This is a genomic window from Microbacterium sp. EG9 (genome assembly GCF_059759475.1).
In genome coordinates, this window is sequence record NZ_CM186217.1 from 1,917,407 (window position 1) to 1,973,503 (window position 56,097).

Genomic DNA, 56,097 nt, shown 5'->3' on the forward strand with positions numbered 1-56,097 from the left:
TTCGCCCGACGCGCACTCGAGGCGATCTGCGAGATCCCCTATGCGGAGACCGCGTCATACGGCGAGGTCGCGGTGCGGGCGGGGTCTCCCGGCGCGCACCGTGCCGCGGGGTCGGCGTGCGCGCGCACGCCGATCTCGATCGTCGTGCCGGCGCACCGCGTCGTGCGCGCCGACGGCTCGATCGGCGAGTACGGCGGGCATCCCGAACGCAAGCGCTTCCTGCTCGATCTCGAAGCCCGCGTCGGTGCGGTCCCGCCCACGTCGATCGAAGGCGCCGCGACCGTGTAGGCCGGTCGCGGCGCCTTCCCGGCGGGGCCCGCTCGCCGTCCCGCGGGACGCCGGTGGTATCGTCGTCGGCACGGGTGACGCGGCCGTCACCCCCGAAATGAGGGAGGCGAGATGGCTGTGACGCCGCTCGCCACCGACGACGATCTGCTCGCCCAGGCGGTCGGCGAGCTCGCCACCCGCACCGGCCTTCCGGTCGCCTTCGGCGGCTTCGAACGCGCCAACGCGGTCGAGGTGACGTCGGTGGTCGGCAATCGCACGCCGCATCTGTCCGGTCTCGTCGTGCAGGCCACACGCGGCCTCGGCGGACGCGCTCTCGTCGAGCGGCGCCCGCGTCTCGCGCTGGACTACCGGTCGTCGCGCAACATCACCCACGACTACGACCGCGCCATCCTCGGGGAGGGCATCTCGACCCTGTTCGCGGTGCCGGTCGTCGTCTCGGGCCGCGCGCGCGGCGTGCTGTACTGCGGCTCGTGGTCGCCGGCGCCGTTCGGCGAGTCGACGGCGCGGACCGCGCTCCAGGTCGCAACGGATCTGGCGACCGAGCTGCGCGTGCGCGACGAAGTGGGCCGGCGCCTGGCCCTCACGACCTCCCCCGCGACCGGGGTCGACGTCGCCGCCCGGGAGGAGCTTCGCGACGCCTACGCGCAGCTGCGCGGCATCGCCGCCGACATCGCGGATGCGGGTATCCGCCGACGACTCGGCGAGGTGGAGCGCCGCCTGGCCGCGCTGACCCGCGAAGACGGGACCGCCGTCGAGACGCTCGACGTCCGGCTGTCGCCGCGCGAGATCGACGTGCTGTCGTGCGCCGCACTCGGCCAGACCAACGCCGAGATCGCCCTCGCGCTCGGCCTGCGCGAGGGGACCGTCAAGTCGTACCTGCAGGCGGCGATGTCAAAGCTCGACGCCGGCACCCGCCACGCCGCGGTGGCCCGGGCGCGCCGCGCGGGACTGCTCCCCTGACGACGCCCGCCCCGGCGAGGCCGCCTCGCGCGGGTGATCAGCCGGCGGTCACGTCGACGGTGAAGGTCACATCCTGGATGCCGCCGTCCGCGTTCGCGAGGACGACGGTCGCCTCGCCGACCGCGAGCGCGCGGACACCGGGATTGAACTCGGCATCCCCCTTCGTGCCACCGGGGACGAACTCGGCCACCCGCTCGTCCGACACCGTCGCGGTGTAGCTGTCGCCCGCGAGGTCGCCGGTGAGGATGTTGAGGCTCTGGCCGACGACGAGCTCGACGGTGGCACCCTGGAGGTCGTTCGCGCTCATCGTCACGGGCGCGATCACGGCGGTCCCGTCACCCGACGGGGTGGGAGTGCCCGCGCCCCCGCCCGACGCGCATGCGGTGAGGGCGACCAGGACGGCGACGACGACGGCGACCAGCGGGATGCGGCGGGAGACGCTCATGACGCCATGATGGCACCCGGCGCAGCCGATGCCCAGGATCACACCGCGACGACACGGTCGGCGCGGGCATTATGGTGATCACGTGGGCTCGGACTGGACGCGTCGTGTGCTCGTGGTGGAGGACCAGGCCGCACTGCGCATGCTCGTGTGCGACCTGCTGGAGCGGCACGGGTTCGAGACGGCGTCGGCCGCCGACGCCGCGACCGCGACGCGACTGTTCGCCGACTTCGACCCGGACGCGCTGCTGACCGACATCGACCTGGGCAGCCGCCCCTCCGGCGCCGAGCTGGCGGCGATGCTCGCCGAGCTCGCCCCGCATCTGGCGATCGTCTTCCTCAGCAGCTATCCGCGGGCCGCTGCGGGCGCGACGGCGATGGGGATCGCGCACGCCGTCTTCGTCGCCAAGCAGGATCTGGACTCCCCCGACACACTCGTCTCGGCGCTGGAGCGCGCACTGTCCACACGGCGGGAGCCCGAGGCGACGGCCGCGCCCGCGGCAGGGTCTCGCGACGGCTTGGACGCACTGACCCGGCACCAGCTGGAGATCCTGGCGATGGTGGCGCGTGGCTGGTCGAACGAGCGCATCGCGCAGGAGTCGGGATCGACCCTGCGGGCCGTGGAGCGCTCGATCAGTCGACTGTTCGACAGACTCGACGTCACCGGCGATCCGACGGTGAGTCCCCGCGTCGCCGCCGCGGCGATCTACCTCGCGGCGTTCGGCCCCGTGCGATGAGCACCGCCCGATGAGGCGGCTGCTGCTCGCGGTGCGCGCCGCCGCCTCGGGAGGGCGCTTCCTGAGCGTGTGGTCGCTCGTTCTCACGGCGCCCCTCTCGCTCACGATCATGGCCCCGGTCGGCGCGGGCGTCGACGTCGGAGCGGTCGCCCCGGCCACCGCCCTGACCACGGCGGGATTCGTGCTCGCGCTCGGCCTGCTCGCCGCCCTGGAGCGGCGCCTCCCCCGTCGCCGCGTCAGAGCGGTGGCGATCGTGGTGGGGATCGTCGTGTGCGCGGCGCTGCGTCCCGTCGTGCAGGATGCGTGGGCGAGCGCGCTGGGCCTGCCGGCGCCGGCCGCCGCACAGCTGCCCTTCCGCATCGCGACGAACGTCGTGGTGTGGCCGGTCGTGCTGGCCGTCGTCGCGGTGCTCGAGAACGCGCTGCGCACCCTCCGGCGCACCAACGCGCTCCTGCGCGAGGTGGCCCACGAGCTGGCGGATGCGGGTGCGCGCGCCGCCCACGCCGACCGCGTCGCGCGGCGGGAGGTGGAGGCCGCGGCATCCGCGCTCACGGTCGCCGTCGAGCGGCTGGGCATGCACGACGGCACCGACCCGGTGCGCGAACTCGGCACGGTCGGCTTCCGCGCCTGGAGCCATCGACTGCAGCATCTGGCGGACGAACCGCTCGCGCCCGGCGACGCCGTCACGGCGCCCGCCCCCGTCGACCCCCCGGGGCGCGGCGGGCGCCGGCGACTTCCGCCGTTCCGGCTGCCGCCGCGCGGCGCGGTGACCGTCGTCTACATCGCCTGCACCCTGCCCTACGCGCTGCGCACGAGCACCCCGTCCGAGCTGGCGGTCGGACTCCTCGCCGTGGCGCTCGCGGGAGCGATCGTGGACGGGGTGTCGCGCCGACGCGCCCTGGCGCGCAGCGCGCACGCCGCCGCGGCGACCTACCTCGGCACGGCGGCCGGCGCCGGCGTGCTGCTCTCGCTGCTCGCCCTCGCGGACGGCCACCACGGAGTCGTCGCCGTGCTGCCGGCCGTCGACTACCTGGCCTTCTCCCTCGCCGGCGGACTGTGCGCCGGCGCGCTGCACGCGCTGCGACGCGAGCAGCGGCGACTGTCCGGCGCGGTCGCGCACGCGCAGCGCGCGACGAGGGAAGGGGCACGCCCGGTGCGCGAGGGGCTGCGCCGCACCGCCGAGCTGCTGCACCGCGAGGGCCAGGGCGCCTGCGTGCAGTTCGTTCTCGTGCATCCCGCTGCGACCCCGGACGAGATCGCCCTGCTGCAGCACCGGCTCGGCGACCTCCTGCACCGGATGCCGTCGACGTACGCCGCCGCGGACGGCGGGGCCGACGCCGCGGCGCTCGCCGCCCTCACCGACACGTGGGGGCGCGTGATCGACCTGGACGCGCGCGTCAGCCCGGCGGCGGCGACGGCGCTCGACCGGGATCCGTGGGCGGCGCGCGATGCGTACGACGTGGTCGCCGAGGGCCTCCTCAACGCGGTCAAGCACAGCGGGCAGAAGCGCGCTCGCGTTCTCCTCGATGTCGCCCCGACCGGCGCGGGGCCGCGGCTGCGCGTCGAGGTGCGCTCCTTCGGCACGGCGCCGGCGGGGGCCCAGCTGCGCCCCGCGTCGCACGTGCGTGATCTCGGCGCGCGCCTGCGCGCCGAGGCGGGCGGAGCGGTGCTCGAGGCGGCGCTGCCGCTCGCCCCCGCCCCTCCTGTCGTGTCAGCCGAACATCGCGGAGAGGCGCCGACACCCGGGTCATAACGTCGTCATCGCGCCCCGACATCCGGTCGGGACCCGCCGATGAACGGAACCGACGTGAACGAGCTGCACACCCTCCTCCCCCTCGCCGTGGGGATGCTCCTGTCCCCCCTGCCGATCGTGGCCGTGGTGGCGATCCTCCTCTCCCCGCGCGGGCGGGCCTGCGCTCCGGTGTACACCGCCGCGTTCACGCTCGTCTCGGTCGCGGTCGTCGGCCTCGGCGCCGCGGGCGCCGCCCGCGCGTCGTCGGCGAACGGCGCCGACTCGCGGATCGTCTCGCTCGTGCTGGCCATCGTGCTGACCATCGGGTTCACGGTCTTCGCGATCGCGAGCTGGGCGGGACGCCCTCCGCACGGCCAGCCGGCCGTCGCACCGAAATGGCTGGCGGCGATCGATGGCGTCACCCCTCTGTCTGCGGTGGGCCTCGGGCTGGTCATGGCGATCACCAACACCAAGAACATCCCGCTGGCTCTGAAGGCGGGTGCCGTCATCGGCGAGGCGCACGTGACGCCCCTCATCGGCGTGATCCTCTGCCTCGCCGTCGCGATCACCGGCTCGCTGCTGCTGATCGTGCCCGCCCTGGTCGAGCTGACCGGCTCCGCACGCGTGCACCGTGGCCTGCAGGCACTGAAATCCCAGTTGATCGCCCACAACGCCGCCATGATGACAGTGCTGTTCGCGATCCTCGCGGCGAACGAGGCCGCACAGGTCATCCACCGCCTGGTCGCCTGACCGGCGTCCTCCCCTCTCCGCTTCCCGCGCATCCCCGAAAGAAGGCCGTCATGTCGAACACCATCGAGAACACCCCCACCGTCGCCTGCGTCGCGACCGCCCCCGCGGGCACCTTCCGCGGGCTGGTCCGCGAGGGCGTCCGCTCCTGGCGCGGCATCCGCTACGCCGAGGCACCCACGGGCGATCGCCGCTGGCGCGACCCGGTCGCCGCGGCGACCGCCGACGGCGAGGTCGACGCGACCGCGTTCGGCCCCGCCTGCCCGCAGGTGCGCACCCCGGCGATCGCCCTCGGCGACGATGCGGTGCTGGACGAGGACTGCCTCTCCCTCAACGTCTGGGCACCCGACACCGACACCGCCGTGGCGCGCCCGGTGATGGTGTGGATCCACGGCGGGGCGTATACCTTCGGCGCGTCGAGCCAGCAGATGTACGACGCGACGTCGATCGTCGACCGCGGTGACGTCGTCGTCGTGACCGTCAACTACCGGCTGGCCGCGTTCGGCTTCCTGGATCTGTCGGGCCTGTTGCCCGACGGCGGCTTCGACCGCAACCTCGCCCTGAAGGACGTGCTGCTCGCCCTGCGCTGGGTGCAGGGGAACATCGCCGCGTTCGGGGGCGACCCGGGTCGGGTCACCGTGTTCGGCGAGTCCGCCGGGGGCGGCCTGGTCACGACGCTGCTCGCGACACCGTCGGCGGCCGGGCTCTTCCACCGCGCCATCGCGCAGTCCTCCCCCGCCTCCAGCATGTACGGCGTCGACCGCGCCCGCGACGTCGCCGAGCGCTTCACCCGAGAGCTCGGCATCGACACCACGGATGCCGCGGCCGCCGCAGCCGCGCTGCGCGCGGCATCCGCCGACCGACTCGTCGCGGCGGGGATGGCCGTGTACGCGCAGGTGCCCGATGAGGCGCCCGGCACGCTGGCCTTCGCGCCCATCGTCGACGGCGAGCTGCTGCCGGAGGCGCCCGCCACCGTGCTCCACGAGGGTCGCGGCCTGCCCGTGCCGCTCATCATCGGCACCAACAAGGACGAGGCCTCGCTGTTCAAGTTCATGAAGTCGCCGCTCATCCCGATCACCGAGGAGCGCATCATGAAGATGTTCACCGACATGGCCGCCGACAACCCCACCGTCGAGCTGCCGTCGGTCGCGCAGGTGCAGACCGCCTACGAGAACGTGCGCCACAACATGGTGGGGCTGGGCGTCGCCCGCGACATCGGCTTCCGGATGCCCACCCTGTGGATCGCCGAGGGCCACAGCCGGGTCGCCGACGTCTGGCTGTACCGCTTCGACCACGCGACGCCCTTCCTCCGGCTGATCGGGCTGGGCGCCACCCACGGCAGCGAGCTGGCCTACCTCTGGGGGAGCTTCTCCAGCGGCCCCAAGGACCTCACGTTCCGTCTCGGCGGCAAGCGCTCCGGCGAGGAGATCTCCGTGCGGATGCAGGACCGCTGGACCGCCTTCGCCCACGGGCGCACCCCCGACGCCGAGGGCGTGCCCGGTGCGCCCCACTGGCCCGCCTACGCCACCGCATCGACCGACGCCGCGGACATCGCCCGCGCCACGCTGGTGATCGAGCGGCACGACAGCGTCGTCGACGACCTCGACGCGCCGCTGCGCGCGGCCTGGGGCGACCAGGTCCTCGACTTCCACTGATCCCCCGTCGCCCCGGCTTCGCCCCGCCCCACCCCCCTCGAGGAGCATCATGTCCGACACGTGCAGCGCCGCCGCACCCCTGAGCCGCACCCACCTTGCCCCCGCCATCGCCACGGCGGGTGCGACGATCACGCCCGCGCGCCACGCCTCCGCGCGCCCGGCCGCCGCGGCCGCCGACCTGCTGGTCGTGGGCCGCATCGCCACCGGCGACCCGGCCGCGCCGACGGCGGAGGCGATGGCGGTCGCCGGCGGGCGCATCGTCGGCATCGGCTCCCGCGCCGACCTCGACGCGCTCACCGGCCCCGCCACGACGACGCTCGCACCGGACGGTGTCGTGATCCCGGGCCTGATCGAGCCCCACGCGCACATCTGGGTGTCGCTGCTCACCCTCGACTGGACCGACGTGTCGCACAGCGCCTGCCCGCGCTTCGACGACGTCGTGGCCGCGCTCACCGCGGCCGCGGCCGCGACGCCCGCCGGGCAGTACGTCCTCGCGAAGCTCTTCGACCCGAGCCTCTACCCCGGCGAGCCCGTCCTGACGCGCGACATCCTCGACCGGGTCGCGACGGACCGCCCGGTGATCGTGCTGAACGCGTCGATGCACTTCGCCTACGCCAACAGCGCGGCACTGGATGCCGCCGGCATCACCGACGCCACGCCACAACCCGTCGGCGGCACGCTCGAGAAGGTCGACGGGCGCCTCACCGGTGTGGTCGGCGAGTCCCCCGCGGTCACGATGCTGCTGGCGAGGCTGCCCCGGCCGACGAGCGAGGACATCGCCCGCGGCATCCGGCAGGTGCTCACCGCCTTCGCGAGCCGGGGCGTCACGTCGATGCGCGAGGCGATGACCGGCACGCTCGCCGGGGTGAGCGAGATCGCGATGCTGCACGCGCTCAACGGCGCCGCCCGCCTGCCCGTGCGGGTGTCGACGGCCCAGTTCTCCGCACTCGCCGGCTGCGCGGGTCCGATCGAGGCCGCCGCCGCGTGGAAGGAGGCGGGGGTCACCCCCTTCAGCGGAGACGAGATGGTGCGCGCCGACGCCTGGAAGATCGTCGCCGACGGCTCCAACCAGGGCCGGTCGGGCTACTTCCTGCAGCCGTACCTGGGTGAGACCTCCGGCGGCCACGCGAACTGGACGCCGGAGAGCCTGCGCGAGGTGATGCGCGCCGGCCTCGACGACGGCTGGCAGCTGATGATCCACACGAACGGCGATGCGGCGGTGGAGTTCGCGCTGCGCGCCGCCGAGGAGCTGCTCCCCGGGCGTCGGGGCGACCTGCGCCACCGGTTCGAGCACGCGTCCGTCACGACCGACGATCAGCTCGTGCGCATGGCGGCCGCGGGCATCTCGCCGAGCTTCCTGATGGACCACGTCTACTACTGGGGTGCCGCCTTCCGCGACACGATCCTCGGACCCGACCGCGCGGCACGGCTCGACCGCCTCGCGTCCGCCGTGCGTGCGGGGCTGCGTCCGAGCCTGCACTCGGACTACAACGTCACCGAGGTGCACCCACTGCACGCCGCCCAGACCGCCGTCCTGCGCCGCCTCGAAGCCGACGGATCGGTGCTCGCGCCCGAGGAGTGCGCCACGCCCGCCCAGGCGCTCGCCGCGATCACCGCGGATGCCGCCTGGCAGATCCACGCCGACGATCGCGGGAGCCTCCGCGCGGGCATGCGCGCGGACTTCGCGGTGGTGGACGCCGATCCGTGGACGAGCGATCCCGCCGGCTGGGACGACATCGCCGTCCACGCGACCTACATCGACGGCGTCCCGGCGTTCTCCGCCTGACCGCTCGCCGCCCACCCCCCTTCCCGCCTGTCCCCTTTCCTCGCCTCCCCCCTCTCCCGAAGGCCTCTCATGACCAGCACCCTGCCGACGTCCGTCGTGCGCTCCCCCTCCGTCCTCGCCGTCCCCCTGCTCGGCGTCCTCGCCGCCGTGCAGGGCTCGGCGCCGAACATCGCCGCGACCGCACTCGTCGGCGCCAGCCGCGGCCTCGACATGGTCGGCGGAGACCAGGCGCTCGCCGCCTCGATGCAGACTCTGGCGATCGCGGCATCCGTCATCACGACGGGCCTGCTCGCCGACCGCATCGGACGTCGGCGCATGCTCGTCGCCGCCCTCGTCACGGGGCTCGTGGGGCAGCTGATCGTCGCCGCCGCCCCGATGCCGGCGATCTACATCCTCGGGCAGGCCGTGTCCGGCGTCGGTCTGGGAGCGGTCTACGCGGCCGCCTTCGCCTACATCCAGGTGCTCGCGGCGCCGGGTCGCCTGCCCGCCGCGGTCGCGACGTTCGCGGCGTGTTCGGGTGCCGCGGGCGTCGTCTTCACGTTCTCGGGCGGGATGCTGGCCGGGGCCGACTGGCGGCTGGCGTTCCTGCTCGTGCCGCTCCTGTCCGCGCTCAGCATCCCCGCGGTGCTCGCCCTGCTGCCGGCCGTGGCCCCGAGCGTCACCGAGAAACGCGACGTGTGGGGACAGATCGCCCTCATCACCGGCATGGTCGTGCTGCTGTTCGGCGTCTCCCAGCTCGCGTCCTCGCTGCGCAGCCCCCTCACCTGGGCGGCGATCGCACTGGGTGCGCTGCTTCTCGGCGCGTTCGTGTGGTCGCAGACGCGCGTCGCGCATCCGTTCTTCCCCGTCGCACTGTTTCGCCGGCCCCTGTTCCTCGCCGCGCTGTGCGCCGGGTTCGTGTTCAACGCGGGTGGGGCGGTCGCCTTCCTCCAGCTCTCGAACCTCTGGCAGTACGTCCTGGGGCTCACCCCCGGCACGGTGGCGGTGTGGCAGCTGCCGGTGTCGGTCACCTCGATCCTGGGCGCGATCGTGCTCGGGCGGCTCATGACCCGCGGGATGAGCCCGCAGACCTCCCTGCTCGTCGGCGGCGTGCTGTCCGCGGCCGGGTTCGGTGCGGCGTTCCTCGCCCGCGATGCCGCTTCACCGCTGGCGTTCGTCCCCGCCGGCATCCTCATCGCCCTCGGGATCACGGCCGCCGCGCTCCCCTACGGCACCCTCGTGCTCAGCGAGGCGCCCGCCGAGTTCTACGGCCCGGTCACGAGCTCGCGCACAACCTTCGGTCAGCTCTTCTACTCGCTGGGAACGGCGCTGTCGACGGTCGTCGTCACGCAGCTCACGGTGGCCGGCATCACCTCGCGGCTGTCGTCATCGGGCATGTCGGATGCCGCCGTCCAGACCGCTCTGACGAGCGTCGGCGCCTACGCGAAGGACGGAACCCGTCCGGATGCCGCGGTGTTCGATGCCGCCCTCGGCGCCTACCGCGACGGCTTCGGCGCGCTCATGCTGGGCATGGCCGTCGTGGCCCTGGTGGTCAGCGTCGTCGGCGCCGCCCTGATCGCCCGCGCGCACCGCGGCCTCACCTCGGCGCGCTGAACGGCGGGTACCGGCGCCGCAGGATCAGGCGCTGCCCCAGGGTCCAGGCAGCGGTGGTCATCAGATAGACCGCCGCGGCGAGCGGCACGAACAGCGCGACCACGGCGGTCGCGAACTGCAGCGCACCGACGACCGGATGCGCCGCAGCGGCGCCCGACCGCGCGTCCGCCGACGGCAGCAGCAGGCGCCGCGTGAGCTCGCCCACGACGGCGATCACGATGACGACCACACCGATCACGATCGCCGTCGCGGCATCCAGCTGCTGCGCGAGGACCGCGCCCACGAAGCTGCGTCCGAGCGGGACGCCCAGGAGCGTCTGATCGAGAAGCGGGTTGCCGTGGCCCGCGATCGAGGCGTGCAGGAAGGCGGCGTACACGAGGCCGACGACGGGAGCCTGCAGCACGAGCGGCAGGCATCCCGCGGAGGGCGACACCCCTTCCTCGCGGTAGAGCGCCATCGTCTCGCGCCGGAGACGGTCGGGGTCCGTCCGGTGCCGCTGCCGCAGCACCTGCAGACGGGGCGCGAGCCGCGAGCGGGCCTGTTCCGCCCGGGCTTGGGCGACCCCGACCGGGATGAGGAGCGTGCGCACGCCGAGAGTGATGAGCACGACGGAGAAGCCGGCCGCGAGCGGTCCGGCGACAGGGGTGAGAAAAGCGATCACGGCCATGAGGCCGGTCGAGACGAGGTCGAGCAGGGCCGCCACCGGCGGCAGGGCGAAGAGGTCCACGGGGCATCCGTTCCAACGAGGCGATCAGAGTGGGCTGGTCGACCGCGAAGGGATGCCGAGGCGCGATGGCGCGCGCGGCGTGGCTAGGCGGCCGGTGCCGCCCGACTCGGACCGCGCCGCAGGACATGCCCCGGAGCGTCCGGATCGCTCTGCGCCAGCGGCGCAGCGAGCAGTCGCGACCGCGCCGACCGCACGCGCGTGGGCGATGCGCCCTCGAGGGTGGAGGCGGCGGTCGCAACGAGCACGACGACGGCGAGCGTCGCGACCGCGACCGCCACGGCGCTCAGCGCGCCGATCTGCGCGACGTCCGGCGCGAGCATGCCGATGCCGGAGATGAGCTCCCGCACGACGGAACGGAGGGTGTCGATCATGGCCCGCCTCCTCCCGTCGGTGCTGCCCAGGGTAGCGGAGAGCACCCCGTCCACGCGCGACGCGCGTCGCGCGCACCCGTTCACGAGGCGTTGCCGGGCGCCGAGTACACTCCCGGCGTGACCTCCCGCTCCGCGCCCCGACGACCGTCGTCGACGAGCACTCCCCGATGAGCGCGTCGGGGGCGCTCGCACGACGGCTGGGCCTGGTCGATGCGATCGCCATCGGTCTCGGATCGATGATCGGCGCGGGCGTCTTCGCCGCCTTCGCACCCGCGGCCGCGGCGGCCGGCGGCGGGCTCCTGATCGGTCTCGCGATCGCGGCGGTCGTCGCGTACGCGAACGCGACGTCGTCCGCTCAGCTCGCCGCGCAGTTCCCGACATCCGGCGGCACCTACGTGTACGGCCGGGAGATGATCGGCCCCTGGTCGGGCTTCTTCGCCGGCTGGTCGTTCGTCATCGGCAAGACCGCCAGCTGTGCCGCGATGGCGCTGACCTTCGCGTCGTACGCGGTGCCGGAGGCGTGGCAGCGGCCGGTCGCGGTCGCGGCCGTCATCGTGCTCGCGATCGTCAACACCTTCGGGGTGACGCGGACGGCCGGTCTCACCCGAGCGATCGTCGTCGTGGTGCTGTCGGTGCTCGTCCTCGTGGTGGTGGCGGCCGCGGCATCCGGCGCGGCGACGACGGCCAACCTGACCATCGGGCCCGGTGAGCATGGCTGGTACGGGATCCTCCAGTCGGCGGGGCTGCTCTTCTTCGCCTTCGCCGGTTATGCGCGCATCGCGACGATGGGCGAAGAGGTGCGCGATCCGCAGCGGACCATCCCGCGCGCGATCGTCATCGCGCTGGTCCTCGCCCTCATCGTCTACGTCGCGCTCGCCGTGGCGGCGCTCGCCACACTCGGGCCCGAGCGGCTGGCCGCCTCCCCGGCGCCGCTGGCCGAGCTGGCCGCCGCGGGCGGCTGGACCTGGACCGGGCCCGTCGTGCGGGTCGGCGCTGCCGCGGCATCCCTGGGCGCGCTGCTGGCTCTCGTGGCGGGCATCGGGCGCACCAGCCTCGCGATGGCCCGCGCGGGCGACCTGCCGCGGTGGCTGTCGGCGGTCCACCCGCGTTACGCCGTGCCGCACCGCGCCGAGCTCGCCCTCGCCGCCGTCGTGAGCGTGCTGATCCTCACGACCGACCTCCGTGCGGCGATCGGGTTCTCCTCGTTCGGGGTGCTGCTGTACTACCTGATCGCGAACGTCGCGGCGTATCGGCAGGGTGCCGCGGCGCGGCGCTTCCCGCGCGCGCTGCAGATCGTCGGCGCGGTGGGCTGCGCCGTCCTCGTGGCGACGCTCCCCTGGCCCTCGATCGTCGGCGGCGTGGCGGTCGTGGCGGTCGGCGTCGGCTACCGGGCGCTGCGCCGCCGCGCGGAGGGCGTCACGCCGCGCGCGTGACCAACGTCGGAGAACCGCGGGCGGGCGCTCGAGATCCCGCGGTTTGGGGCGACGGCGCGGGCATTGTTCCGACGTTGCGCACACGCAGACAGCGCGACCGCCGCGACGCGCGCGAGCTGGGCGCGAGATCCGGCGTTCACGGCTGCGGCGTCGTGATCGCGACCGGCGTCCCCCACCCGTAGTAGTGCTGCACGGTGGTGGTCTGGATGCCGCCGACGCTCGCGGTCGCCTGGACGCCGACCGGCACGTGCGCCGACGTCAGCCACACCACCATCTCCTGGACGTCGGCCCCCACGGCGGTGAAGGCGGCGTCGGACTGGAGCCGCCACGCGTGGACCTCGGTGTCGTCGGGAAGCGTGATGACGTCCTGATCGGTCTGCACCGTCCACGACGCAGACGCCGAGATGACGGCGGTGGTGGCCGACGGATCGGCGAAGGCCCGATAGGCCTGCCCCACGGTGCCCGCCAGCATCCGCTTCGGGTCGGTGCTGCTCGCGTCGCCCTCGACCCACACGCCGTCGATCGTGATCCACGCCGCATCGGGCGTGAGCACGAACGAGGTCGAGCCGTCCGCCCCCGTCACGGTTCCCGACATCGCGGGCGCGTCGCCGAAGACGAAATCCGCCTGCCCCGAACTGCCGTCGGAGGCCGTGAACGTCTCGCGGCCGCTTCCCGCGGCACGCGAGAAGCCCACGACGCACGCGGCCAGATCGGAGCCTGCGACCGACGCCCCGGGCTTCAGCTCGACGGCGTCGCAGACCGCCGGAGCACCGACGGCGCCGGACACGGATGCGGACGGCCCCGGCGAGGACGTGGCCGCGCTGGCGGTCGTCGTGGGCGAGGCCGCGGGCGTCGTGACCCCCGCGGCGCACGACGTGAAAGCGAGGGCTCCGGTGGCGGCGGCGAGGATCAACACGGCGGGGAGGGAACGTCGCATCCCTCGACTGTATGTCAGCACCCGCCCACCGCTGTGTGCCGGCCCGGCCATTTCCCAGGCGTCGGGTGCTACAGTTGACCGTCCCGTATCTCGGGCACGCGTCCGTTCCGTCCCTCTCGATGCCGAGAGCCATCTCCTCGGACCGCCATCTACGACCAGCGGCATCCTTCGCCGCCCGCGCACCACTGTGATCGCGCGCTACAGAAACGATTCATGACCTTCCCTCCCACCTCGCCAGAGGTCCTCTGGCGCCAGGCCGACGCCGACGTCCACGTCGCCACGATCGCCGGTGAGTACGCCGGCTTCGTCGCCGACACGCTCGCCGGAGCCCACGCGCACGGCGCGCGCGGCGAAGACCTCGGCATCCACACCAGCCCGCTGCTGGCTCGAGCCGCCGTGACCGCGGCGCTCTCGACCGCTCACAAGACCCCCACACGTCCGCGTCGCATTCGTCGACTCGGCACACCCGGCCGCCCCGGCGGCCCGAAAAACAGAAGGAAAGACACGATGGCCACTGGCACCGTGAAATGGTTCAACTCCGAGAAGGGCTACGGCTTCATCGCGCCGGACGACGGCTCCGCCGACCTGTTCGCGCACTTCTCCGCAATCGTCACCGACGGCTTCAAGGAGCTGCGCGAAGACCAGAAGGTGGAATTCGACGCCGAGCGTGGCCCCAAGGGCATGCAGGCCGCGAACATCCGCGCGCTCTGACCCAGACCGCGTGAGAGAGCCCGTCCCGACGATCGTCGGGGCGGGCTCTTCCCGTTCACGCGACGGACTTGACTCTCACACCGTGTGACGCGGGAGCATGACCTCATGGCCGAGACCACGGATCTCATGACGATCGGACAGTTCAGCTCGCTGAGCAGACTCTCCGTGCGCATGCTGCGTCACTACGACCTCCACGGAGTCCTCGTGCCCGCCGACGTCGACCGCGTGAGCGGGTACCGACGTTATGCGGCACGGCAGCTCCAGGATGCCGCTGACATCCGCAATCTGCGTGACGTCGGGTTCGGCGTCTCCGCCATCGGCATCCTCCTCGCCGCCCGCGACACCCCGGAATGGACGACGGCGCTGCGCCTGCAGCGCGAGTCCCTGCTCGAGGAACAGCGCGCGGCCCAGGGACGTGTCTCTCTCATCAACAGATTGCTCGACCACGGAGGAACATCCATGTCCATCACTGTCAGTCGCACCACCGTTCCCGCGATGACGCTCGCGTGCCTGCGCGGAACCGTGCCCACCTACTCCGACGAGGGCCAGCTCTGGGAGCGGATGATGCCCGCTCTCGGCGCACAGTCGATCGCGCCGCTCGGTCCGTGCGGCGTGATCGAGCACGACGATCAGTACACCGAGCGCGACGTCGACCTCTCGATCTTCGTGCCCGTCGCCCCCGGCACGCGCGTCGAGGCCCCGCTCGAGCTCGTCGAGCTTCCCGCGCGCGACTGCCTCGTCGCGCGCGTGGTCGGCCCCTACGATCAGATCACCGCCGCGCACGACCTCATCAACCAACGCATCGCCGCCGACGGGCTGCGTCCGCGCAGCGACGACGCGCTGGCTGCACGCGCGTTCAACATCTACCTGAACACGCCCGCCGAGGTGGGCCCGGCCGAGCTGATCACCGAGGTCTACGAACCGCTCGCCTGAGCGGGCGCGCCGTCGCCCGAGGGGCCACCGGCCTCCGCCGGATCGGTGACCCATCGGGCGATGGCCGCCTCGACCAGCCGCGCCACGCGCTCGGGCGGATACGCCTCGGGGTCGAGCACCGCCTGAGTGGCGATGCCCAGCATCGTGGCGTGCAGCTGCTCGGCGATCGCGGCCGCATCGTCCGGGTGGGGCGACGTCTCGTCGAGGACCGCCGCCACGAGGAGCGCAAGTCTGGCGCGGCTGTCGCGATAGCGCTGGGCGTGCGCGGCCGCACGGTCGGGCCCGGCGAGCGCGGCATCCCACGAACTCACCCAGATGCGCGTCGCCGATCGTGACGGCCGATCGAGCGGCAGCATCCCGCGCAGCGCCGCCCGCAGCGCCGATCGAGCACTCTCCGACGGCGATCCCGCATCCGCGGCCCGGCGCGCGGCGAGCAGGTCGAGCGCGTAATCGGTGAGTTCTTTCTTCGAGCGGAAGTAGTGCGTCACGGTCCCGGTCGTCGCGCCCATCTCGGCGGCGACGACACGCAGGGAAAGCCCGACGAAACCGTCGCGGTCCAGCACGCGCCAGACGGCTTCGGCCACCTCCGCTTGACGGTCGCGGCGGGTCCGCTCGGCAGGAGGCATGGGTCTAGACTGCCCGACATAACGATCGTTATGGAAGGCGTCCATGTTTCATCGAGTCCTCTCCCCCTCCGCCGAGCTGCGACCTCTGGAGCTCTGGCACGCCGACGAGTTCGCCGCGCACATGGAGCGGGCGCGCGAGCACATCCGCCCCTGGGTGGGCGCCTCGTTCGTCACGGACACCGTCGAGGGCGCCCGCGCCACACTGCACCGCTACGCAGCGAGTGCGGCCGACGACGGCGCGCGGCTGTTCGGCATCTGGGCGGACGGGCGGCTGGTCGGCGGCGTGATGTTCGTCGCCTTCAGCGCCGCCGCCGGCCACTGCGAGATCGGATGCTGGCTCGAGCCCGCGGCCGAGGGGCGGGGACTGGTGACCGCGGCATCCCGGGTGCTCGTCGAGTACGCGCTGCGCGAGCGCGGCCTGAACCGCGTCGAATGGCGCTGCCGGGCCGACAACGAGCGCAGCGCCGCGGTCGCGCGACGGCTGGGGATGACGCTGGACGGTACCCTGCGCGGCGCCTGGCTCAACGGCGGGGTGTTCCACGACAAGCAGGTGTGGGCACTGGTGCGCGAGGACCTCGCCCCGGCGTGACCCCGCCCGCCGGGCACGTGCGGCCATCTCCGGAGCGCCGCGCTCGCCCGCGCTCGATCCGCGCAGGAGCGGGTCGTCAGCGTTCGTCGGCGACGATCTCTGCTTTGGCTCCCGCGGAGTCCTCCAGCCAGCCCGCGTAGTGATCCGGTCCGCCCAGCAGCCAGCCCCACTCGCGACGCGCTCGCGGAAGGTCTGCGACCCACAGTTCGACGTGATGAAAGCCCGGCACGGTCTCACTCTGCCGCCGTCGCCGGAGCGAGCGCCGCAGGCGGGACGCGGCGCGCGCGATCGGCGATCTCCGCGGCCAGCTCGACCTCGACACCCTCGGGCGCGGCGTAGTCCACGTGGAGCGCGCCCTCGGCATCCCGTTCCCAGTGCACGCCGATGGTGCCCCGCGGCGTGTCGATCGAGGTGCGCGCCCAGGCGAGGCCGGCGGGCGGACGCGGGTCGACCCGCACCCGCGCCCACCCCGGGGCGAGGGAAGCGAGCCCGCCGACGACGCGGTGCATCCAGTCGGCGACGGCGCCGAACGCGTAGTGGTTGAAGCTCGTCATCTCCCCCGGGTTGACCGTCCCGTCGGGAAGGAGCGCGTCCCACCGCTCCCACACGGTGGTGGCTCCGAGGTCGACCGGGGCGAGCCACCCCGGCGTCTCGCGGTTGACGAGCAGCGCCAGCGCGTCGTCGAGATGACCGGTCGCCGTGAGGGCGTCGCACAGGTAGGGGGCACCGGCGAAACCGGCGATGACGCGGTGTCCCGACGCGCGGACGAGCTCGGCCAGCCGCTGCCCGGCCTTCGCGGCATCCGCCCCGTCGAGCACCTCGCAGACGATCGCGAGCGCATACACGGCGGGCGCATCCGAGCGCAGCCGCCCGCCGGGCTCGGCGTACGCCCGCCGGAAGTCGTCGCGCAGCCGCCGGGCGCGGGCCGCCCACCGCCTCTCGTCGTCGGGACGGCCGAGCACGCTCGCGGCGCGGGACAGCATCAGGATGCTGCGGTGCAGCGCGGCCGTCGCGACGGCGCCCGGGTCGGCGATCGCCGCGAACGGGTCGTCGGGCGGAGCCGTGGGATCGAGCCAGTCCCCGAACTGGAAGTCGTCGCGCCAGACCCCGTCGGCGGAGAGCCGGCCGAGCACCCGTTCGACGTGCGCGGTCATGCTCGCCCAGCTCTCCGCGAGCACGGCGGGCTCGCCCGACGACTCCCACAGCGCCCACGGCACCCACACCGCCGCGTCGCTCCAGACGCCCACCGCCTCCGGCGGCTCCCCCGCGCGCACGCTCCACCCCGGCAGCGCATCGGGCACGACATAGGGCACCCGCCCGTCGGCATCGTCCTGCTCGCACCGAAGATCGGTGAGCCATTCCCGGAGGAACCCGTCCATGTCGAAGAGGAAGCAGGCGGTGGGGGCGAACACGGCGATGTCGCCCGTCCATCCCAGGCGCTCGTCCCGCTGGGGGCAATCGGTGGGGATGCCGACGGTGTTGCCGCGCAGACTCCACACCACGTTGCGGTGGAAGCGGTCGAGCACCGGATCGGAGCAGGCGAAGCGTCCGGTGCGGCGCAGGTCGCTGCCGATGACGACGGCCTCCACGTCGCCCTCCACCGCGTGCCATCCCTGGATGCGCGCGTAGCGGAAGCCGTGGAAGGTGAAGGCGGGCTCGACGTCGTCGTCGCCGCCGGACAGCACCACGACGTCCTCGGCGCGGGCGCTGCGCAGCGGGCGGCGGGCGAGCTCTCCGCGTTCGAGCACTTCGGCGTGCTGCACGGTGAGCCGATGGCCGCGCGGCCCCCGGACCCTCATCCGCAGCCGGCCCACCAGGTTCTGTCCGAAGTCGAAGATCGTGCCGCCGCGGCCGTCGCTCCACGCCGAGATGGGGGCGACGCGCGCGGTCCGCACGATCGGGGGCCCCGCGAACGGCACGAGCCGGGAGCGGTCGAGGTGGTCCACGACGACCGGATGCGCAGCGCCGCGGCGCGTGCGCAGATCGAGGTGCTCACCGTCGTACAGGTCGTCGGCGAGCGTCGCCGTACAGACCGTCCGCCAGGTGTCGTCGGTGACGAGACGGTGCGACGAGCCGTCGTCGAAACGCAGGGTCAGCGCGGCGGCGACACCCGGCCGATCGCCGTAGAGCGCGCGGGCTCCCCTCCATCCGAGGCGACCGCAGTACCAGCCGTTGCCGGCACGCAGCTCGATCTCGTGGGAGCGCCCGGGGCCCAGCTGCGCGGTGACGTCGTAGGTCGCCACGCGCAGCCGGTGGCGGTACGCCGTCCACCCCGGCAGGAGCACGTCGGCGGTCACGAGCCGTCCGTCCAGCAGCGGCTCGACCAGACCCTCGGCCGTCACCTCCAGCACCGCCGCGGTCAGCGCGGCGCCGCCCGGCACCGAGAACGCGCGCACGAACCCCGGCGCACCGCGCCATCCCTCCGGCGCGCGGAGCACGCTCGCACCCTCCAGCATCCTTCTTCCTCCTGCCTCTCCTCGACGGGCACCACCCCCGAGAACGGACCCCGCGTCGCCCAGGACGGCGAACGACGCGGAGCCCGCTCTGCGGATGCGGGGACTCAGCCGATCGTGATGTCGCCGATCTGCACGCCCCACGATGACACGAGCCCGAACCGGACCTCGACGGCACGCGTGCCGGCCGGCAGCGCCGCACTGGTGATCGTGCGTTTGGTCCACCCGTTGGTCGTGGCCGTGGCCGCCGTCGCGGTGAAGGCCACCGTCGTGGCGGTGCCCGAGCCGTCGAGGGCGACGATCGTGAACGCGCTCGGCCCCTGGTTGAAGTAGAAGGTCGAGAGGGTCACGGTCTTGCCGGGCGCCGCATCCCAGCGCACCCAGCCGGGCTGGTCGTCGCTGCGCTTGATGCGCGAGGTGTCGCCGGCCATGTTGGATGCCGGAGCGGTCGTGTCGAGCATGATGTTCGCCGAGCGCGCCGTGCTGATGCTCCAGTCGTTGACCGGGTCGAAGAGCGCCGGGGCGACGGCGGGCGGCGCGGCCTCGTGGAACCCGCGAGAGGGCGCCGCGGTCGTCGACAGCGCGTTGCCGAAGAAGTCGCGCAACCCGTTGGGGCTCACGACCTGCCCGGTGGAGATCGCCGGCGAGGTCGACAGGAGCTTGTAGGCGTCGGCGACGGCGAACCCGTTGCCGGTGGTGCCCGCCGCGACGAACCGCGGGTCGGCGGTGATCTTCGTGGCATCGGCCGGCTCGCTGGCGGGATGGTTGCCCGAGAACACGTTCGAGGCGAACGTCGCGTTCGTGCCCATGCCGGGGTACGTGTACGACCCGGTGCCGTGGTTGTCGACGATGTTGTTCACGAACGACCACTGGCCCGGCGTCGATGAGGCGCAGGCCCCGGCGTCGCCGTCGCAGTAGATGGGGTTCGCGGGCGATCCGGCGGGGATGTAGACGGTGTTGTTGTAGATCTTCACCGGTCCCGGCACGCCCCACGAGAAGGTGAAGACGCCCTTCACTCCTCCCCAGGCGTCGTTGACCGACAGGTTGTCACGCACCACCACGTCACTCGAGTATCCGCCCATCAGGAGCAGGAAGCCGCCCTCGTTGTCGTGCGAGTAGTTGTACTGCACGCGGGTGTTCTTGCTGCCCATGTCGACGTCGAAGCCCTGACCGTCGGTGCCGTGGGTGCGGGTGCCCGACACCTCGTTGAACTGCACGAGCGTGTTCATACCGCGCGTGGGCCACAGTCCCGCCGACGCCGGCATGTTGCCCGCATCGGTGGTGCGCTGGCCCGCCCCGCGGACGACGTTGTACTCCAGCACGGCGCCGTCGGTTCCGAAGGCGAGGATGCCGTCGCTGTCGGGGTCGATCACGGTGTTGCCGCGGATGCGGACGTTCGAGGTGAGGGCGGACTGCACGATCACCGTCATGTCGGTGGTGAAGTAGCTGGCGTCCCACACGACGATGCCGGTGCGGCCGACGTCGTGCACGGTGTTGTTCTCGATGAGCACCCCGTCGAAGCTCGCGCCGAGCTGGGTGGTGTCCACGACGATCCCGCCGTTGTCGTGCGCGTCGATGTCGGCGCAGTGGAAGCATCCGTTGACGTCGCTGACGACGTTGCTGCGGATCACGATCCCGCGCTGCAGGGTGTTCGCGACGGTGTTGCGCACCAGGATGCCGGAGCGGGGCGTGCCGCCCGTGGGATCGCCGAAGTTGTCGGTGCCGGAGTCGTTCGACACGTCGAGGTTCTGGATCGTCCACCAGCTCTGGTTCTGCAGCTGGACGGTGCCGCCCGACGCGAGCGACGCGCCGCTGAGGTGCGGCAGCGCGCCCGAGCCGTAGGCGGAGACCGTGATGGGGGCGGACGCCGTGCCCGACCCCTGCGGAGCGAGCTGTCCCGTCCAGGTGCCGCCGCGCGCGAGCAGGATGCTGTCGCCGGCGGCGAAGGTGTGCGCGTTCACCGGAGCGAGCGACTTCCACGCGGTGGCCGGGCTGGTGCCGGCGGCGGCGTCGCTGCCGTTCGCACTGTCGACGTAGTACGCGGTGGGGGCGGCCTGGGCGGGCTCGGCCGCCAGCACGCCCCCTGCGGTCGCGAGCACGACGGCGAGCGCAGTGGCCAGCGCGCGGCGGCGCGACCTGGGGCGGCGGCCCTCCGGTCGCGACATGGGCTGTTCGGTCATGGACCAATCTCCTCTCTCGTCCGCACGCACCGTTGCGCGCGGGAGCTTCGTGGCGGCGGGGCCGCATCGGTGGCGGGGGGGTCGACGGCGGCGGGTCTCAGTCCTTCATCCCCGCGGAGAGCCCGGCGCTGGCCAGGAGGGGACGCTGGAAGACCAGGAACAGCCCGATGGGGATCAGCGCCGAGACGACGAGGATCGCGAAGAAGGTCGTCAGGTCGTTCGTGCGCTCCAGCATCGGCAATGCGACCGAGATGGGCCGCACTTTCGGGTCGGTGAGCACCAGCGAGGGCCACAGGTAGTCCTTCCACGCGCCGATCGCGGCCAGCAGGGCGACCACACCGAGGATGGGCCGCGCCGCCGGCAGCACGACGCTCAACAGGATGCGCAGCGGCCCGGCGCCGTCGATCTCGGCCGCCTCGATGAGCTCGCGCGGGATGCCGCGGAGGTACCCGGTGACCAGCAGCACCGCGAACGCGTTGGCGCCCGCGGGCAGCCACACCGCCCAGAAGGTGTTCTGCAGCGAGATGCCGGTGCCGAACAGGTCGACCACCGTGAGGTAGAGCGGCACGAACGACACGATCGCCGGCAGGAAGACCGTCGCCAGGATGCCGGCCGACAGCAGCGGCGCCCAGCGCGGCCGCATGATCGCGATGACGTATCCCGCGCTCAGGGCCACCACGACGGTCGTGACCGCCGATCCCGCCGCCATCGCCAGCGTGTTGCCCAGCAGGCGCGCGGTGTCGACGCCGCGGAAAGCGTCGGCGTAGTGGTGCCACTCGGTCATCCGCCCGAAGACCCCGAGCGGGTCGCGCAGGACGTCGGTGGTCTCGCCGAGGGATGCCGCGACGAGCCACAGCAGCGGCCCCAACCCGGCCACGACCAGTCCGGCCAGCACGGCCGCGTGCACGCCGCGCAGCACCCACCGCGTGCGCGGGCGCCGCAGCTCCGCCGGGGTCAGCAGGCCGCCGCTCATGCCTGCCACCTCCGCGTGAGACGCAGGTAGAGCACCGACAGCACGGTGAGCGCCGCGGCCAGGAGGAGCCCGAGAGCCGTGGCCGCACCGTAGTCGGCGGAGCCGCCGAACGCGTACCGGTACATCAGCAGCAGGATCGTGAGCGTGGCGTTCTGCGGTCCGCCGGAGGTCATGAGGAAGGGCTCGGTGAACACCTGGGCCGCACCGATGAGCTGCAGCAGCAGCATGATGAGGATCATCGTGCGCATCTGGGGAAGCGTGACGTGCCAGACGCGTTGCCACACCGACGCGCCGTCGAGCGCCGCGGCCTCGTAGAGGTCGGGGCGGACGGCGGTGAGCGCGGCCAGGTAGATGAGCACGCTCGTCCCGGCCGCCGCCCACGTGGCCTGCAGCACGATCGACGGCATGGCCAGCGCGGCGTCGTTGAGCCAGGCGAACGGTCCGGCCCCGACCGTCGCCAGGATGCTGTTGAACAGCCCGGTCGGGGCGGGGTCGTACGCGAACCGCCACAGCAGGATCGCCACCACCGGCGGCACGATCACCGGGAAGTACGCCAGCGCCGCGAACAGGCCGCGGCGGCGGGCGCGGACCGTGGAGATCATGACGGCGAGGGCGAGCGGCAGGGGGAATCCGAAGACGATCGCGAGCACCGTGAACCACAGGGTGTTGCCCACCGCCTGCCCGAGCTGCGGATCGGCGAGGACGTAGGCGAAGTTGCTCCAGCCGACCCACTCGACGGCGCCCACGAACGTGGGATGCTGCACGCTCATGAGCGCGCCGCGCACGATCGGCCACCACGAGAACACGGCGAACACGACGATCGTCGGCGCGGCGACGGCGAGCGCCGCCAGGGACGTGCGGCGACGTCGGGAACGGACGGACATCGGACTCCTCGGTGCGACGGGGACGGGTGGTGGGCTCCCCCGCCGCGGCGCGGTGAGGAGTCGTGGGGGTGCGGGGCGACGGGCGGGCTCACCGCCGCCCCGCACGGATCAGCGGGACAACAGCGCCTGAGCCGTGGAGGCGGCGCCGGACACGAGCGTGGGGATGTCCGCGCCCTGGTCGGTGATGACCGCCTGCACGACCGGGTCGAGCGTCGCGTAGATGTCCTGCCCCTTCACCGGCGGCTCCGACTGCACCTTCTGCTCGGCGACCTCGTCGAGGTAGGGGCGGAAGTTCTCGATGGGGACGTTGTTCAGATCGGAGATCCACGACAGGTACTGCTCGTAGGCCGCGGCGGTCACGACGGGCAGGCCGGGGATCGCGACGGCGGAGCCCTGTGACGCGAGCGCCTGCGCGTCGGCGCGCGCGGCATCCTTGTCGGTGTACTTGCCGAGCTCGGCGAGCTGGATCCACTCGACGGCGGCCTTCGCCTGCGCCGGCGACGCGTCGGGGCGCACGATGTCGATGGTGCCGCCCGACAGGGTCGTGGGCGCGTCGCCCGCCGAGACGGTCGGCATGGCCCCGAAGCCGAAGTCGGCGCTGGGGAAGGAGAGCTGTTCGGTGAGCGGCCGGTAGGCGTCGGACTGCAGGATGAACATGCCGACCTGCTGCCCCGCGAACGCCTGCGCGAGATCGAGCGCCGCCATCAGCCCGTTGGGAGACATGCTGCCATCGGTCCAGCGCATCTCGTGCAGGAGCGTCAGCGCGTCGGTGGTGGCCGCATCGTCGAAGGTGATCTCGTCTCCGGCCTCGTTCACGAGCGACCCGCCGCGCGACGCGACCTGGGCGCCGAGCACCCAGCCGCCCTGGTTGTCGGTGGTCACCTGGGCGAAGCCGGGCACGCCCGTCTTGTCCGTGATCTGCTTCGCGGCGGCGCGCACCTCGTCCCACGTGGTGGGCGGGGCGGCGGGGTCGAGGCCGGCCTTCTCGAAGAGGGCACGGTTGTAGACGAGTCCCATCGCGTAGGCCATGGTCGGCACGCCGTACTTCTTGCCGTCGGCGGAGACGAGGTCGACCAGCTGGGGGTTCAGCAGGTCGGTGACCCCGAGCTGGTCGACGGCGTCGGTCAGGTCGGCGACCTGCTTGCGCTCGATCAGTCCGCGGATCTCGGTGAAGGGCACGCCCATCACCGTCGGCAGGTCTCCGGCGGCCAGCCGTGCGGAGAAGGTCTGCGCGTCCCAGCCGTCCTCGGTGGTCGTGACGACGTAGTTCGGATGCTGCGACTTGAACGTCTCCACGAGGGAGTTGAACAGGGCGAGGCGGGCGGTCTCGGTCGCGGCGGGCTGATTGCCGATGACGATCTCGACGGGTCCGGCGGACTCGGCCGGGGTGGAGCCGGCGCCGCAGGCGGTGAGCCCGCCGACGGTCAGGGCCGTCATCGCCGCGAGCGCGGCGGCTTTCGCCCACGGGCGGGAGCGGAGTGGTCTCTTCATCGAAACTTCTCTTTCTGAGTCGGATTGCAGGCGACTCGGTGCGTGATGTACTTTGGTCGGGCCAGATGCCAAAGCGCTTTTGCACATTAGCCCGAGGGTGGCGGCGGACGCAAGACCGCAATCCGAAATCCGTGACACCCGCTGAGAGACGAGGACGACGCCGTGCTCACCCGTATCCCCACCGACGCCGTCTGGCAGCTCCGCGGAGCGTCGGGCCCCCTCCCCGACCACGTCGTCGGCCGCACCTTCGACGCCCCGGTGCCGGGCGACGTGCACATGGCGCTGCGCGACGCGCAGGCCATCGCCGACCCGTTCGACGACGACAACGAGCACCGGCTCACGTGGATCGGCGAAGCGGACTGGGAGTACCGCACCCGACTCCCCGCCGTGACGGGCACCCCCGAGCGGATCGAGGTCGTGTTCCACGGCGTCGACACCCACGCGGACATCCTCATCGACGGCGACCCCCGCGCGCGCCTGTCGAACATGCACCGCACCTGGCGCGTCGCCGCGCCCGAGCTCGCCGAGGGCCCCGCCGAGCTGCGCGTCGCCCTGCGCTCGCCGGTCGCCGCCGCGGAGGCGGAACGCGACCGGCTCGGAGCGCGCTGGACCGTCTTCAGCACGCTGTCGCCCTTCATCCGCAAGAACGCGTGCGCGTTCGGCTGGGACTGGGGGCCGGCCCTGCCCGGGTCGGGCATCTGGCGCACCGTCGAGGTCGAGGCGTGGTCGACCGCCCGGCTCAGCGCCGTGCGGCCCACGTCGCGCCTCGCGGGCGACGACGGCGTGATCTCGCTCGACATCGAGCTGGAGCGCACCGCCGAGTCCGGGCGGCAGAGCGACCTCGGCGTGCTCGTCGAGGTCGGGGGCGCCCGCACCTGGATCGCCGCGCCCGCGCACTCCGACCGCCTCCGGGGCGAGCTCGTCGTGCCGCACCCCGCCCGCTGGTGGCCGACCGGCATGGGGGCGCCCGCGCTGCACGAGCTCACCGTGACGCTCGTCGACGCGCACGGCACCGCACTGGACGTCTGGACGCGGCGGATCGGGTTCCGCGATCTCGTGGTCGATCAGACCGAGGATGCAGAGGGTCGCAGCTTCGGCCTGACGGTCAACGGGGTGCCGATGTTCGTCCGGGGCTTCAACTGGATCCCCGACGACACCTCGCCCGCCCGCGTCACGAGCCGGGACATCCGCCGTCGGATCGCCGAGACGCTCGACCTCGGCGCGAACCTGCTGCGCGTGTGGGGCGGCGGCGTGTTCGAGTCGGACGAGTTCTACACCGCGTGCGACGAGGCCGGCATCCTCGTGTGGCAGGACTTCCTCTTCGCCTGCGCGGCGTATCCCGAGGAGGAGCCCTTCGCCGGCGAGGTCGAGGCGGAGGCGCGCGAGAACATCACCCGGCTGATGCCGCACCCCAGCCTCGCTCTCTGGAACGGCAACAACGAGAACCTGTGGTTCTGGTTCCTGCACGACTGGGAGCACGTGCTGGGCGGCGCGAGCTGGGGCGAGACGTTCTACGTCGACCTCCTCCCCCGACTCGTCGCCGAGCTCGACCCCTCGCGGGCCTATCTCGTGGGCAGCCCGTCGTCGGGCGGACGGTGGGACGATCCCAACGATCCCTCCCGCGGCGTGGTGCACTGGTGGATCCCCGACGACTACCGCGCCTACGACGACGTGCGCCCGCGGTTCGTCTCGGAGTTCGGGTTCCAGGGACCCCCGGCCCGCGCGACCTTCGACGCGGTCGTCCACGACGAGCGGCCGGCACCCTTCTCGGCGGGGACCATCCAGCGCCAGAAGGCGGCCGGCGGCACGGAGCGCATCAACGACGTGCTCGACGCCCATTTCGGCGTGCCGACCGACTTCGACGAGTGGTACTGGCTCGCCCAGCTCGATCAGGCGCGCGCCGTGCGCTACGGCGTCGAGCGGTTCCGCACTCTCGAGCCCTTCTGCCGCGGCACGATCGTGTGGCAGCTGAACGACTGCTGGCCCGCGCTCTCGTGGTCGATGATCGACATCGCCGACCGCTACAAGCCGGTCGCCTACGCCGTGCGCGAGGCCTACCGCCCGCGCATCGTCGTCCTGCGACACGAGGCCGACGGACCCACCCTGTTCGCGTGCAACAGCACACCCGAGCCGTGGGACGCGGTCGTCGACGTGCAGCGTTGGACGCGCGGTGCGCCCTCGGGGCAGACCGAGGCCACCGTGCACGTGCCGGCGCACACGGCGATCGCCGTGCCGATGCACGCCCTCGCCGCCGACCTCGGTGGCGACGAGCTGCTCGTCGCGACGGTGCTCACCCCGACGGATGCCGACACCGGCGCACCCGGGGCGTCCGGCGCACCCGGCGCGTCCGGGGCGCGCGCGTCGCGGAGCGTCCTGCTCGGCGAGACGGATCGCGTCCACCCCGACCCGGAGCCGCGGTTCGACGTGGAGGTGGACGCGGTGCCCGCGGGGGTGTCGGTGCACCTCACCGCGCGCACGCTGCTGCGCGACGCCACCCTGCTCGTCGATCAGATCGACCCCGACGCGCACGCCGAGCGCACCCTCGAGACGCTGCTGCCCGGCGAGACGGTGGCGTGGACGATCCGCACCGCCGCGCCGGACGCGTTCACGCCCGCGGCGGTGCGTGCCGCGCTGCGCACCGCCCGCGCCGCGACGAGCCCGGACGCCGGCTACCGCGGTCTCGCGCAGCTGGAGGCGGAGAAGCTCGCGCGAGCGGACGCATCCTGACGGCGGCCGGGGCGTCTCACGCCCCGGCCGTCACACCGCGGCGAGCGCGTCGAGCAGAAGCGCCCACCGCGGGTCCTGGCCGGGCGGCGGAAAGGTCATCCGCTGTCCCACGAAGGCGAAGCCGGTGCGCGAGGGGGCGTGGGCGAAGGCGAGCCGGCCGCCCATGCCGGAATGACCGAACGAGCCGTCGCCGAGCATGCGGTTCAGAGCGTGCGAGATCTCGAACCCCAGCCCCCACCGCACGGTCGCGGCGGCGCCGGGAAGGCACAGCGGCTCGCGGATGCCGCCGAGCCAGTCGCGTGACACCAGGCCGACGGTGTCGTCGTCGAGCAGACGCACCCCGTCGACCGGCGCGACGCACGCCCCGTACACCCGGGCGAGGGCGCGTGCGTCCGCGACCAGACCGCCCCCGGGAACGAGCGCGCGTCGGAAGGGGAGGCCGTTGACCCGCTCGGTGCCCAGCATCCCGTCGACCCGTTCGAACAACGGGACGATCTGCACCGTGCTGCGGAAGGCGGCCGCGCAGGCCGCGCCGGTCGACTCCGGCGTACCGGCCGGCACGGGCGGCGGCACGATCGGCTCCATGAGGGCGGGGAGGTAGCGACGGTCCTCGTCTGCCGGCAGCCCGAGCCAGAGCGCCGCACCCAGCGGATCGGCGACCCGTTCGCGCAGCAGGGTCGCCGCGTCGTCCCCGGTGACGCGGCGGAGCAGCTCGGCGGCGATGACCCCGTAGCTGAGCACGTGGTAGACACGAGCGCTGCGGGGGGCGTAGTCGGGCGGCGCCGCCGCCACCCGGGCGGCGAGGGCGAGCGGATCGAGGAGGTCCTCGGGCTCGCGGATCGGCAGGGTGGGCATGCCCGCGACGTGCGTCAGGACGTCGGCGACGGTGATGCGCTCCTTGCCGGCTGCGGCGAACTCCGGCCAGTAGTGCGCGACGGGGAGCGCGGGATCGAGCGCACCGGCCTGCACCTGCTGTGCCACGAGCAGGGCCACCATGCCTTTCGCCGCGGAGAACGCCAGCGTGGCGCTCTCACGCTCCCACGCCCGCCCCGAGAGGGGGTCGGCGCCGCCCCACAGGTCGACCACCGTCTCCCCGTCGACGACGATCGAGAGCGCCGCACCGGCGGCATCGCTCTCGAGCACGCGCGCGAACGCCTCGGCCACCCCGGCATAGGCGGGATGGACGTGGCCGTGGGCCGGGGCGGTCGCGCGGGGGTGGATGCGGGGGGTCTGCGGGTCGTCCGTCACGCCGCCAGTCTACTGCCGAAGCGCTTTGGCATAAGATGGGCGGCACAAGCGCCACCGCTTGCGAGAGGATGTGCCCATGCCGCAGAGATCCGCGCGCCTGGCCGACGTCGCCCGGGCCGCAGGGGTGTCCGTGCCCACGGCCTCCCAGGTGATGAACGACACCGGGCGCGTCGCCGAGGCGACCCGACAGCGTGTCCTGGATGCCGCGCGCGACCTCGACTACCGGCCGAACGCTCTGGCCCGCAGCGTCGCCCTCGGACGCAGCCGCACCATCGGCGTGCTCGCCGAGAACGCCGCGGGCGCGTTCTGCATGCCGGTGCTGATCGGCATCAACCGCGCCCTCAGCGACCACGACCTGGCGAGCATCCTCTACGACGCGCGCCACGATCCGCAGCGGCGCCACCAGCACGTGCGGCACATGCTCGATCGGCAGGTCGACGGCATCATCGTGATCGGCGAGGGTCCCGACGTCCCGATCGCCGACATCGGCGCGAGCGACTCCCACCCCGTCGTGCACGCGTTCGGCCCGCACGAGCCCGACCGGGCGGTGAGCGTCCACCCCGACGAGCACGCCGGAGGGGCGCTGGCGGCCCGGACCCTCCTCGAGGCCGGCCGGCGGCGCATCGCCCACGTCACGGCGGCGGCCGCGTTGCCGTCGGTGCGGGAGCGCGCGGACGGCTTCACCGCAGCCGTGCACGCGGCGGGACGAGAGCCCGCGGTGATCCTGCATGGCGAGTTCAGCCGCGACTGGGGGCACCGCGCCGCCGAGCTGCTGCTCGCGCAGGCGCCCGACACCGACGCCGTCTTCGCCGGCAGCGACGCCATCGCGATCGGTCTGGCGGCGGGCCTGGAAGCCGCCGGCGTGCGGGTGCCCGACGACATCGCGATCATCGGCTACGACCACGTCGCCGGCTACGGCGAGGATGCCGACCCGTACCTCGCGTCGATCGATCCGCGGCTCACGGCCGTGGGCGAGCGCGCGGCGCAGTACCTCATCGCTGCCCTGGACGAGGACGACACCGCGGATGCCGCCCCCATCGCTCCCGCCTACGCCCCGGGGGCGACGGTCCGCGGCGGGGACGCCGCCCGCCTGCACCTGGTGGAGACGCTGCTGCGGACGGTGACCGCGCCGCCGGTGCGCGGAACCTCGTCGTCCACGCCCGACGCCGACCCGCGATGAGCGCCCTGAGCTACACGGCCCCGTTCCCCTCGGCCGATGTCGAGGTGGTCGGCGCACTCGGCTTCGCGCCGGGGAGGTACGGGGTGCGCCCGCGGCGGCTGCCGGAGTGGACGCGGCCGCAGATCCCCGACCCCGGCTTCGACTTCGTGGTGGGCATGACCTCGGGCGTGCGCGTGGCCACGTCGACCACGGCAGGCGCGATCGCCGTCGAGCTCGTCGTGATCGGGATCGCCCCCGGAGCGCCCGCAATCGTCGAGCTCGTCGTCGACGGCGAGCGCCGAGGCTCCGTCTCGGTCCCCGTCCAGGCGCAGACCCTCGTCGCCGCGGACGGGGCGCTCACCCAGGAGCGTCCCCCCGTGACGGTCTCCTTCGCCCTTCCTGCACCCGGCCGCGGCGCGCGCGCCGTCGAGGTGTGGCTGCCGCACACCACAGCCGTGGAGCTCGTGGCGCTGCGCGCCGACGCGCCTCTCGCGCCGCCCCGCGACGCCCGGCCCGTGTGGCTGCACCACGGTTCGTCCATCAGCCAGTGCGGCGAGGCCTCCGCGCCCACCCGGACGTGGCCGGCGGTGGCCGCGACGGCGGGCGCGGTGAGCCTGCGCAGCCTCGGCTTCAGCGGCAACGCCGTGGGCGATCCCTTCGTGGCACGGACGATCCGCGACCACCCCGCCGACGCCATCAGCATCGAGATCGGCGTCAATGTCGTCAACGGCGATCTCCTGCGCCGGCGCCTGTTCGAACCCGTGCTGCACGGCGTGCTCGACACGATCCGGGACGGCCACCCCGACACGCCGCTCGTCGCGATCGGGCCGATCCCCTGCCCGTCCCTGGAGCGGATGCCGGGTCCGACCGTGATCGACCCCGCGACGGGCCAGGCGGTGAGCGCCGGCGACGCGCGGGAGCTCGAGCGCGGCGGGATGAGCCTCGCGATCGTCCGCGAGGCCTGGGGGAACGTGCTGGCCGCTCGCGCCGACGACCCGCGGCTGTTCTGGCTCGACGGTCGTGCGCTGCTGCCCGACAGCGAGATCGGCGACCTCGACGACGGTCTGCATCCCAACGCGGCGGCCTACGAGCGCATGGGCGCCCGGTTCGCCGACTACGCGTTCGCGCCCGACGGCCCGTTCGCCGCCGTCGGGCAACGCCGCGCCTGAGCCCACGCGGACAGCGCACTCCGGACCTCCGGAGTGCGCTGTCGCGAGGGCGGAGCCGCGGGCTAGGCCCGGATGAAGGCGAGGATGTCGGGGTTGATGACCTCCGCGTGGGTCGTCAGCATGCCGTGGGGGTAGCCCTCGTAGATCTTGAGGGTCGAGTTCTGCAGGAGCTCGTGCTGCTTGAGCGCGGCATCCTTGTACGGCACGACCTGGTCGTCGTCGCCCTGGAGCACCAGGACGGGCACGGTGATCGACGTCAGGTCGTCGGTCTGGTCGGTCTCGGAGAAGGCCGCGATGCCGAGGTAGTGGGCCTGCGCGCTGCCGGTCATCCCCTGCCGCCACCAGTTGGCGATGACGGGCTCGGACACCGTCGCACCCTCGCGGTTGAAGCCGTAGAACGGCCCGGACGCGACCGCCTGGTAGAACTCCGCGCGGTTCGCCGCGAGCGCGCTGCGGAAACCGTCGAAGACGGAGAGCGGCGTGCCCTCGGGGTTCGCCGCGGTCTGCACCATCAGCGGCGGAACCGAGGAGACGAGCACGGCCTTGGCGACGCGCCCCTGGGGTTCGCCGTACCGGGCGACGTACCGCGCGACCTGACCGCCGCCGGTCGAATGTCCGACGTGAATCGCGTTGCGGAGGTCGAGGTGCTCGACCACGGCGCTCGCGTCGCTGGCGTAGTGGTCCATGTCGTGACCGGTGGCGATCTGCGAGGACCGTCCGTGACCACGGCGGTCGCTGGCGACGACGCGGTAGCCCGCGTTCAGGAAGAAGAGCATCTGCGCGTCCCAGTCGTCGGAGGACAGCGGCCAGCCGTGGTGGAACATGATGGGCTGGGCGTCACGGGGACCCCAGTCCTTGAAGTAGATTTCCGCGCCATCTTCCGTCGTCACAAAAGACATGGTCGACCTCCAGGGTTATGTGATCCCGAGGCGGTCTCGGGACGACGATCCGGTGTTCCCGACTGCTGATCGAGCCGGGAGCGCGTTCACGATAACGCCGGACGAGAACCGCGGCGCTCCTACTTTTGTTCAGACTCTGGGAGGGCTCCCGCAGGCCGGCCCGCCCGCGTTTCGACATCTGTCCTGTGACAGCGGGCCCGCACGCGCGTACCGTCTGGCGCAGGGGAACAACGTCCGACCGATGCGAAGAGGAGCCGACGATGGGCTACGTCGAACACCATCCGAAGAGCGTCCTCGGCGCCGGCACCGCGGCGCCGGACTTCACGCTGCACCGCACGCCGGAGGACACCGTCACCCTGTCGAGCCTTCGCGGACAGCCGGTGGTGCTCATCTTCTACCCCGCCGACTGGAGCGCGGTGTGCGGCGACGAGCTCAATGTCGTCAACGCGGCGATGCCCCTTCTCACCGCCCACGGCGCGGCGGTGTTCGGCGTCTCCGTCGACGGCGTCTGGTCGCATCGGGCCTTCGTCGCGGATCGCGGCTTCACCTTCGCCCTGCTCAGCGACTTCGAGCCGAAGGGGCAGGTGTCCCGGCGCTACGGCGCCTACGACTTCCACACCGGCACGAGCACGCGTGCGCTGTTCGTCATCGACTCCTCGGGCGTCATCGCCTGGAGCTACCTGTCGCCCATCGACGTGAACCCGGGCGTCGACGGCGTCCTCGACGCGCTCGACGCCCTGGCATCGCCCACCACGCCCTCCCCCTGAGATCGGACCCGCCATGTCCCACCTTCGCATCCCCGTCTCCGACCACGACCACAGCTTCGGCCCGCCGGACGCCCCGGTGACGCTGGTCGAGTACGGCGACTACCAGTGCCCGTACTGCGGCCAGGCCTTCCCGATCGTGAAGCAGCTGCTGCACGAGTACGACGGGAAGATCCGATTCGTCTTCCGCAACTTCCCCCTCGCGCAGATCCACCCCGAGGCCGTCGACGCCGCCTTCGTCGCGGAGTTCGCCGCGGAGCACGGCGAGTTCTGGCAGGCGCACGACCTGCTCTACGAGAACCAGATCGACCTCGGCCCTCAGCTCTATCAGCGCATCTGCGAGGCGCTCGGCCTCGCCGTCGCCGATCTGGGGAAGGCGGCCGCGGAGGACCGGTACACCGCTCGGATACGGGCCGACGAAGAGGGCGGCATCCGCAGCGGGGTCAACGGCACCCCCACCTTCTTCCTCAACGGCGCCCTCGTGGAGGCCGGCACGGCAGGACTGGCGGAGGCGATCCGGTCGGCGCTCGCCGGCCACGGAAGCGGGTCCTGACCCATGGCGCAGCGGGCCACCCCGCTCGGGCTGCCGCAGATCTCGCACGGGGCGGGGTTCTGGGTCGTCGCGAGCGCCTTCGTCCTCGTGATGGCCTACGCGACCGTCCCGACCCCGCTGTACCCGCTGTATCAGGAGCGCGACGGCTTCCCCGTCGCCGTCATCACGCTCGTCTTCGCCGCGTTCGCGGTGGGTGTCGTGCTCAGCCTGTTCCTCCTCGGGCACGTGAGCGACTGGATGGGCCGGCGAAGGATGCTGACGGTGGCGATTCTGGTCGCCGCGCTCTCCGCCGGCATGTTCCTGCTCTGGACGGAGGTTCCGGGCCTCTTGGCGGCGCGGCTCGTGAACGGGGCGAGCGTCGGAATCCTCACCGCGACGGCGACCGCCCACCTCGGCGAGCTGCGCACCCACGCCCGACCCACCGAGAGCGTCGTCGTCGCGGCGTCGGTCGCTGGCGCCGCCAATCTGGGCGGCCTGGCGCTCGGTCCGCTGATCGGCGGACTCTTCGCCGAGTTCCTCCCCGATCCGCTCGTCCTCCCGCACGCCGTGTTCCTCGTCCTGCTCATCGTCGCGGCGATCGCCGTCAGCTGCGTCCCCGAGACGGTGCCGGAGCCGGAGGAGCGTCGGCGCTATCGGCCGCAACGCATCGCCGCTCCCCCGCGCGGGCGCGCCGCGTTCGTGGCCGCCGGTTTCGGGGCGTTCGCGGGCTTCGCCCTGTTCGGGCTGTTCACCTCGCTCGCGCCCACCATCCTCATCGCGACGTTCGATCAGCACGACCACCTCCTCGCCGGCATCGCGGCGTCCTGCGTCTTCGCCGCGGCGGCGATCGGCCAAGCGGCACTCGCCGCGGTCCCGCTGCGCATCCAGCTGACCATCGCGGCCGTGTGCTGCGCGGTCGGGCTGGCATCCGTCGCCGTCGGCGCGTTCGCTCCCTCGCTCGGCGTCTTCCTGGTCGGCGGCGTCGTGTCGGGCGTCGGCGTCGGTGTGCTGTTCAAGTCCGCCATCGCCACCGCCGCGGGGCTGGCCGAGTCGGGCCGCCGCGGGGAGACCCTCGCGCTCATCTTCCTGGTGGCGTACTGCGGGCTGGCCCTTCCGGTGCTGGCGATCGGGGTGAGCCTCACCGTCGCCCCGCAGGCGATCGTGCTCCTCGTCTTCTCCGCCGCCGTGCTGGTGGCGACCGTCTCCGCGGCGCTGGTCATGCGCCGCGCGGCGGCATCCGGCGCGTGAGAGGAGCGGGCGGCTCGTCGGCGGCCGGCTCTGTCAGACTGACGGCTGTGAGAGGGAGGGCGTCGTGACCGAGCCGTCACCGTTCGGCCAGCTGCTCCGGTCGCTGCGCGTCGGGCAGAACTCGACGCTGGAGTCCCTCGCGGCCGCTTCCGGTGTGAGCGTGCGAACCATCGGCGACCTCGAGAGAGGCGCCAGCACCTCGCCCCAGCGTCGCACCGTCGAGGCACTGGCCCAGGGGCTCGGCCTGGACGTCGCCGCGCGACACGCGTTCCTCCGGGCGGCCCGCGCCCGTCCCCGCGGCGTCGACGCCGCGGAGGCGACCGGGGGCGTCTCGCCTCATCGGGTGTTCGACTTCTCCGGGCGAGAGCGCGAGATCCGTGAGGCCCTCGACATCCTCGAAGGAGAACGCGAGCCCGGCGAGAGCCGCCCGGCGCTCGTCATCAGCGGCGCCCCCGGCATCGGCAAGACGACGGGGGCCGTCGAGATCCTCGCCCGCGGCCGATCCGCCCAGGATCCCACCGTCTTCGTCGGCCTGGACGGCTTCAACGCCTCGCCGCTGACGCCCCTCCAGATCATCACCGCGATGCTCCGCCAGCTGCAGGGGACGCAGCAGAAGGCGCCCGCGGATCTCGACGTCGCCGCTCGGCAATGGCGCGCGGCCGTCGACGCCCGTCCGGTGCGCGTCCTGCTCGACAACGCCGCGAACGAGTCGCAGGTCCGCCCGATCCTCTCGATCTGCAGCGGCGAGATCGTCGTCGTGACGTCGCGCCGCAGCCTCGCCGGGCTGGAAGGAGTGCGGCGGCTGCGCTTCGGTCCTCTGCAACGCGACGAGAGCGTCTCACTCCTGCGCCGCCTCATCCCGCAGGCCGGATCCGACGACGAGGCGCTCGACGAAGTCGCCGGGTTGTGCGACGACGTCCCGCTCGCACTGCGCGTGGTGGGCAGCCGCATCGCCAGCCGGCCGGAATGGAACGTCGAGGACCTGCTGCGGCGACTGCGGACCACCGAGGACCGGTTGCGGCTGCTCGTCGCCGGCGACCTGGCGGTCGAAGCCGCCATCTCCCTCTCCTACGAAGAGCTCGACCCTCGCACGGCCGCGCTCTTCCGGTGGGTCGCGCTCATCGGCGGCAAGACCTTCGATGCGCAGCTGGCCGCCGCCGCGGTCCGCTCGACCGAGGTCGCAGAAGTGGAGTTCCGACTCGACGACCTGACCGACCTCGGGCTGCTGGAAGCGCGCGGCGGCGACCGCTATCGCCTGCACGACCTCATGCGGCTGTTCGGCCTGAACAGGCTGCGCGACGTCGTCGGTGCGGACGAGCTCGAACGGCGCCGCGCGCACATCCGCGCCTGGATCCTGGGGAGCCTGGAACGGGCGGGGGCCTGGTTCGAGCCGGAGAGGGAGCAGCACACGGCGAGCCGGGTCGGTCGCGGCTTCGTCAGCGCCGAGGCGGCGGCGCTGTGGATCCGCACGGAAGCCGAGCACTGGTGGCCGGCGTATGCGGAGGCCGCCGAGCTCGGCGAGAACGAGACGGTCGTCGACGTCGCCGACGCCCTCCACTGGTACTCCGACGTCTGGCTCTCCTGGGGGAACTGGCATCGGTTCTTCTCCCTCGCCGTGACCGCCGCGCAGAGTCTGCGAAATCCGCTGATGGAGGCGACGCATCTCGGCTACCTCGCGTGGGCCGAGATCGTGGAGGTCGGAGACCGCGAGCGCGCCGTCCTGACGGCACGCTCGGCACTCCGCGCGGCGCTCCGCGCCGGCGACGCCACGCAGGAGGGGTGGGCGAACTACTACGTGGGATGGGCGAGCTGGCTGCTCGGCCGTGTCGTCGAGGCCGCAGACGCCGCCGAGGGCGCGATCCGGGCGTTCTCACTCGCGGGCGAGAAGGTGGGACTGGAGAACGCGCGCCTGCTGACGACGATGATCATGAACACCCGCGGTGAGCACCTCGCGGCGATCGAGGAGCTGGAGTCCACGCTCGCGCGCATCCAGGCCGAACCCGAGGCCGACGGCTTCCTCACGCTCATCACGCGATACGCGGCCTATCTGGACCTCGTCGACGCGTACATCGCCGTCGGCCGCTACGACGACGGGATCCGGGCGGGCGCGATCGGCATCCAGATCGCCCGTTCGCTCAACGACGACATGCGGGTCGCCCTGATGATGCGCCGCCACATCCGCGCGCTGATCGAAGCCGGGGAGTCGGAAGCGGCGATGGCCGAGGCGGAGGAGGCGTTGCGCCTGCTCGGCCCGGGCAGCAGCGAGGCGTTCATCTTCGCCCGGTTCCGTCGAGAGATCGCGGGGATGACGGCAGGACGGACGACCGCGCGAGATGCGCCTCACAGCGGGAGCGAGTCGCCCAGCTCCTGACCGTAGCGGGCGATGGCGCGGCCCACCGGCAGCCGGTCCCGGTCGTAGGTCGCGAGCGCGTCGGCCAGGGAGAGCTCGGTGCCCAGGAGGTCCACCAGCGCCATCGCGTCTCCCGCGGCCTTGGCCGCGCCCATCGCGGTGTGCGGGCGCACGACGACGGCGGCGTCGCCGACGAGCGCGACGGACGGCGCCGCCATCCGCGGCGCGACGTAGTCGTAGAGGGCCTGCAGGAACGGTCGCGGCTCGGCCGCGACGGCATCCGCGAACGGCACCGGCAGCTCTGCCGCGGCGGCCGCGACGAGCGATTGCCGGAGGTCTGCCGGGAGGTCTCCCGGTGCGAGAGAGGCGCTCGCGGCACCGTGCCCGCACGCGACCATCAGACGTTCCAGCTCCGGAGACGGCAGCGACCGGTACCAGACCCAGTTGTACCGACGCCGCCCCGGCGCCGTCTGCCCGTCCGGTCCCGGGACCAGGTAGCCCAGCATGTGGGCGCCCGGCGCCGTGTAGAAGGCGAACCGTTCGAGCAGGATGTCCGCGGCCCGCTCCGGGAGCGCCGCCTCCGGCACGAGCCCGCGCCAGGTGAGGTAGCCGACGTAGCGGTTGTCCGACCGCTCGGGCGCGACGGCGCGTCGGACGACGGAGTTGAGACCGTCGGCGCCGACGACCATGTCGAACGGGATCGTCGTCCCGTCCTCGATGCGGACGGTCGCGTGCCGGCCGTCCGACCGCACCTCCGTGACCGCACTGCCGAGCCGGTAGCGGCCGGCGGGGATGAGCGCCCGCAGGCCGTCGTAGATGTAGTCCCACGACAGCTGGGTCTGGGGCGTCGGGTCGCGATGGAGCACCTCGCCGCGGCGGCCGAGCGTGATGCGTTCGCGCGCCTCCACGCCGGATCGCAGCACCGAAGTCAACCCCAGCCTCGCGAGGACGTCGAACAGGTCCTGCTGACCGACCAGGCCCGCGCCGCGTCGGGCCAGCCCCGCGCGGGACCGTTCGAGGACGGTGACGTCGTGACCTGCCTGATGCAGCAGGGCAGCGGTGAACAGGCCCCCGAGAGACCCGCCGATCACGCCCACCCGCAACGCCGTCCTCATCGTCCGACCTCTCCTGTGCGGGGCATGGGTCGACGGTATCGCCCCGGCCGCGCGCGGCGCTTCGACGTTCGCCGGAAGTCCGCCCCGGCACGATCAGGCACGTCCGGTCGCCTCCCAGAGCCGGATGAGCTTGAGCGCGACATGGAGCGTGCTGCGCTTGATGCCGTCGCTCAGAGCGTCGCGGACGACCTCCGGCATCCGCTCGAGCCGGTAGTACAGCGTCGTGCGGTGCACGAAGAGGATCTCGCACGCCGCCACCACGTTCGCGCCGACATCCAGGTAGGTCTCGATGGTCTCTCGTTGGCTGCCGTCGCCGTGCACGTACAGCGCATGCGCGGCCGGCGAGATGATGCGCAGGTGCTCCGGGTTCGCCGAGGCCGAGGCCAGCAGCAGCCAGCCGCCGAGCTCACTGGCGTCGACCGCCGGATGGAACTGCGGAAGCGCGGCGGCGCGAGAAGCGGCGATGACCGCTTCCTCGGCCGCGGCACGCACGTCCTCCGCCCCCGGCGCAGGAGAGGCCGAGCCGATTCCCAGGACGCGGATGCCGCGCGCGGCCGCCTCCCGGAGGATCACGTCGTCGATGCCGCGATCGGACGGCTGCCCCACGAGCATGACCATGCCGGCGTGCAGGGCCATGAAGTGGTGGGGGACGGGGCGCCGATTCGCGAGGTGCCGGGCGAAGGCGATGGCATGGATGTCCGTGACGGCCGCGTCGACGAGCAGCGCGCGCACGACGGTGCCCTCGTCGCGGTGCAGCCATCGTTGCTGCACCGCGCGGGCGTACGCGCTCCGCCGAACGCCCTCGTCGTCGTGCAGGAGATCGTGCAGCACCGATTCACGGCTCGTCCCTCCCTCCGCGCGCAACAGGTCTCGCACGAGGAGGGATGCCGCATCGAGCGCCTCGAAGTCCGACGGGCCGAGGGATCGTCCCTCCGTCCGCACGGCGATGTGCGCCACCACGACGCCCCGGTCCTCCACCGTCACGTCGAGCCGGCGCGGTGCCGCGAGCGACGGATCCGTCGCGCCGCACACGCCGGCGGGCGCAGACGGCGGTCCACCGCGGACCCACACCGGACGTCCGATCGCGGCGGTGAGCTGTTCGGCGATGCCCTGCAACGTGGCAGGCACGACGGCACTGCTCTCGCTGGCTTTCACGGATGCACTCCTATCCGGGCCGGGCCCACCATGAGGCCGCGCCGGCAGTAGCCGACACGCAGCCACACCGAAGTCGAGTCACAGCCATCCGACCGCGTCCGCGACGGCAGCACCAGGAAGAAAACAGGCAGAAGTGCGACGTCTCCGCATCCGCCGCGGGCACCGTCCCACCGGCCGAGCCACGTCTCCGACTCCTGTCGGAGTGCTGTCGGCGCACTCGTTCCTAGATTCGTCTCAGGGCCGGCACAACCACCACGAGGTATCCACATGACAGCACGTACGACGGTCGTCCTGGTTCACGGCGCCTTCCTGGACGCGTCCAGCTGGTGGCCGATCGCGCTGCGCCTACTCGGAGGCGGGCATCCCGTGCTCGCCCCTCCCCTGGTCGGCCGCAGCTTCGACGGCGACTGCACCTACATCCGCACCGTCGTCGAGCGCATCGACGGAGCGGTGCTGCTCGTCGGGCACGGTTACGGGGCGGCCGTCATCACCGTCGCGGGAGACGCGGCGAACGTCACCGGCTTGCTCTTCATCGCCGGCTACGCGCTCGAGCGCGGCGAGAGCATCGGCGAGATGCGCGACGCCTTCGCCCCGGACGAGGTCTCCCAGCACCTCGTCCCCGCGATGTTCCGCGACGACCACGGCGTTCCCGGCACGGAGGTCACCGTCGCCGTCGACGCGTTCCCCCGCCTGCTCGCCGAGGGTCTCCCCGCCGACGAGGCCTCGGTGCTCGCCGTCTCGCAGCGGCCGGTGTCGGTGTCGGTGTTCAGCGAGCGCGCGCGCGTCGAGGCCTGGCGCGGCAGGCCCAGTTGGGGCGTCGTCGCCACGGAGGATCGCGCGATCAACCCTGACGTGCAGCGCTTCGGGTACCGGCGCGCCCACTGCCGCGACGTCGTCGCCCTCGCCGCGCCGCACCTGGTCACACAGACCCATGCCGCCGAGATCGTGGGCTTCATCGACACCATCCTCGGGGACGTCGCCGCCGATGACTGACGCGCCGGCCGAACGGCCTCCCGCAGGGCCCCGCGTCTGGGCGTCCGGATTCACGCCGCTGACGGTACGCATCTTCCGACTGGTGTGGCTGGCCTCCCTCGTCAGCAACATCGGAAGCTGGATGCAGACGGTCGGTGCGCAGTGGCTGCTCGTCGAGACGAACAGCTCCGCCCTGCTCGTGGCGCTCGTGCAGACGGCATCGGCGGCACCGGTGCTGATCTTCGCCATTCCCTCCGGCGTCATCGGCGAGTTCCTCAACCGACGGCTCGTGCTCCTGTACTCGCAGGCCGTCCAGTTCGTCGTCGTGCTGGTGCTGGCCTTCCTGACCTGGAGCGGCCAGACCACCCCGACCATCCTGCTGGCGTGCACCTTCGTCCTCGGCACCATCTCGGCCGTCCAGCTGCCCGCCTTCCAGGCGCTCGTGCCCGACATCGTCCCGCGCGACATGCTCGTCGACGCGGCCAGCCTCTCGTCGATCGGCGTGAACATCGCGCGCGCCGTCGGCCCCGCGGTCGCCGGACTCGTCGTCGCACAGTTCGGGGTCGTCGCGGTCTTCCTCCTCAATGCGGCCTCGTTCGTGGTGTTCCTCGGCGTCCTGCTGTTCTGGAAGACCTATCGCCCGCCCGCCGCCCGTCACGAACCGTTCGTCGACGCCACCCGCGCCGGCACGCGTTACGTGCTCCACTCCCGCGTCGTGCGGCTCACCCTGCTGCGACTGGCGATCTTCCTGATCCCCGCGAACGCCCTGTGGGCACTCCTGCCGACCATCGCGAAAGACTCCCTGGGCTTCGCCGCCACCGGCTACGGCCTCCTGCTGGCCGCCCTCGGCGCCGGCTCCATCATCGGAGCGTTCGTGCTCCCGTGGGCTCGCCGCATCGCCGCGCTCAACGGCGTCGTCCTCGCGTCTTCCGCCGTGTTCGGTGCGGGACTGGTGATCCTGGTCGTCTCCCCGACGCTCTGGGTGACCTTCCCGGTCCTGGTCGCGACGGGGTTGGCGTGGATCGGCGTGATCGCCACCATCAACGGCACCATCCAGGCGTTCCTGCCCGTGTGGGTGCGCACCCGCGGACTCTCCTTCTATCAGCTGGTCCTCTACGGGTGCACGGCGGCGGGCGCCGCGCTCGCCGGCATCCTCGCGGCCGTATGGGGGTCGGGGGCCGTCGTCGTCGGCGCGGGGGTTCTCTGCATCCTGAGTGCGTTGTCGCTGCTCGTGTGGCCCCTGCCGACGACGACCGGAATCGGACGCGACATCGTCGAGGTCCCGGGCGTCCAGGACGAGCCGCGGGCGGACGGCCGCGACGACGCGGCCGTGCTCGTCCTGATCCGCTACGCCGTCCCCCGCGACCGGCGCACGGAGTTCCTTGCTCTCCTGTCGCAGGTCAAGCAAACCCGGTTGCGCACCGGCGGCCGCGAGTGGCGCGTCTACGCGGATGCGGACGACGCGGACATCCTCGTGGAGGCGTACACCGTCGGGTCATGGCGGGAACACGTGAGCCAGCACGAGGGGCGCACGACGGCGTTCGACGGCGAGCTGATCTCCCGCGCGTGGGCGATGAGCGCGGTCGCCCCCGAAGCGACCCACCTCCTCGACATCGGACGGCCGCACCCGCGCCGACACCCCCGATCCACCCCCGCCTGATCAGATCCGCACCGACAGACCCACCCCACCCCGCAACCGACGAAGGAGACACACATGTCCGACCAGCCGCTCACCGCGCACCTGTCCGAGCACCACCGCACCACGCTGTACCACCTCGAACAGCACCCCACCTCGCACAATCTCGAATGGCACGACATCCTCTCCCTCCTCGAGGAGATCGCGGACGTGACCGCCGGGCACGACGGGACGTTCCGGGTCCGGCTCGGGCAGTCCGAGCTCTTCCTCACCAGACCGCGTCACAAGGACATCGACGAGCAGATGGTGTTGGACGTGCGCCGCCTGCTGCGCGAGAACGGCATCTTCACGACGAAGAAGTAGGCGCCGAACGGGGCCGCGACCTTCGGCATCCGGGCAATCTTCTGCATCTGTCTGAGGCCGCGTCCCCTCCCGACGAGTGTGCTGAGAGGGCGGGCCGATGCCCGCACGACGGCCGCGAGAACGAACGGAGCTCCCCATGCACGACAACACCCCCACCCCGCACCACGAGTCGCCGGCGTTCGGCAACCCCGATCTCCCCCCGGAGGGCGAGTCCAACACCGTGGACGACCCGGCGAGCCTCACGATGACCGGGTCCCGGAACCCGGTCATCGAGAGCCAGTTCCCCGACCAGATCGATGCGCCCGGAACGGACATCTCCACGCAGGCGCTGTTCTGGTCGTCGTTCAACATCTCCCCGCGCCGGGTACAGCGCGGCGGGTGGGCCCGCGAGCTGACGAAGCAGGACTTCGCGATCTCCGACGAGATCGCCGGGGTCAACATGTACCTGGAGCCCGGCGGCATCCGCGAGCTGCACTGGCACCAGACGGCCGAGTGGGCGGTCATGACCCGCGGCCGGTGCCGCGTGACGACCCTCGGCCGCTCCGGCCTTCCGAGCGTCGAGGACGTCGAGGAAGGCGACCTGTGGTTCTTCCCGGGTGGGACGCCGCACTCGCTGCAGGGGCTCGGGCCCGACGGCGCGGAGTTCGTGCTGGCGTTCGACGACGGAGAGCAGTCCGAGTCGAACACGCTCCTGCTCACGGACTGGTTCGCCCACACTCCCCCGGAGGTGCTCGCCAAGAACTTCGGCGTCGCGCAGGAGGTCTTCGCCGACATCCCGCTGCACAACCTCTGGATCTTCCCCGGAGAGGAGCCCGGCGACCTCGCGACCGACCAGACGGATGCGGGCGCGGAATGGGGCGCCTCGGAACCGATCATCTTCCGCCTGTCGCGGTCGCAGCCGCTGCACAAGAACTCGGGCGGCAGCATCCAGATCGCCGACAGCACGAACTTCCCGCTCTCGCGCACCGTCGCCGCCGCGCTGGTGACCGTCGAGCCCGGGTCGATGCGCGAGCTGCACTGGCATCCGAACGCCGACGAGTGGCAGTACTACCTCCGCGGCTCCGCCCGGATGACGGTGTTCAACACCGGCCCCCACGCCAACACCACGGACTTCCGCGCGGGCGACGTCGGCGTGGTGAGGAAGAACTTCGGCCACTACGTCGAGAACACCGGCGATGACGTCCTGCAGTTCCTCGAGGTGTTCAAGGCGCCGAAGTACGAGGAGATCTCGCTGGCGAACTGGCTGAGCCACGTCCCGCCCGCGCTGGTGGCCGCGCATCTCAACATCGATGCGGCGACCCTCGCGACGTTCCCGCGGGGCACGCAGGGCATCACACCCCTCCGCACGTAGGCCGCGCGGGGCGGAGGTGCTCGACAGGCGTCGGAACGCATTCCCCACCCGGTGCTCTAGGTTCGGGAGCATGAGCAACTCCTCGTCGAGACGTGTTCCCATCGAGGCCCAGAAAGTCGATGCGCCTCTCACCTCCAGTGCGACCTTCCTGGTCGTGACCGTCAACGACGACGCGGATGCCGCGGCCACGGTCCGCGACACCATCAGCGGAATCGACGACATCATCAAGAACGTCGGATTCCGCGACCTCGACGCCCAGCTCTCCTGCACCGTGGGCATCGGCTCGCGGGTGTGGCCCCGCCTCACGTCGCGGGCCGCTCCCCGCGGGCTCCACCCCTTCACGGCGGTCACCGGCGCGACGCACACGGCGCCGAGCACCCCGGGCGACATCCTGTTCCACATCCGCGCGAACCGGCAGGATCTGACGTTCGAGTTCGAGCGCCAGCTGATGGATGCGCTCGGGGATGCCGTGACCGTCGTGGACGAGACGACCGGATTCCGCTATTTCGACGTCCGTGACCTGCTGGGGTTCGTCGACGGCACCGCGAATCCCGTCGGCAACGCGGTCGCCGACTCGACGCTGATCGGCGACGAGGATCCCGACAACGCGGGAGGCAGCTACGTCGTGATCCAGAAGTACCTTCACGACCTCGACACGTGGCAGGCCCTCACGACCGAGCAGCAGGAGGCGATCATCGGTCGGAAGAAGGCGGACAACGTCGAACTGGACGACGCCGACACCGGGCAGAAGTCGCACAAGACGCTGTCGACGATCGTGGTCGACGGTGTCGAGCACGACATCCTCCGCGACAACATGCCGTTCGGCAGCCCCGGCGCGTCGGCGCTCGGCACCTACTTCATCGGATACGCGCGCCATCTGTGGGTCATCGAGAAGATGCTGGAGCGGATGTTCATCGGAGACCCGCCCGGCCTCCACGACCGGATCCTGGACTTCTCGACGCCGGTGATGGGCTGCACGTTCTTCGTGCCGTCGGCGGATGCCCTCAGCGGGCTCGCCGACGGCCCGGCGACCCCGCCGGCGTAACCGGCGCAGCCGGGCGGCAGCCGAACGGTCAGTAGTCGGTGCGAGATTCCAGGTCGATGTCGACCGTGGTCGCATCCTCGGCCCAGGCGTTGAGCGCGGAGCGGAGCTGACGATGCAGCCACTGGTCGGTCAGCGGCTCGGAGCCCGACTCCAGAGCCGTCAGCTGTGCGAGTCGTTCGTCCACGGTGCCGCTCAGGTCTGCCGGGCCGGAGTCGTTCGTCTCAGTCATGTCACTCCTCATCTCGGTGGGTGCCGCCGGAGGTGACCGCCGCGGCGAACACCGGCGCGGTCGCTGACCTCACGGTACTCGGGCAGCCCGGCTCGAGGTCGGGCGAACGTTCGACTTCTGTCGCGACTTCTCGGCGGGCACGATCCCGACGGTCTCGAACAGCATCCGCTCGAGAACGGCACCGCCCTCGGCGAGAAGCCGGCCGTCGTCGGCGCGGTCGCCGGTGCCCACGACATCCACGGTCATCTTCAGACCGTCGAAGGCGCCCACGAGCACCGTGGCGAGGGCGGCCGCGTCCACGGACTCTGCCCTGTCGTCGACGCCCTGGGCCTCGCGGATGAGGCTCGCGACGAGGTCGATCCACCGCCGCGTCACCGCCGCCGCGAGATCGCGGGTGGGCTCGGCGTCGGCGAGGCGCTGCGTGAGGCGCGAGATCACCCAGGCGTCGGGATCCTCACGGTGCAGCGAGAGCATCGCCGGAAGGAGCCGCGAGAGCCTCGGCTGCCCCGCGTCGACGTCCGCGACGGCACTTTCCACGGCGGCGATCCACCGTTCGTGCCGGTCTTCGAGCACGGCGACCGCGAGAGCCTCTTTGCTGTCGAAGTGGAAGTACACCGACCCTTTCGACATCCCGCTCGCCTCGATGATGTCGGCCATCCGCGCCCGGTCGTAGCCCAGGCGGGCGAACACCCCCGCGGCGGCGTCGACGATCACCTCTCGCGACGCCGCACCCTGCGCCGTCGGCCCGGCCGGACGCCCCACGCGGCGGGCGGCGGTTCGACCGGCTTCGGCTTCGGCGACTGGACGCGCAGGCATGTTCCCACTATAGTCCTGATTTATTAGACCGACCGGTTTGTTTATTTAGGAGAATCGTGCGCACCATCACCGCAGGGACCACCGCCCTGATCACCGGAGCCTCCTCCGGAATCGGGCGCTCGTTCGCCCACCGCTTCGCCGCCCTCGGCAGCGACCTCATCCTCGTCGCGCGTCGCGCCGACGTGCTCGACGAGCTCGCCGCCGACCTCCGGGCACGGCATGCGGTGTCCGTGACCGTCATGGCGCACGACCTCGACCGCCCGGATGCCGCGCAGGAGCTCGTCGCCCGCCTCGAGCGCGAGCAGATCGCCGTCGACGCCCTCGTCAACAATGCCGGGCTCGGCATCCACGGTGACGTGGCGACGCAGCCGCTGAGCTCGGCGACCACGCAGATCGCGGTCAACGTCAACAGCCTCACCGCGCTCTCGGCGCTGCTGCTCCCGCCGATGCTCGCGCGGGGCCGGGGCACGATCATCAACGTCGCGAGCACCGCGGGCTTCCAGCCCGTCCCCCACATGGCCGTCTACTCCGCCTCGAAGGCGTATGTGCTCACCTTCACCCGCGCCCTGTGGCGCGAGACCCGCGGCACCGGCGTGGACGTGCTGGCCCTCTGCCCCGGCGCCACCGACACCGCGTTCTTCGCGACAGCCGGCGACGCGGCCTCCGTCGGCGCCCGCCGCACACCCGAGCAGGTCGTCGAGACGGCCCTGCACGCCCTGCGCCGCGGCCGCCCCTCGGTGGTCGACGGCCGCGGCAACGCGCTCGTCTCCTGGCTCGCCCCGCGACTTCCCGAGCGGCTGTCCCTCACGCTCGCGGAACGTTCCGTCCGTCCCTGAACCGCCGGTCCCCGGCATCCTCACCCCGATCGAAGGAGATCACCATGCACATCCACGAGTTCGCCCGCGCCGCTGCCGCCGCGGTCAACGCGCACGACCCGGCCGCCGTCGTCGCACTGTGGGCGGAGCCCGCCGCCTACCACTCCCCCCTGACCGGTGCGCAGAGCGGGCTGCACGCCCTGCAGGAACGAGAAGAGGCGCTCTTCGGCGCGTTCAGCGATCTGCGCGCCACGATCACCCCGCTCGGACAGGAGGGCGACACCGGCGCGATGCTGGTGCGATTCGACGGAACCCACGACGGCGTCTACGGCGGGTTCGCCGCCACCGGACGCGTCATCGACCTCGAGATGATCGCGGTGGTCACCTTCGACGACCACGGCCGCGTCGTGGCCGAGCGCGTCTTCATCGACTCCGCCACCGTCGCGGCGCAGCTGGCGGCGTGACGCGGCGTCGTCGACGACATCGCCTGCGGGCCGGCGAGAAGCGACGGACTCATAACGATTGCGTCGATGCCGGTGCGCACCGCGTGCGGTCATGAGCAGGATCGGAGAGTGCACCTTCTGGCTCGTCTGGCGGCTGTGGTGACGTGCGCCGCCGCCGTCGTCTCGCTCGCCGGGTGTGACAGCTGGGCCGCGGACCCCGTCTTCTTCGCGCGGGCGGACGGGGCGACGATCGTTCGCATGTGCCTTCCCGTGACGATCTCCTCCATCACGCTCGAACGGATGGACGGCGAGGACGACGACAGCGCCACTCTCGTCTGGTCAGCCGCCGGATCCGCCACCGTTCCGGAGGGGTTCGAGTTCGCGGTGGGTGCGGCACCCGCGGGCCTTCAGGTCACCATCGGGCCTCGCAGCGAACAGGAGGTGGCCGCAGCGCTCGGCGATCAGTTCGCAGCCACCATCCGTGCGGCCGACTCCCAGGGTGACCACGAATTCTCAGCACTCATCGACGTGTCCGACTTCGATCACTCCGAGTGGGTGAACAGCGGGGGTCCGGCCGCAGCGGCCTGCGTTCGGGACCCCTGCCCGCCGGGATACGCGTGCCTGAATCGGTGGCCTCAACCCACCGGACTCGCCGTGCTCCCGACACCGACCTGGACTCCGACGACCGCCGCAGCGCCCTGAGAAGTGAGTTGACGCGCTCGCGATGCGGATGCGGGCCGGCTCAGCGTTCACAGGCCAGGCCATCGCCGTCACGGTCGAGGTCGTAGACGTCGCGACCGACGACACGCGCGACGCCGTCGAAGTAGGCGGGTCCGTTGCCGCTTCCCCACGCGCAGTCGACGTCACTGGCAATCGGCACGCACGCGTCCGCGTAATTCGGGTCGCAGTCACTCGCCGCTGCGGCTGGGGGTGGTGGTGGCGGGTCGTAGGTACCGACGACCGTCACCTCCGTCACGGCAGCCAACGTGACGACGTCCGAAACCAGTTCGCGTGCCGTTTCAACTCCATCGACCGAGGTGACTCGATAGGTCAGCGTGCGTTTGCCATCCTGTCCGGTCGTCGTTATGGCGGTCTGTCCACGAGCGATATTGGCATCCTCGATGGACGCTCGGTCGAAGGGAATCGCCTCCTCTACAACCTCTTCGCGAACGATCGCCGTGGGAGTGGGTGTGGGAGTTGATGTCGCCGTTCCGGCAGAGCGTGAAGGCGTGGCGGCAACAAATCCGTGCGCACCGGAATCGATGTGCTGCGGTGGAGCATTGAGGGTGCCCGCCGCATTGACCGCCCCCGAAAGCACCAAGACGAGGGCTGCGCCAGCCGCGGCGCCGACGGCGGCCCTGCGTGATCGCAGCCGCAGCCAGGTACGGGACCCTCGACTCAGGCCTACGATCGCGGTGACCAGAACGGCAAGAGATATCAAGGCCGCCAGCGGGGCCAAGAACACAGAAACCAGCAGCATCCCCAGCCCGATGAGAATCCACATCCACGGTCGCATCGTTCGGCGCACTCCCGAGGTCGACGGGGTCGACGCCGATGACGGAGCGACGTGTGCGGTCCACTGGCGACCATCCCACCACCGCAGCTGTTCGGAGCCCGAGGGGTCCTGATACCACCCAGGCATGATGTCGGGCATTCACACTCCTCGTCGAGCACCAAGCAGATGAGAAGACTCTAATGTTCCGACGCCGTGGCGGAAACCGGCGCTGGCCGGATGTATTCCCGGGATCTCCTGACACATCAGGCACCGCGGAAATGCTCCCCTGCGAGGAGGGCGCCCTCCACTACAATCCGATAGGGGTGCTCATCGCGTTTCATCTGCCAGCAGGAGCGATTCTGAGAGGGATGGCCGCAAAACGGAACACGAAATAGGGGGAATACTGTGGTGCCCCTGGAGGGATTCGAACCCCCGACCCGCTCCTTAGGACGGAGTGGCTCTTCCACTGAGCTACAGAGGCTGGCGCGTCGATTCTACCCGGGCGGCGCCGCGGCACCGGCCCCGCCGCCCCCATCCAGCGCCCACCGCAGGTACGGCGCGAGGTGTGCGGAGTAGGCGACGGTCAGATGGGTCTGGTCGTAGCGGATGGGCAGCGTCCCCGCGAACGCCGGGCACACATCCTGCCAGCAGGTGAAGGCCAAGGCATCCACCACGCGATCACCGGACGACGCCACCGCGGCGGTCGTCGCCGCCTGCATGTCGCGCCAGGTCGGCGTGATGCTCGTCGCACAGGCGTAGGGCGAGCCGAGGCGCGTGTAGCAATTGCCGAGCGGGGCGCCCTCCGGCGGAGCCTCGAGATAGACGATGCGCCCCGGCATCCCGTAGCGTGCCATCTCCGCGGCCTCGGCGGCGGTGAGCTCCGCCGCGCTGAGGTCGCGCCCGTCGGCGGTGCGGCCCAGCGTGTACGCGTTCGAGACGAGCACCGTCTCGGGCTGGTCGGCCGCGATCATCGCCGCGACGTCGTTCTTCCGCTGCGTGCACGCCTGCATCACCGCGGGGTCGTCGTTCTGCACCAAGACGTCCGTGAACCGGCATCCGTAGAGCCCCACGGTGGTGACGCGGATCGCGCCCCCGCTCTCCTCGGCGAGCGCCTTCAGCGCCGGCGCGTAGGCCATCGCCGTCGAGTCGCCCACGAGGTAGAGGTGGCGCGGCGCGTCGCCGCTCCCCCACGTGCACGCCGCGGCATCCGGCAGCGGCGTCGGCGCGAAGCAGTCGTGCGCCGGGTTGGCCCCCGACGACTGGGCCATCACCTCATCGAGCGACGGATGCAGCTCCGGCCAGGTCGTCGCCGACACCGCGGCGGCCAGGTCTGCCTGCAGCGCAGCCGTCGGGTCGTCGATCGCGGGCGCCGCCTGCGCCGCGTCGGCGCTCGGCGGAACCGGACGCGGCTGCTGCACCTGCACGGCGAGCACGAGCAGCAGCGCCGCGGCGACCAGCCCCGCGGTCGCGAGCGACACCTGCGTGCGGAACCGCTCCCGCCAGGCCACCATCGGAGCAACGCTCACCACCGCCCCGGCGGCCTCGAGGACCGGCGGCGCCGGGACGACGGGTTGCGACTGCGGAAGCCGCTCCTCGACGATCGCCTCGACGACGGATGCCGCCGGCACCGCCTCCGCGCCCGGTGCGGCAGCCTCGGCCCCCATACGCGCGCCGCCCGGGTAGTAGCGGGTGCCCGGCTGCCACCCCGCGGGCCGGCGCGTCGCGATCTCGGGGGTGCGCGGAGCGGGGGCAGCCGGCGCCACTCGACCGGCCGTCGCCGGCGCGGCATCCAGTCCCACGTCCGGCGCCGCGTCAGCGCCCGCGCCCGCATCCGCCACGGGAACCCGGCCGCCCAGGAACGGCGCGTAGCGCAGCGGCTGCTCCACGATCGCGTACGACGCGAAACCCACCACGGCGACGATCGCGAGGGTGAGCGGCAGCGACCAGGGCGACGCCGGAAGTAGGGCGGCGGCGAACACGACCACGGGGAAATGCCACAGATAGAGCGAGTACGAGGCGTTGCCGACGACGACCGCCAGCGGGTTGGTCCACGGGAACAGCGCCCGCGGCGATGCGGCGACGCCGCCGGCGAGCGCCAGCGCGGTCGCGGCCGTCGGCGCGGCAGCCCACGGTCCGGGAAAGCCCACACTCGCGGGGTCGATGAGCAGGAGCGATGCGACGACACCGGCGACGCCGATCCAGGCCAGCAGGGCCGCGGCGGCCGCGGGAATCCGACGCAGCACCGGCACCCCGGCGGCGAGCAGGGCGCCCAGAGCGAACTCCCACGCCCGGGTCGCTGTCGAGAAGTACGCCGCCGTCGGCGCCGACGCCCCCTGCAGCAGCGCCCAGCCGAAGGATGCCGCGATCACGACGACCGCCCACGCCCCCACCACCGCGGCGACCGCCCGGCCGCGGCGCGCGACGGCGGGCACGAACAGCAGCGACACGATGAGAAGGCCGGGCCACACGAGGTAGAACTGCTCCTCGACCGACAGCGACCAGAAGTTCTGCAGCGGCGACACGGCATCGCCCGCATGGAAGTAGTCGGTGCCCTGCTGCGTGAACCGCCAGTTCGACACCAGCAGCAGCGCCGAGACACCGTCCCACAGCACCTGTTCGGCCCGCGCACGACCGAAGAGGGCGAACGCGGCACCGACGACCGCCCCGACCGTGACGAGCGCGGCCGGCAGCAGCCGCCGGACGCGCCGGCCGTAGAAGCGCGCCAACCGGATGCGGCCCGTCTCCCGCTGCTCGTGCAGCAGCATCCCGGTGATGACGAAACCGGAGATCACGAAGAACACGTCGACACCGGCGAACCCGCCTCGCGGCCAGCCGGCGGCGTGCGCGCCGATGACGGCCAGCACGGCGAGCGCGCGCAGACCTTGGATGTCGCGACGTAGAGGCACGGAGGAGACCGGGGACGGGAAGGGGGCTGGACTCAGCCTAAGGGAGCGCTCCCACTGCGACGGCGCAGGACCGTGATCCGCCGCTCGACACCGCTCAACGTCGCTCGGCGGGATTGGCGACGATCGAACGCCGCCCGACGGCGAACCACACGATCGGACCCATGAGCGGGAACATCAGTGTGACGAGGATCCAGAGCGTCTTCTCCAGGCTCGTCGCCGCCGACGAGGCGATGCTGACGACGGCCGCGATGAACAACGCGATGCCCGCGAGCACCGCGATCAGGATCAGGACGTGCCAGCCGGAGACCACCATGCCCCCAGCATGCCTGACACGGCGACGGAACTCACGGGGTCGGCCCGAAATCCCGCAATCTCACCGTGCGAGATCGGCGGCGATGTCGGCGAGCGCACCGAGCACGCGGCGGACCGCCGCGCGGGCGAGCGCGTCGGGACGAGCGAGCACGTCGACGTGGCGCACCAGCGCGAGCCCGGCGACCGGGCGCAGCACCATGCCCTCCGTCGCGAGGGCCCGGGCGGTGTAGCGCGGCATGATCGCGATCGCCGCACCCGCACGCACGATCTGGGCCGCGACGAAGAACTCGTTGACCCGGTGACCGATCACGGGAGGCTCGCCGCCGACCGCGGCGATGGCATGGAGCACCCCGGCAAGCGGGAAACCGTCATGGGTCGAGATCCACGTCTGACCGCGCAGCTCCGCGGGGGTGATCGCGTCTCGGGCCGCCAACGGATGGGCCGCGGGAAGGGCGACGTCGAGGGGCTCGGCGAACAGCGGCGTGACCCGCACCCGCTCGCGCGGCCAGGGCGGATCGTGGGCGAGCCGGTGCGCGATCACCAGATCGTGATCGGCGGTGAGACCGGCGAAGTCCTCCCGTGCGACATCCGCGTCGGCGAATGCGACGGCATCGCCGCCGACCGCGGCCAGCAGCGGTCCGAACAGGGCGACGCCCGCGCTGTGGAACGCCGAGACGCGCACCGGCGTCCGGTCGTGCGCCAGGTAGGCGCCGACGCTCTCCCGCGCGAGCACCAGGGCTTCCTCCACCCGCATCCCCGCTGCGGCCAGCGCGCGCCCGGCATCCGTGAGCACGAGCGTGCGCCCCTGCTTCACGGTGAGCGGCACCGGGACGTCCGCCTGCAGGATCGCCAGCTGCTGCGACACGGCCGACGCACTGACGTGCAGCGCGGCGGCGACCGCGGTCACGCTCCCCCGGTCGCCGAGCTCGCGGAGCAGCCGCAGCCGCATCGGATCCATAAGCAATCTCTAACACATCGATGAAGACATTGCCCGATGTTCTTCACGCCGGATGCTGCCACTCTGACTCCATGACACGGCGCGCCGACCTCCTCGTCGACCTCGCCCTCCTCGCCGTCGCCGTCGTGTGGGGCGCGAGCTTCCTCGCCGCCAAGGACCTCATCGCCGTCACCGGCGTCCCGAGCGCCAACGCGCTGCGCTTCCTCCTCGCCGCGGCGGGCGCCGGCATCCTGTGCCTGCTCGCGCGACAGCGCCTGCCCCGCGGACGCGGCCTGCTCATCGCCGTGATCCTCGGCATCTCGCAGGCCGCGATCATCGGCCTGGAGACCTGGGGAGTGAGCCTGACCTCGGCGACCAATGCGGGCCTGCTCATCAGCCTGGCCCTCGTGATGACGCCCGCGCTCGAGGGGATCGTCTCGCGGGTCTGGCTGCCGCGCTCCTACTTCGTCGCGGCCGTCGCCGCCGTCGTCGGCGTCGCCCTGCTCGTCTCCGGCGACGGCATCCGCCCACCCACCGCCGGTGACCTGCTCGTCATCGCGGCCGCCGTGGTCCGCGCCGTGCACGTCACCGCGAGCGGCCACCTCACGCGTTCACGCGCCGACGGCTCGCTCGGCGTCGTGTTCGTGCAGCTGGTCGTCGGCAGCGCCGTGTTCACCCTCCTCGCGGGCCCGGCGCTGCCCCGCGCGGTCGGCGCGCTGGATGCCGCGGCCGTCGCCGACGTCGTCTTCCTCGGTCTGCTCTGCTCGGTCTTCGCGTTCGTCGTGCAGCTGTGGGCGGTGCGGCGCACCTCCGCCGCGCGGGCGAGCATGCTCATGGGCACCGAGCCGGTGTGGGCGCTCGTCGTGGGCGTGGCCCTCGGCGGGGAGGCGATCGGGGTCGTCGGCATCGGCGGCGCGGCCCTCATCGTCGCCGCCAGCTACGCGGGTCAGGCGATCGAGCGCCGCCACCGCCTCGGTCGCCGCGAGGCGGCGGGTGAGCCGCACCGCACCGCCCGAGCGGTCAGTGGAACAGACGGCGCCACACGTTGGTCTCGGCGAGGTCGATCAGCTCGTCGCCCCGACCCGACAGCACCGTCCGCAGCGCCCACAGCGAGAACCCCTTCGCCTGAGCGAGCGTGATCGCGGGCGGGATCGCGAGCTCCTGCCGGGCGGTGACCACGTCGATCAGCACCGGCCCGTCGACGGCGAGGGCCTGCGCGACGGCGCCGCGCAGCTCGCTCGCCTTCTCGACGCGGATGCCGGTGATGCCCATCGCCTCCGCGATCGCCGCGAAGCTCGGGTTCTCGAGCCCGGTGCCGAAGTTCACGATGCCGGCGGCCTTCATCTCCAGCTCGACGAAGTTCAGCGAGGAGTTGTTGAAGACCACGATCTTCACCGGCAGGTCGTTCTGGCGGATCGACAGCAGATCGCCCAGCAGCATCGCGAGGCCGCCGTCCCCGGCGAGCGCGATCACCTGACGCGACCGGTCGACACCCTGCGCTCCGAGCGCCTGCGGCATGGCGTTGGCCATCGACCCGTGGGCGAAGGAACCGATGAGCCGCCGGCGCCCGTTCATGCGCAGATAGCGCGCGGCCCAGATCACCGGGCTTCCGACATCGGCCGTGAACACGGCATCCTCGGCGGCGAGCTCGTCGATGACGCGGGCGACGTACTCGGGCCGCACGGGCGCCTTGCCGTCGTCGATGGCGAGATCGTCCAGCCGCTCGCGGGTCTTGCGGTAGTGCGCGACGCTCTCCTCGAGGTGCGACGAGGAGCGGTCCCGCTGCAGCAGCGGCAGCAGCGCGTTCGCCGTCTCCTTCACCCCGCCGACGAGGCCGACGTCGATGGGCGTGCGCCGCCCCAGCTGCTCGCCGCGGACGTCCACCTGGATGACCGTCGCCTTCGACGGGTAGAACTGCCGGTACGGGAAATCGGTGCCGAGCATCAGGAGCGTGTCGCACGACTCCATCGCCTTGTAGCCCGAGGCGAAGCCCAGCAGTCCCGTCATCCCGACGTCGTGCGGGTTGTCCCACTCGATGTGCTCCTTGCCGCGCAGGGCGTGCACGATCGGCGCCTGGAGCGCCTCGGCGAGGGCCAGCACCTCGTCGTGCGCGCCGGCGACACCCGATCCGGCGAGGATCGTCACCTTCTTCGCGTCGTTGAGCGCCGTCGCGGTGGCGGCCAGGGCGGATGCCGCGGGCAGCACGGTCGAGCCCGTCGCCCGGATCGGGGCGGTGGGACGGCGGTCGGGCGCGTCGGCGAAGAACACGTCGCCGGGGACGACCACCACCGCGACCCCGCGCTTCTCGACCGCGGTGCGCATGGCGATCTCCAGCACCCACGGCAGCTGGGACGGGTCGGCGACGAGCTCGGTGTAGACGCTGCATTCGCGGAACAGCTCCTGCGGGTGCGTCTCCTGGAAGTAGGTGCTGCCGATCTCGGCCGAAGGGATGTGGGATGCGATCGCCAGCAGCGGCACGCGGTTGCGGTTCGCGTCGAACAGGCCGTTGATGAAGTGCAGGTTGCCCGGACCGCACGAGCCCGCGACCACGGCGAGCTCGCCGGTGAGCTCGGCCTCGGCGCCGGCGGCGAAGGCCGCGGCCTCCTCGTGGCGCATGTGCATCCAGCGGATCGCGTCGCCGGCGCTGTCGCGGCGCAGCGCGTCGGTGAACGCGTTGAGCGAGTCGCCGGGGAGCCCCCAGATGCGGGTGACGCCGGCACGCTTGAGAGTCTTGATGAAGAAGTCCGCAACATTCGCCATGCCCTCGACGCTACGCCGCTTGTCGGCACGGCGGGCCTCGACGTCGGTCGAAACGTGCGCGCCCGCTGGGACCTGGCCGCCTCCCGGTCGTTGAGCGAGGGCCACAGGCCCGAGTCGAAACGCCCCACCCCCGCCACCCGCGCGTCACCGCTGCCCGGTCGTTGAGCGAGGGCCACAGGCCCGAGTCGAAACGCCTCACCCCCGCCGTCCGCGCGTCACCACCTCCCGGTCGTTGAGCGGGGGCCACAGGCCCGAGTCGAAACGCCTCACCCCCGCCACCCGCGCGTCACCGCCTCCCGGTCGTTGAGCGAGGGCCCCAGGCCCGAGTCGAAACGCCCCACCCCCGCCACCCGCAGGCCACCACCTCCCGGTCGTTGAGCGAGGGCCCCAGGCCCGAGTCGAAACGCCCCACCCCCGCCACCCGCGCGTGGCGGCCTCACGCGGGGAGCAGCTCGCTGCGCAAGAGCTCGACGAGCGCCTGCGCGGCGGAGCTGAGCGGACGTCGCCGCGCCCACGCGAGCGAGACGGCGAACGCGGGTACGGCGCCGTCCAGCGGCACGGTGCGCACCGGCATCCGACCGCGGTGCGCCGCCGACGCCCTCGCGGATGCCGCGTCCGCCGCGAACTCCGGCACGATGGCCAGACCGAGGCCCTGCGGCACGTAGGTCGCCGCCGTCGAGAGATCGGCGACCTCGATGAGCACACGTCGCGACACTCCGGCGTGGGCGAACGCGTCGTCGACGATGCGTCGCGAGCCGTAACCGGGCGGGAGGTCGATGAAGCTCTCCCCCTCCAGCTCGCCGAGAGCGACGCGGTCGCGGTCTGCCGCGGGGTGGCCGTCCGGCACGACGAGCACGTACGGCGACGAGGCGACGACCTCGCCCCGCAGGGTCGCGGGAAGCCCGTCAACGACGGAGAGGAGCGCCACGTCGATCTCACCCCTCTCCAACTGCGCCACCAGGCCCGTCGAGCCGAGCCCGGTCGCCCGCAGTTGCACCGCGACGGCCGGATGCCGCTCGTGATAGCGACCCAGCAGCCCCGGAACGTCGACGAGGTCGACCCCCGTCATGAGCCCCATGGTGACGGCGCCGCGCAGTTCGGTGGCCGCCGCCGCGACGGCTTCCCCGAGCTCGCGCACCTGCTCGAGGACCTGCTGCGCGCGGGTCAGCAGCTCCTCACCCGCACCCGTCAGGCGGATCTGCCGATGCGAACGGTCGAACAGCTCGACCCCCAGTTCGCGTTCGAGATCGCGCACGGTCGTCGAGACCGCCGACTGCGCCAGCAGCAGGCGATCGGCGGCGCGCGTGAAGCTCAACTCCTGCGCGACCGCGACGAACACGGAGAGGTGACGCACATCCATATCTCGATCATCCTCCCTCCGTGCAGCCCGAAATCATCTGCGCA

51 protein-coding genes, 1 tRNA gene and 1 pseudogene (1 of these 53 running past the window's edge) are annotated in these 56,097 nt (G+C 72.3%); 28 read left to right on the forward strand and 25 right to left on the reverse strand.

Translation table 11 applies throughout. The annotated features are described in order from the left end of the window. Both AC6CQV_RS09055 and AC6CQV_RS09060 read left to right on the forward strand, forming a co-directional pair. A protein-coding gene (locus tag AC6CQV_RS09055) for a methylated-DNA--[protein]-cysteine S-methyltransferase (RefSeq protein ID WP_498259282.1) crosses the window boundary here: on the forward strand, positions 1-288 show its 3' portion. It extends 270 nt beyond the left edge of the window; the window shows 288 of its 558 coding nt (coding positions 271-558); its start codon lies beyond the left edge, outside the window; it ends in the stop codon at positions 286-288. 111 nt (positions 289-399) lie between these two features. Continuing rightward, positions 400-1,248: a LuxR C-terminal-related transcriptional regulator gene (locus AC6CQV_RS09060; RefSeq protein WP_498259283.1), complete on the forward strand. Its 849-nt coding sequence runs from the start codon at positions 400-402 to the stop codon at positions 1,246-1,248. Between the two features lie 37 nt (positions 1,249-1,285). Here AC6CQV_RS09060 and AC6CQV_RS09065 read toward each other — a convergent pair whose 3' ends face one another. Continuing rightward, the gene (locus AC6CQV_RS09065; protein ID WP_205282575.1) at positions 1,286-1,693 is read right to left on the reverse strand and encodes a hypothetical protein; all 408 of its coding nucleotides are present in this window, start codon (positions 1,691-1,693) and stop codon (positions 1,286-1,288) included. 82 nt (positions 1,694-1,775) lie between these two features. Between AC6CQV_RS09065 and AC6CQV_RS09070 the strand changes: the two genes are divergently transcribed. The 6 genes from AC6CQV_RS09070 to AC6CQV_RS09095 all read left to right on the forward strand — a co-directional run bounded on the left by AC6CQV_RS09070 (position 1,776) and on the right by AC6CQV_RS09095 (position 9,939). Then, positions 1,776-2,426, forward strand: a complete 651-nt coding sequence (locus tag AC6CQV_RS09070; protein WP_191008269.1) for a response regulator — start codon at positions 1,776-1,778, stop codon at positions 2,424-2,426. Positions 2,427-2,436: 10 nt separating this feature from the next. Beyond that, complete coding sequence (locus tag AC6CQV_RS09075) at positions 2,437-4,179, forward strand: ATP-binding protein (RefSeq protein ID WP_498259284.1); 1,743 nt, start codon at positions 2,437-2,439, stop codon at positions 4,177-4,179. Between the two features lie 39 nt (positions 4,180-4,218). Further along, positions 4,219-4,908 (forward strand): GAP family protein, encoded by a 690-nt coding sequence (locus tag AC6CQV_RS09080; protein WP_223849517.1) that lies wholly within the window; start codon positions 4,219-4,221, stop codon positions 4,906-4,908. 50 nt (positions 4,909-4,958) lie between these two features. Further along, a complete protein-coding gene (locus AC6CQV_RS09085; protein WP_498259285.1) occupies positions 4,959-6,560 on the forward strand; it encodes a carboxylesterase/lipase family protein in 1,602 nt (533 codons plus the stop codon). A gap of 49 nt (positions 6,561-6,609) precedes the next feature. Continuing rightward, positions 6,610-8,346, forward strand: a complete 1,737-nt coding sequence (locus tag AC6CQV_RS09090) for an amidohydrolase (protein WP_498259286.1) — start codon at positions 6,610-6,612, stop codon at positions 8,344-8,346. Positions 8,347-8,415: 69 nt separating this feature from the next. After that, positions 8,416-9,939 carry an MFS transporter gene (locus AC6CQV_RS09095; RefSeq protein WP_498259287.1) on the forward strand — a complete coding sequence of 508 codons (1,524 nt, stop codon included), beginning with the start codon at positions 8,416-8,418 and terminating at the stop codon, positions 9,937-9,939. On the opposite strand, the gene AC6CQV_RS09100 is transcribed toward AC6CQV_RS09095, so the two are convergent. Together AC6CQV_RS09100 and AC6CQV_RS09105 are read right to left on the reverse strand one after the other, a co-directional pair. Next, entirely contained in the window at positions 9,923-10,666 is a 744-nt protein-coding gene (locus AC6CQV_RS09100) for a YidC/Oxa1 family membrane protein insertase (RefSeq protein WP_498259288.1), read from the reverse strand. The two genes, AC6CQV_RS09095 and AC6CQV_RS09100, sit on opposite strands and share 17 nt — an antisense overlap. Before the next feature lie 83 nt (positions 10,667-10,749). Beyond that, entirely contained in the window at positions 10,750-11,037 is a 288-nt protein-coding gene (locus AC6CQV_RS09105; RefSeq protein WP_101305918.1) for a hypothetical protein, read from the reverse strand. Positions 11,038-11,204: 167 nt separating this feature from the next. Here AC6CQV_RS09105 and AC6CQV_RS09110 point away from each other — a divergent pair, with 167 nt between their 5' ends. Then, positions 11,205-12,470 (forward strand): APC family permease, encoded by a 1,266-nt coding sequence (locus tag AC6CQV_RS09110; protein ID WP_498259289.1) that lies wholly within the window; start codon positions 11,205-11,207, stop codon positions 12,468-12,470. A gap of 136 nt (positions 12,471-12,606) precedes the next feature. Here the strand turns inward: AC6CQV_RS09110 and AC6CQV_RS09115 are convergent, their stop codons facing one another. Further along, positions 12,607-13,407: a hypothetical protein gene (locus tag AC6CQV_RS09115; RefSeq protein ID WP_498259290.1), complete on the reverse strand. Its 801-nt coding sequence runs from the start codon at positions 13,405-13,407 to the stop codon at positions 12,607-12,609. 507 nt (positions 13,408-13,914) lie between these two features. On the opposite strand from AC6CQV_RS09115, the gene AC6CQV_RS09120 reads away from it, so the two are divergent. Further along, complete coding sequence (locus tag AC6CQV_RS09120) at positions 13,915-14,118, forward strand: cold-shock protein (protein WP_060960125.1); 204 nt, start codon at positions 13,915-13,917, stop codon at positions 14,116-14,118. A 105-nt stretch (positions 14,119-14,223) separates the two neighbouring features. Then, on the forward strand, positions 14,224-15,051 hold the full coding sequence (locus AC6CQV_RS09125; RefSeq protein WP_498259291.1) for a MerR family transcriptional regulator: 828 nt from the start codon (positions 14,224-14,226) through the stop codon (positions 15,049-15,051). Here AC6CQV_RS09125 and AC6CQV_RS09130 read toward each other — a convergent pair. Continuing rightward, positions 15,033-15,677 carry a TetR family transcriptional regulator C-terminal domain-containing protein gene (locus tag AC6CQV_RS09130; protein WP_498259292.1) on the reverse strand — a complete coding sequence of 215 codons (645 nt, stop codon included), beginning with the start codon at positions 15,675-15,677 and terminating at the stop codon, positions 15,033-15,035. The two genes, AC6CQV_RS09125 and AC6CQV_RS09130, sit on opposite strands and share 19 nt — an antisense overlap. A 43-nt stretch (positions 15,678-15,720) precedes the next feature. On the opposite strand from AC6CQV_RS09130, the gene AC6CQV_RS09135 reads away from it, so the two are divergent. Beyond that, positions 15,721-16,266 carry a GNAT family N-acetyltransferase gene (locus AC6CQV_RS09135; protein WP_060960071.1) on the forward strand — a complete coding sequence of 182 codons (546 nt, stop codon included), beginning with the start codon at positions 15,721-15,723 and terminating at the stop codon, positions 16,264-16,266. A 76-nt stretch (positions 16,267-16,342) separates the two neighbouring features. Here AC6CQV_RS09135 and AC6CQV_RS09140 read toward each other — a convergent pair whose 3' ends face one another. From AC6CQV_RS09140 to AC6CQV_RS09165, 6 genes are all read right to left on the reverse strand, one after another. Continuing rightward, positions 16,343-16,495 carry a hypothetical protein gene (locus AC6CQV_RS09140; protein ID WP_498259293.1) on the reverse strand — a complete coding sequence of 51 codons (153 nt, stop codon included), beginning with the start codon at positions 16,493-16,495 and terminating at the stop codon, positions 16,343-16,345. Between the two features lie 4 nt (positions 16,496-16,499). Beyond that, the gene (locus AC6CQV_RS09145) at positions 16,500-18,704 is read right to left on the reverse strand and encodes a family 78 glycoside hydrolase catalytic domain (RefSeq protein WP_498259294.1); all 2,205 of its coding nucleotides are present in this window, start codon (positions 18,702-18,704) and stop codon (positions 16,500-16,502) included. A 122-nt stretch (positions 18,705-18,826) separates the two neighbouring features. After that, positions 18,827-20,899 (reverse strand): right-handed parallel beta-helix repeat-containing protein, encoded by a 2,073-nt coding sequence (locus AC6CQV_RS09150; RefSeq protein WP_498259295.1) that lies wholly within the window; start codon positions 20,897-20,899, stop codon positions 18,827-18,829. A gap of 97 nt (positions 20,900-20,996) precedes the next feature. Then, complete coding sequence (locus tag AC6CQV_RS09155; protein ID WP_498259296.1) at positions 20,997-21,872, reverse strand: carbohydrate ABC transporter permease; 876 nt, start codon at positions 21,870-21,872, stop codon at positions 20,997-20,999. After that, positions 21,869-22,756 (reverse strand): carbohydrate ABC transporter permease, encoded by an 888-nt coding sequence (locus tag AC6CQV_RS09160; RefSeq protein WP_101305906.1) that lies wholly within the window; start codon positions 22,754-22,756, stop codon positions 21,869-21,871. The genes AC6CQV_RS09155 and AC6CQV_RS09160 overlap by 4 nt, the downstream gene beginning before the upstream one ends. A gap of 108 nt (positions 22,757-22,864) precedes the next feature. After that, complete coding sequence (locus tag AC6CQV_RS09165; RefSeq protein ID WP_157831574.1) at positions 22,865-24,247, reverse strand: ABC transporter substrate-binding protein; 1,383 nt, start codon at positions 24,245-24,247, stop codon at positions 22,865-22,867. A 162-nt stretch (positions 24,248-24,409) separates the two neighbouring features. Between AC6CQV_RS09165 and AC6CQV_RS09170 the strand changes: the two genes are divergently transcribed. Further along, entirely contained in the window at positions 24,410-26,974 is a 2,565-nt protein-coding gene (locus AC6CQV_RS09170) for a glycoside hydrolase family 2 protein (protein WP_498259297.1), read from the forward strand. A gap of 30 nt (positions 26,975-27,004) precedes the next feature. On the opposite strand, the gene AC6CQV_RS09175 is transcribed toward AC6CQV_RS09170, so the two are convergent. After that, positions 27,005-28,222, reverse strand: a complete 1,218-nt coding sequence (locus AC6CQV_RS09175; protein ID WP_191008254.1) for a serine hydrolase domain-containing protein — start codon at positions 28,220-28,222, stop codon at positions 27,005-27,007. A 76-nt stretch (positions 28,223-28,298) separates the two neighbouring features. Here AC6CQV_RS09175 and AC6CQV_RS09180 point away from each other — a divergent pair, with 76 nt between their 5' ends. Further along, on the forward strand, positions 28,299-29,402 hold the full coding sequence (locus tag AC6CQV_RS09180; RefSeq protein ID WP_191008253.1) for a LacI family DNA-binding transcriptional regulator: 1,104 nt from the start codon (positions 28,299-28,301) through the stop codon (positions 29,400-29,402). Next, positions 29,399-30,550 carry a GDSL-type esterase/lipase family protein gene (locus tag AC6CQV_RS09185; protein ID WP_191008252.1) on the forward strand — a complete coding sequence of 384 codons (1,152 nt, stop codon included), beginning with the start codon at positions 29,399-29,401 and terminating at the stop codon, positions 30,548-30,550. The genes AC6CQV_RS09180 and AC6CQV_RS09185 overlap by 4 nt, the downstream gene beginning before the upstream one ends. 62 nt (positions 30,551-30,612) lie before the next feature. Here the strand turns inward: AC6CQV_RS09185 and AC6CQV_RS09190 are convergent, their stop codons facing one another. Then, entirely contained in the window at positions 30,613-31,449 is an 837-nt protein-coding gene (locus AC6CQV_RS09190; protein ID WP_101305900.1) for an alpha/beta fold hydrolase, read from the reverse strand. A gap of 260 nt (positions 31,450-31,709) precedes the next feature. Here AC6CQV_RS09190 and AC6CQV_RS09195 point away from each other — a divergent pair, with 260 nt between their 5' ends. The 4 genes from AC6CQV_RS09195 to AC6CQV_RS09210 all read left to right on the forward strand — a co-directional run bounded on the left by AC6CQV_RS09195 (position 31,710) and on the right by AC6CQV_RS09210 (position 36,364). Beyond that, positions 31,710-32,216 carry a redoxin domain-containing protein gene (locus AC6CQV_RS09195; protein ID WP_060960089.1) on the forward strand — a complete coding sequence of 169 codons (507 nt, stop codon included), beginning with the start codon at positions 31,710-31,712 and terminating at the stop codon, positions 32,214-32,216. A 13-nt stretch (positions 32,217-32,229) separates the two neighbouring features. Further along, a complete protein-coding gene (locus tag AC6CQV_RS09200) occupies positions 32,230-32,766 on the forward strand; it encodes a DsbA family protein (protein ID WP_060960090.1) in 537 nt (178 codons plus the stop codon). A 3-nt stretch (positions 32,767-32,769) separates the two neighbouring features. After that, on the forward strand, positions 32,770-33,993 hold the full coding sequence (locus AC6CQV_RS09205; RefSeq protein WP_191008251.1) for an MFS transporter: 1,224 nt from the start codon (positions 32,770-32,772) through the stop codon (positions 33,991-33,993). Between the two features lie 64 nt (positions 33,994-34,057). Then, positions 34,058-36,364, forward strand: a complete 2,307-nt coding sequence (locus AC6CQV_RS09210; RefSeq protein ID WP_191008250.1) for an XRE family transcriptional regulator — start codon at positions 34,058-34,060, stop codon at positions 36,362-36,364. On the opposite strand, the gene AC6CQV_RS09215 is transcribed toward AC6CQV_RS09210, so the two are convergent. Beyond that, positions 36,334-37,458, reverse strand: a complete 1,125-nt coding sequence (locus AC6CQV_RS09215) for an FAD binding domain-containing protein (protein WP_498259298.1) — start codon at positions 37,456-37,458, stop codon at positions 36,334-36,336. The genes AC6CQV_RS09210 and AC6CQV_RS09215 overlap by 31 nt on opposite strands. A gap of 93 nt (positions 37,459-37,551) precedes the next feature. Further along, positions 37,552-38,586 carry a helix-turn-helix domain-containing protein gene (locus AC6CQV_RS09220; protein WP_498259299.1) on the reverse strand — a complete coding sequence of 345 codons (1,035 nt, stop codon included), beginning with the start codon at positions 38,584-38,586 and terminating at the stop codon, positions 37,552-37,554. Between the two features lie 294 nt (positions 38,587-38,880). Between AC6CQV_RS09220 and AC6CQV_RS09225 the strand changes: the two genes are divergently transcribed. The 5 genes from AC6CQV_RS09225 (at position 38,881) to AC6CQV_RS09245 (ending at position 43,980) form a co-directional block, all read left to right on the forward strand. Continuing rightward, the gene (locus AC6CQV_RS09225; RefSeq protein ID WP_060960094.1) at positions 38,881-39,606 is read left to right on the forward strand and encodes an alpha/beta hydrolase; all 726 of its coding nucleotides are present in this window, start codon (positions 38,881-38,883) and stop codon (positions 39,604-39,606) included. Continuing rightward, the gene (locus tag AC6CQV_RS09230) at positions 39,599-41,245 is read left to right on the forward strand and encodes an MFS transporter (protein WP_498259300.1); all 1,647 of its coding nucleotides are present in this window, start codon (positions 39,599-39,601) and stop codon (positions 41,243-41,245) included. The genes AC6CQV_RS09225 and AC6CQV_RS09230 overlap by 8 nt, the downstream gene beginning before the upstream one ends. Before the next feature lie 54 nt (positions 41,246-41,299). Then, positions 41,300-41,584: a hypothetical protein gene (locus AC6CQV_RS09235; RefSeq protein WP_205282551.1), complete on the forward strand. Its 285-nt coding sequence runs from the start codon at positions 41,300-41,302 to the stop codon at positions 41,582-41,584. Positions 41,585-41,720: 136 nt separating this feature from the next. Continuing rightward, a complete protein-coding gene (locus AC6CQV_RS09240; protein WP_498259301.1) occupies positions 41,721-42,935 on the forward strand; it encodes a cupin domain-containing protein in 1,215 nt (404 codons plus the stop codon). 70 nt (positions 42,936-43,005) lie between these two features. Continuing rightward, entirely contained in the window at positions 43,006-43,980 is a 975-nt protein-coding gene (locus tag AC6CQV_RS09245; protein WP_498259302.1) for a Dyp-type peroxidase, read from the forward strand. A gap of 28 nt (positions 43,981-44,008) precedes the next feature. Here the strand turns inward: AC6CQV_RS09245 and AC6CQV_RS09250 are convergent, their stop codons facing one another. After that, positions 44,009-44,209, reverse strand: a complete 201-nt coding sequence (locus AC6CQV_RS09250) for a hypothetical protein (RefSeq protein ID WP_191008244.1) — start codon at positions 44,207-44,209, stop codon at positions 44,009-44,011. A gap of 69 nt (positions 44,210-44,278) precedes the next feature. After that, a complete protein-coding gene (locus tag AC6CQV_RS09255; protein WP_082734197.1) occupies positions 44,279-45,025 on the reverse strand; it encodes a TetR family transcriptional regulator in 747 nt (248 codons plus the stop codon). Between the two features lie 56 nt (positions 45,026-45,081). Between AC6CQV_RS09255 and AC6CQV_RS09260 the strand changes: the two genes are divergently transcribed. The 3 genes from AC6CQV_RS09260 (at position 45,082) to AC6CQV_RS09270 (ending at position 46,985) form a co-directional block, all read left to right on the forward strand. Then, positions 45,082-45,861, forward strand: a complete 780-nt coding sequence (locus AC6CQV_RS09260) for an SDR family NAD(P)-dependent oxidoreductase (RefSeq protein ID WP_498259303.1) — start codon at positions 45,082-45,084, stop codon at positions 45,859-45,861. A 44-nt stretch (positions 45,862-45,905) separates the two neighbouring features. Continuing rightward, positions 45,906-46,304 (forward strand): ester cyclase, encoded by a 399-nt coding sequence (locus AC6CQV_RS09265; RefSeq protein WP_498259304.1) that lies wholly within the window; start codon positions 45,906-45,908, stop codon positions 46,302-46,304. A gap of 108 nt (positions 46,305-46,412) precedes the next feature. Then, the gene (locus AC6CQV_RS09270) at positions 46,413-46,985 is read left to right on the forward strand and encodes a hypothetical protein (RefSeq protein WP_498259305.1); all 573 of its coding nucleotides are present in this window, start codon (positions 46,413-46,415) and stop codon (positions 46,983-46,985) included. A 40-nt stretch (positions 46,986-47,025) separates the two neighbouring features. On the opposite strand, the gene AC6CQV_RS09275 is transcribed toward AC6CQV_RS09270, so the two are convergent. The 6 genes and pseudogenes from AC6CQV_RS09275 to AC6CQV_RS09300 all read right to left on the reverse strand — a co-directional run bounded on the left by AC6CQV_RS09275 (position 47,026) and on the right by AC6CQV_RS09300 (position 51,954). Further along, positions 47,026-47,787, reverse strand: a complete 762-nt coding sequence (locus AC6CQV_RS09275; RefSeq protein ID WP_498260695.1) for a G5 domain-containing protein — start codon at positions 47,785-47,787, stop codon at positions 47,026-47,028. Between the two features lie 81 nt (positions 47,788-47,868). Beyond that, a pseudogene (locus AC6CQV_RS09280) lies at positions 47,869-47,937 on the reverse strand (DUF2510 domain-containing protein); the annotation flags it as partial. Between the two features lie 247 nt (positions 47,938-48,184). Continuing rightward, positions 48,185-48,259, reverse strand: a tRNA-Arg gene (locus AC6CQV_RS09285). Positions 48,260-48,272: 13 nt separating this feature from the next. Then, positions 48,273-50,684, reverse strand: a complete 2,412-nt coding sequence (locus tag AC6CQV_RS09290) for an acyltransferase family protein (RefSeq protein ID WP_498259306.1) — start codon at positions 50,682-50,684, stop codon at positions 48,273-48,275. A 94-nt stretch (positions 50,685-50,778) separates the two neighbouring features. Then, complete coding sequence (locus AC6CQV_RS09295; RefSeq protein ID WP_205282542.1) at positions 50,779-50,997, reverse strand: PLDc N-terminal domain-containing protein; 219 nt, start codon at positions 50,995-50,997, stop codon at positions 50,779-50,781. 60 nt (positions 50,998-51,057) lie between these two features. Beyond that, positions 51,058-51,954, reverse strand: a complete 897-nt coding sequence (locus AC6CQV_RS09300; protein WP_205282541.1) for a LysR family transcriptional regulator — start codon at positions 51,952-51,954, stop codon at positions 51,058-51,060. A gap of 71 nt (positions 51,955-52,025) precedes the next feature. Between AC6CQV_RS09300 and AC6CQV_RS09305 the strand changes: the two genes are divergently transcribed. After that, positions 52,026-53,072, forward strand: coding sequence for a DMT family transporter (locus tag AC6CQV_RS09305; protein ID WP_498259307.1), 1,047 nt, complete (start codon positions 52,026-52,028; stop codon positions 53,070-53,072). Here AC6CQV_RS09305 and poxB read toward each other — a convergent pair. Then, on the reverse strand, positions 52,954-54,693 hold the full coding sequence (poxB, locus tag AC6CQV_RS09310) for a ubiquinone-dependent pyruvate dehydrogenase (protein ID WP_492491104.1): 1,740 nt from the start codon (positions 54,691-54,693) through the stop codon (positions 52,954-52,956). The two genes, AC6CQV_RS09305 and poxB, sit on opposite strands and share 119 nt — an antisense overlap. A gap of 436 nt (positions 54,694-55,129) precedes the next feature. Then, the gene (locus AC6CQV_RS09315) at positions 55,130-56,053 is read right to left on the reverse strand and encodes a LysR family transcriptional regulator (RefSeq protein ID WP_498259308.1); all 924 of its coding nucleotides are present in this window, start codon (positions 56,051-56,053) and stop codon (positions 55,130-55,132) included. Between the last annotated feature and the right edge of the window lie 44 nt (positions 56,054-56,097).

Excerpts from the sequence above, each read along its gene's own strand:
- AC6CQV_RS09235 (WP_205282551.1), top strand. The coding sequence starts at position 41,300 with ATGTCCGACCAGCCGCTCACCGCGCACCTGTCCGAGCACCACCGCACC.
- AC6CQV_RS09110 (WP_498259289.1), top strand. The coding sequence starts at position 11,205 with ATGAGCGCGTCGGGGGCGCTCGCACGACGGCTGGGCCTGGTCGATGCG.
- AC6CQV_RS09230 (WP_498259300.1), top strand. The coding sequence starts at position 39,599 with ATGACTGACGCGCCGGCCGAACGGCCTCCCGCAGGGCCCCGCGTCTGG.
- AC6CQV_RS09095 (WP_498259287.1), top strand. The coding sequence starts at position 8,416 with ATGACCAGCACCCTGCCGACGTCCGTCGTGCGCTCCCCCTCCGTCCTC.
- AC6CQV_RS09195 (WP_060960089.1), top strand. The coding sequence starts at position 31,710 with ATGGGCTACGTCGAACACCATCCGAAGAGCGTCCTCGGCGCCGGCACC.
- AC6CQV_RS09080 (WP_223849517.1), top strand. The coding sequence starts at position 4,219 with ATGAACGGAACCGACGTGAACGAGCTGCACACCCTCCTCCCCCTCGCC.
- AC6CQV_RS09155 (WP_498259296.1), bottom strand. The coding sequence starts at position 21,872 with ATGAGCGGCGGCCTGCTGACCCCGGCGGAGCTGCGGCGCCCGCGCACG.
- AC6CQV_RS09255 (WP_082734197.1), bottom strand. The coding sequence starts at position 45,025 with ATGCCTGCGCGTCCAGTCGCCGAAGCCGAAGCCGGTCGAACCGCCGCC.
- AC6CQV_RS09115 (WP_498259290.1), bottom strand. The coding sequence starts at position 13,407 with ATGCGACGTTCCCTCCCCGCCGTGTTGATCCTCGCCGCCGCCACCGGA.
- AC6CQV_RS09130 (WP_498259292.1), bottom strand. The coding sequence starts at position 15,677 with ATGCCTCCTGCCGAGCGGACCCGCCGCGACCGTCAAGCGGAGGTGGCC.
- AC6CQV_RS09160 (WP_101305906.1), bottom strand. The coding sequence starts at position 22,756 with ATGTCCGTCCGTTCCCGACGTCGCCGCACGTCCCTGGCGGCGCTCGCC.
- AC6CQV_RS09075 (WP_498259284.1), top strand. The coding sequence starts at position 2,437 with ATGAGGCGGCTGCTGCTCGCGGTGCGCGCCGCCGCCTCGGGAGGGCGC.
- AC6CQV_RS09135 (WP_060960071.1), top strand. The coding sequence starts at position 15,721 with ATGTTTCATCGAGTCCTCTCCCCCTCCGCCGAGCTGCGACCTCTGGAG.
- AC6CQV_RS09200 (WP_060960090.1), top strand. The coding sequence starts at position 32,230 with ATGTCCCACCTTCGCATCCCCGTCTCCGACCACGACCACAGCTTCGGC.
- AC6CQV_RS09300 (WP_205282541.1), bottom strand. The coding sequence starts at position 51,954 with ATGGATCCGATGCGGCTGCGGCTGCTCCGCGAGCTCGGCGACCGGGGG.
- AC6CQV_RS09225 (WP_060960094.1), top strand. The coding sequence starts at position 38,881 with ATGACAGCACGTACGACGGTCGTCCTGGTTCACGGCGCCTTCCTGGAC.
- AC6CQV_RS09180 (WP_191008253.1), top strand. The coding sequence starts at position 28,299 with ATGCCGCAGAGATCCGCGCGCCTGGCCGACGTCGCCCGGGCCGCAGGG.
- AC6CQV_RS09150 (WP_498259295.1), bottom strand. The coding sequence starts at position 20,899 with ATGACCGAACAGCCCATGTCGCGACCGGAGGGCCGCCGCCCCAGGTCG.
- AC6CQV_RS09250 (WP_191008244.1), bottom strand. The coding sequence starts at position 44,209 with ATGACTGAGACGAACGACTCCGGCCCGGCAGACCTGAGCGGCACCGTG.
- AC6CQV_RS09090 (WP_498259286.1), top strand. The coding sequence starts at position 6,610 with ATGTCCGACACGTGCAGCGCCGCCGCACCCCTGAGCCGCACCCACCTT.
- AC6CQV_RS09245 (WP_498259302.1), top strand. The coding sequence starts at position 43,006 with ATGAGCAACTCCTCGTCGAGACGTGTTCCCATCGAGGCCCAGAAAGTC.
- AC6CQV_RS09275 (WP_498260695.1), bottom strand. The coding sequence starts at position 47,787 with ATGTGGATTCTCATCGGGCTGGGGATGCTGCTGGTTTCTGTGTTCTTG.
- AC6CQV_RS09125 (WP_498259291.1), top strand. The coding sequence starts at position 14,224 with ATGGCCGAGACCACGGATCTCATGACGATCGGACAGTTCAGCTCGCTG.
- AC6CQV_RS09295 (WP_205282542.1), bottom strand. The coding sequence starts at position 50,997 with ATGGTGGTCTCCGGCTGGCACGTCCTGATCCTGATCGCGGTGCTCGCG.
- AC6CQV_RS09185 (WP_191008252.1), top strand. The coding sequence starts at position 29,399 with ATGAGCGCCCTGAGCTACACGGCCCCGTTCCCCTCGGCCGATGTCGAG.
- AC6CQV_RS09205 (WP_191008251.1), top strand. The coding sequence starts at position 32,770 with ATGGCGCAGCGGGCCACCCCGCTCGGGCTGCCGCAGATCTCGCACGGG.
- AC6CQV_RS09190 (WP_101305900.1), bottom strand. The coding sequence starts at position 31,449 with ATGTCTTTTGTGACGACGGAAGATGGCGCGGAAATCTACTTCAAGGAC.
- AC6CQV_RS09315 (WP_498259308.1), bottom strand. The coding sequence starts at position 56,053 with ATGGATGTGCGTCACCTCTCCGTGTTCGTCGCGGTCGCGCAGGAGTTG.
- AC6CQV_RS09120 (WP_060960125.1), top strand. The coding sequence starts at position 13,915 with ATGGCCACTGGCACCGTGAAATGGTTCAACTCCGAGAAGGGCTACGGC.
- AC6CQV_RS09165 (WP_157831574.1), bottom strand. The coding sequence starts at position 24,247 with ATGAAGAGACCACTCCGCTCCCGCCCGTGGGCGAAAGCCGCCGCGCTC.
- poxB (WP_492491104.1), bottom strand. The coding sequence starts at position 54,693 with ATGGCGAATGTTGCGGACTTCTTCATCAAGACTCTCAAGCGTGCCGGC.
- AC6CQV_RS09265 (WP_498259304.1), top strand. The coding sequence starts at position 45,906 with ATGCACATCCACGAGTTCGCCCGCGCCGCTGCCGCCGCGGTCAACGCG.
- AC6CQV_RS09085 (WP_498259285.1), top strand. The coding sequence starts at position 4,959 with ATGTCGAACACCATCGAGAACACCCCCACCGTCGCCTGCGTCGCGACC.
- AC6CQV_RS09305 (WP_498259307.1), top strand. The coding sequence starts at position 52,026 with ATGACACGGCGCGCCGACCTCCTCGTCGACCTCGCCCTCCTCGCCGTC.
- AC6CQV_RS09105 (WP_101305918.1), bottom strand. The coding sequence starts at position 11,037 with ATGATCGACACCCTCCGTTCCGTCGTGCGGGAGCTCATCTCCGGCATC.
- AC6CQV_RS09065 (WP_205282575.1), bottom strand. The coding sequence starts at position 1,693 with ATGAGCGTCTCCCGCCGCATCCCGCTGGTCGCCGTCGTCGTCGCCGTC.
- AC6CQV_RS09240 (WP_498259301.1), top strand. The coding sequence starts at position 41,721 with ATGCACGACAACACCCCCACCCCGCACCACGAGTCGCCGGCGTTCGGC.
- AC6CQV_RS09060 (WP_498259283.1), top strand. The coding sequence starts at position 400 with ATGGCTGTGACGCCGCTCGCCACCGACGACGATCTGCTCGCCCAGGCG.
- AC6CQV_RS09215 (WP_498259298.1), bottom strand. The coding sequence starts at position 37,458 with ATGAGGACGGCGTTGCGGGTGGGCGTGATCGGCGGGTCTCTCGGGGGC.